Origin of the sequence: Paraburkholderia nodosa (assembly GCF_001718195.1) — a bacterium.
Lineage (GTDB): Bacteria > Pseudomonadota > Gammaproteobacteria > Burkholderiales > Burkholderiaceae > Paraburkholderia > Paraburkholderia nodosa_A.
The window spans coordinates 111,185-154,726 of the sequence record NZ_MCNV01000020.1 but is presented as its reverse complement, the minus strand read 5'-3'; the positions used below and the strand labels follow the sequence as shown (position 1 = coordinate 154,726).

General features: G+C 61.1%; 35 protein-coding genes, 2 tRNA genes and 5 pseudogenes (1 of these 42 running past the window's edge). 23 read left to right on the top strand and 19 right to left on the bottom strand.

Annotation, left to right across the window (positions count from 1 at the left end):
• On the top strand, positions 1-750 hold a 750-nt coding region (locus tag BFD71_RS28250), incomplete at its 5' end, for an MMPL family transporter (protein ID WP_176732970.1).
• A gap of 393 nt (positions 751-1,143) precedes the next feature.
• Here BFD71_RS28250 and BFD71_RS28245 read toward each other — a convergent pair.
• Positions 1,144-1,794 (bottom strand): TetR/AcrR family transcriptional regulator, encoded by a 651-nt coding sequence (locus BFD71_RS28245; RefSeq protein WP_176732969.1) that lies wholly within the window; start codon positions 1,792-1,794, stop codon positions 1,144-1,146.
• 370 nt (positions 1,795-2,164) lie between these two features.
• Here BFD71_RS28245 and BFD71_RS39445 point away from each other — a divergent pair, with 370 nt between their 5' ends.
• Positions 2,165-2,443 (top strand): helix-turn-helix domain-containing protein, encoded by a 279-nt coding sequence (locus tag BFD71_RS39445; protein WP_370684320.1) that lies wholly within the window; start codon positions 2,165-2,167, stop codon positions 2,441-2,443.
• Positions 2,444-2,966: 523 nt separating this feature from the next.
• Here BFD71_RS39445 and BFD71_RS28240 read toward each other — a convergent pair.
• Positions 2,967-3,562: pseudogene (locus BFD71_RS28240) on the bottom strand (MFS transporter); the annotation flags it as partial.
• Between the two features lie 711 nt (positions 3,563-4,273).
• On the opposite strand from BFD71_RS28240, the gene BFD71_RS28235 reads away from it, so the two are divergent.
• Together BFD71_RS28235 and BFD71_RS28230 are read left to right on the top strand one after the other, a co-directional pair.
• The gene (locus BFD71_RS28235; protein WP_069267603.1) at positions 4,274-5,845 is read left to right on the top strand and encodes a methyl-accepting chemotaxis protein; all 1,572 of its coding nucleotides are present in this window, start codon (positions 4,274-4,276) and stop codon (positions 5,843-5,845) included.
• Between the two features lie 409 nt (positions 5,846-6,254).
• A complete protein-coding gene (locus BFD71_RS28230; RefSeq protein ID WP_256094952.1) occupies positions 6,255-6,632 on the top strand; it encodes an alpha/beta fold hydrolase in 378 nt (125 codons plus the stop codon).
• A 281-nt stretch (positions 6,633-6,913) separates the two neighbouring features.
• Here BFD71_RS28230 and BFD71_RS28225 read toward each other — a convergent pair whose 3' ends face one another.
• A complete protein-coding gene (locus BFD71_RS28225) occupies positions 6,914-7,609 on the bottom strand; it encodes an ArsR/SmtB family transcription factor (protein WP_069267602.1) in 696 nt (231 codons plus the stop codon).
• Between the two features lie 156 nt (positions 7,610-7,765).
• On the opposite strand from BFD71_RS28225, the gene BFD71_RS28220 reads away from it, so the two are divergent.
• The gene (locus BFD71_RS28220) at positions 7,766-8,140 is read left to right on the top strand and encodes a nuclear transport factor 2 family protein (RefSeq protein ID WP_069267601.1); all 375 of its coding nucleotides are present in this window, start codon (positions 7,766-7,768) and stop codon (positions 8,138-8,140) included.
• A gap of 373 nt (positions 8,141-8,513) precedes the next feature.
• Here BFD71_RS28220 and BFD71_RS28215 read toward each other — a convergent pair whose 3' ends face one another.
• A complete protein-coding gene (locus BFD71_RS28215; protein ID WP_069267600.1) occupies positions 8,514-9,434 on the bottom strand; it encodes an alpha/beta fold hydrolase in 921 nt (306 codons plus the stop codon).
• Positions 9,435-9,534: 100 nt separating this feature from the next.
• Here BFD71_RS28215 and BFD71_RS28210 point away from each other — a divergent pair, with 100 nt between their 5' ends.
• The 4 genes and pseudogenes from BFD71_RS28210 to BFD71_RS28195 all read left to right on the top strand — a co-directional run bounded on the left by BFD71_RS28210 (position 9,535) and on the right by BFD71_RS28195 (position 12,416).
• Positions 9,535-9,903, top strand: coding sequence for a MerR family transcriptional regulator (locus tag BFD71_RS28210; RefSeq protein WP_069267599.1), 369 nt, complete (start codon positions 9,535-9,537; stop codon positions 9,901-9,903).
• 233 nt (positions 9,904-10,136) lie between these two features.
• Positions 10,137-10,331 (top strand): annotated as a pseudogene (locus BFD71_RS39440) (lipid II flippase family protein); the annotation flags it as partial.
• 255 nt (positions 10,332-10,586) lie between these two features.
• A pseudogene (locus BFD71_RS42330) lies at positions 10,587-10,826 on the top strand (cytochrome b); the annotation flags it as partial.
• 529 nt (positions 10,827-11,355) lie between these two features.
• Positions 11,356-12,416 (top strand): annotated as a pseudogene (locus BFD71_RS28195) (IS630 family transposase).
• Positions 12,417-12,683: 267 nt separating this feature from the next.
• Here the strand turns inward: BFD71_RS28195 and BFD71_RS28190 are convergent.
• Entirely contained in the window at positions 12,684-13,100 is a 417-nt protein-coding gene (locus BFD71_RS28190) for a plastocyanin/azurin family copper-binding protein (protein ID WP_069267596.1), read from the bottom strand.
• A 174-nt stretch (positions 13,101-13,274) separates the two neighbouring features.
• A complete protein-coding gene (locus tag BFD71_RS28185) occupies positions 13,275-13,637 on the bottom strand; it encodes a DUF2127 domain-containing protein (RefSeq protein ID WP_083245512.1) in 363 nt (120 codons plus the stop codon).
• 7 nt (positions 13,638-13,644) lie between these two features.
• On the opposite strand from BFD71_RS28185, the pseudogene BFD71_RS28180 reads away from it, so the two are divergent.
• Positions 13,645-14,529 (top strand): annotated as a pseudogene (locus BFD71_RS28180) (efflux RND transporter permease subunit); the annotation flags it as partial.
• Positions 14,529-14,891, top strand: a complete 363-nt coding sequence (locus BFD71_RS28175; RefSeq protein ID WP_069267594.1) for a copper-binding protein — start codon at positions 14,529-14,531, stop codon at positions 14,889-14,891. The pseudogene BFD71_RS28180 and the gene BFD71_RS28175, both read left to right, overlap by 1 nt.
• Before the next feature lie 66 nt (positions 14,892-14,957).
• Here the strand turns inward: BFD71_RS28175 and BFD71_RS28170 are convergent, their stop codons facing one another.
• The 3 genes from BFD71_RS28170 to BFD71_RS40810 form a co-directional block, all read right to left on the bottom strand.
• Positions 14,958-16,940, bottom strand: coding sequence for a M48 family metallopeptidase (locus BFD71_RS28170; RefSeq protein ID WP_069267593.1), 1,983 nt, complete (start codon positions 16,938-16,940; stop codon positions 14,958-14,960).
• Between the two features lie 52 nt (positions 16,941-16,992).
• Entirely contained in the window at positions 16,993-17,592 is a 600-nt protein-coding gene (locus tag BFD71_RS28165) for a LemA family protein (protein WP_069267592.1), read from the bottom strand.
• A 630-nt stretch (positions 17,593-18,222) separates the two neighbouring features.
• A complete protein-coding gene (locus BFD71_RS40810) occupies positions 18,223-18,429 on the bottom strand; it encodes a hypothetical protein (protein ID WP_141710823.1) in 207 nt (68 codons plus the stop codon).
• Between the two features lie 395 nt (positions 18,430-18,824).
• Here BFD71_RS40810 and BFD71_RS28160 point away from each other — a divergent pair, with 395 nt between their 5' ends.
• The 3 genes from BFD71_RS28160 to BFD71_RS28155 all read left to right on the top strand — a co-directional run bounded on the left by BFD71_RS28160 (position 18,825) and on the right by BFD71_RS28155 (position 20,168).
• A complete protein-coding gene (locus BFD71_RS28160) occupies positions 18,825-19,286 on the top strand; it encodes a methyltransferase family protein (protein WP_069267591.1) in 462 nt (153 codons plus the stop codon).
• Complete coding sequence (locus BFD71_RS40805) at positions 19,249-19,584, top strand: hypothetical protein (protein WP_141710822.1); 336 nt, start codon at positions 19,249-19,251, stop codon at positions 19,582-19,584. Before BFD71_RS28160 ends, BFD71_RS40805 begins: the two co-directional genes overlap by 38 nt.
• Positions 19,585-19,739: 155 nt before the next feature.
• Positions 19,740-20,168: a hypothetical protein gene (locus BFD71_RS28155; protein WP_069267590.1), complete on the top strand. Its 429-nt coding sequence runs from the start codon at positions 19,740-19,742 to the stop codon at positions 20,166-20,168.
• Positions 20,169-20,402: 234 nt separating this feature from the next.
• On the opposite strand, the gene BFD71_RS28150 is transcribed toward BFD71_RS28155, so the two are convergent.
• From BFD71_RS28150 to BFD71_RS28140, 3 genes are all read right to left on the bottom strand, one after another.
• Positions 20,403-21,719, bottom strand: a complete 1,317-nt coding sequence (locus tag BFD71_RS28150; RefSeq protein ID WP_069267589.1) for a hypothetical protein — start codon at positions 21,717-21,719, stop codon at positions 20,403-20,405.
• Positions 21,720-21,861: 142 nt separating this feature from the next.
• Positions 21,862-22,053: a hypothetical protein gene (locus BFD71_RS28145; protein ID WP_069267588.1), complete on the bottom strand. Its 192-nt coding sequence runs from the start codon at positions 22,051-22,053 to the stop codon at positions 21,862-21,864.
• Positions 22,054-22,072: 19 nt separating this feature from the next.
• Positions 22,073-23,437, bottom strand: a complete 1,365-nt coding sequence (locus BFD71_RS28140) for a hypothetical protein (protein WP_141710821.1) — start codon at positions 23,435-23,437, stop codon at positions 22,073-22,075.
• Between the two features lie 439 nt (positions 23,438-23,876).
• Here BFD71_RS28140 and BFD71_RS28135 point away from each other — a divergent pair, with 439 nt between their 5' ends.
• Complete coding sequence (locus BFD71_RS28135; protein ID WP_069267586.1) at positions 23,877-24,143, top strand: hypothetical protein; 267 nt, start codon at positions 23,877-23,879, stop codon at positions 24,141-24,143.
• Positions 24,144-24,257: 114 nt separating this feature from the next.
• Here BFD71_RS28135 and BFD71_RS28130 read toward each other — a convergent pair whose 3' ends face one another.
• The 4 genes from BFD71_RS28130 to BFD71_RS39430 all read right to left on the bottom strand — a co-directional run bounded on the left by BFD71_RS28130 (position 24,258) and on the right by BFD71_RS39430 (position 29,961).
• Positions 24,258-24,767, bottom strand: a complete 510-nt coding sequence (locus BFD71_RS28130) for an acetone carboxylase subunit gamma (RefSeq protein ID WP_069267585.1) — start codon at positions 24,765-24,767, stop codon at positions 24,258-24,260.
• A 23-nt stretch (positions 24,768-24,790) separates the two neighbouring features.
• On the bottom strand, positions 24,791-27,115 hold the full coding sequence (locus BFD71_RS28125; protein WP_069267584.1) for a hydantoinase B/oxoprolinase family protein: 2,325 nt from the start codon (positions 27,113-27,115) through the stop codon (positions 24,791-24,793).
• Between the two features lie 11 nt (positions 27,116-27,126).
• The gene (locus tag BFD71_RS28120; RefSeq protein WP_069267583.1) at positions 27,127-29,271 is read right to left on the bottom strand and encodes a hydantoinase/oxoprolinase family protein; all 2,145 of its coding nucleotides are present in this window, start codon (positions 29,269-29,271) and stop codon (positions 27,127-27,129) included.
• A 219-nt stretch (positions 29,272-29,490) separates the two neighbouring features.
• Positions 29,491-29,961, bottom strand: coding sequence for a lecithin retinol acyltransferase family protein (locus BFD71_RS39430; RefSeq protein WP_141710820.1), 471 nt, complete (start codon positions 29,959-29,961; stop codon positions 29,491-29,493).
• 420 nt (positions 29,962-30,381) lie between these two features.
• On the opposite strand from BFD71_RS39430, the gene BFD71_RS28110 reads away from it, so the two are divergent.
• Positions 30,382-32,388, top strand: coding sequence for a sigma-54-dependent Fis family transcriptional regulator (locus BFD71_RS28110; RefSeq protein ID WP_069267582.1), 2,007 nt, complete (start codon positions 30,382-30,384; stop codon positions 32,386-32,388).
• Between the two features lie 145 nt (positions 32,389-32,533).
• Here the strand turns inward: BFD71_RS28110 and BFD71_RS28105 are convergent.
• Together BFD71_RS28105 and BFD71_RS28100 are read right to left on the bottom strand one after the other, a co-directional pair.
• A tRNA-Leu gene (locus tag BFD71_RS28105) sits at positions 32,534-32,620 on the bottom strand.
• Between the two features lie 176 nt (positions 32,621-32,796).
• A tRNA-Leu gene (locus tag BFD71_RS28100) sits at positions 32,797-32,883 on the bottom strand.
• Positions 32,884-33,277: 394 nt separating this feature from the next.
• Between BFD71_RS28100 and rnr the strand changes: the two genes are divergently transcribed.
• From rnr to BFD71_RS28075, 5 genes are all read left to right on the top strand, one after another.
• Positions 33,278-35,740, top strand: a complete 2,463-nt coding sequence (gene rnr, locus BFD71_RS28095; RefSeq protein ID WP_069267581.1) for a ribonuclease R — start codon at positions 33,278-33,280, stop codon at positions 35,738-35,740.
• Between the two features lie 220 nt (positions 35,741-35,960).
• Positions 35,961-36,704, top strand: coding sequence for a 23S rRNA (guanosine(2251)-2'-O)-methyltransferase RlmB (rlmB, locus tag BFD71_RS28090; protein ID WP_069267580.1), 744 nt, complete (start codon positions 35,961-35,963; stop codon positions 36,702-36,704).
• A 112-nt stretch (positions 36,705-36,816) separates the two neighbouring features.
• The gene (gene rpiA / locus BFD71_RS28085) at positions 36,817-37,512 is read left to right on the top strand and encodes a ribose-5-phosphate isomerase RpiA (RefSeq protein WP_069267579.1); all 696 of its coding nucleotides are present in this window, start codon (positions 36,817-36,819) and stop codon (positions 37,510-37,512) included.
• A gap of 810 nt (positions 37,513-38,322) precedes the next feature.
• Positions 38,323-38,916 carry a hypothetical protein gene (locus tag BFD71_RS28080; protein ID WP_069267578.1) on the top strand — a complete coding sequence of 198 codons (594 nt, stop codon included), beginning with the start codon at positions 38,323-38,325 and terminating at the stop codon, positions 38,914-38,916.
• A gap of 72 nt (positions 38,917-38,988) precedes the next feature.
• Positions 38,989-39,600 (top strand): hypothetical protein, encoded by a 612-nt coding sequence (locus BFD71_RS28075; protein WP_069267577.1) that lies wholly within the window; start codon positions 38,989-38,991, stop codon positions 39,598-39,600.
• A 165-nt stretch (positions 39,601-39,765) separates the two neighbouring features.
• Here BFD71_RS28075 and BFD71_RS28070 read toward each other — a convergent pair whose 3' ends face one another.
• Complete coding sequence (locus BFD71_RS28070; protein ID WP_069267576.1) at positions 39,766-40,500, bottom strand: Crp/Fnr family transcriptional regulator; 735 nt, start codon at positions 40,498-40,500, stop codon at positions 39,766-39,768.
• A 763-nt stretch (positions 40,501-41,263) separates the two neighbouring features.
• On the opposite strand from BFD71_RS28070, the gene BFD71_RS28065 reads away from it, so the two are divergent.
• Both BFD71_RS28065 and BFD71_RS28060 read left to right on the top strand, forming a co-directional pair.
• On the top strand, positions 41,264-42,823 hold the full coding sequence (locus BFD71_RS28065) for a mannose-1-phosphate guanylyltransferase/mannose-6-phosphate isomerase (RefSeq protein ID WP_069267575.1): 1,560 nt from the start codon (positions 41,264-41,266) through the stop codon (positions 42,821-42,823).
• A gap of 372 nt (positions 42,824-43,195) precedes the next feature.
• Positions 43,196-43,542: the start of a FadR/GntR family transcriptional regulator gene (locus BFD71_RS28060; protein WP_069267574.1), read on the top strand. 370 nt of this gene lie beyond the right edge of the window; the window shows 347 of its 717 coding nt (coding positions 1-347); it begins with the start codon at positions 43,196-43,198; its stop codon lies beyond the right edge, outside the window.

Sequence of the window (43,542 nt, the reverse complement as noted above, 5' to 3'; positions counted from 1 at the left end):
CCGGACCTGATCAGCCAGACGTGCGGTACGGCGCCGGTCATTGCGTATCTGACCGACCACAAGGCGGCAACGCTCTCGCGTGTGATGGAGGTGGCCGAGGAGTTCGCGAAGGCGCACAGTGACGCGGACCACCAGTTCCTGATGGCGGCGGGCTCGGCGGGTATTGACGCGGTGACGAACGTGGTCGTTGCGAAGGCGAACCGCACGATGCTGTTCATGGTGTACGCGGCGGTGATCCTGCTGTGCTTCATCACGTTCCGCAGCTGGCGCGCGGGGGTGGTGGCGGTCGTTCCGCTCGGCATTACGTCGGTGCTGTGCGAGGCGCTCATGGTCAAGCTGGGTATTGGCGTGAAGGTGGCGACGCTGCCGGTGATTGCGCTGGGGGTGGGGATCGGCGTGGACTACGCGCTGTACCTGCTGAGCGTGCAGCTCGCGTACCAGCGCACAGGGCAGCCGCTGAAGGTGGCCTACCGCCACGCGGTGCAGTTCACGGGCAAGGTGGTGGCGCTGGTCGGTGTGACACTGGCCGCGGGGGTGGTGACGTGGGCGTTCTCGCCGATCAAGTTTCAGGCCGATATGGGCATCCTGCTTACGTTCATGTTCCTGTGGAACATGATCGGTGCGCTGATCCTGATCCCGGCGCTGTCGCATTTCCTGCTGCAGGGAATCTCCCGAAAGGCTGAGGCGAAAGCTGCAGCCGGCACAGCAGGCTTGGAACCATGCGATGTGGACACCGCTCTCCGCTCATAGTGGCGAGGATGTCGGTGCTAAAAGTGCATTGCGGCAAGCCGGTAGTCTATCTTGCTCGACTCTGTCGGACGGCCACCGGCATCACCTTGGGCGAGACAGGCTTCGCTGCCGGCGAAATGCATACAAAAATGTCGGACGCGCGGCATCGTGCCAGTCCGCTAACACGACACGACAACGTAACATCAGTCGTGCCGGCGGACGTTTGCTCGACAGTGGGATGCTTCGAAGCGTTCGTACCGCTGCGAAGGAAGGACCGCCGCCGACCATTTATGCTCTCGACCACTCCATCGGTCATTCGAACGGAACGATGGTTCCGGTTAGCGGGCACCAACAAAGTAAATCATCCGCCGTGTTGTGCCAAGGGTAGCCATCAGCGGAGCCAATAAACAAGCATCAATCGCTGGAAAGCGCTCGATGCATTACCAGCGCGAATTCGTCCAAGATGGCTTCATATTCACTGACTGTATCGGTGCTGTCTGCCAGATATGCTACTCGGTCGAGTGTGAGCAGCAGCACTGCCAAACGCAATTGGGCGCGCTCGCGTTCCGCACTCGGGAATCGGGCCATGAACGTCTCCAATTGCGCTGTCAGCGTCATGGTATCGGGAAGGATTGCGCGACGCAGTTCGCCATCGGTCAATGTCGCTTCCCAATAAGCGTCGCAAAGCAGGTGCATGCGCTTCCACATGGCGATGTAGCCATTGAGCCACTCGCGAATGTCCTGAAGCGTACTAACTTTCTCGAGCTTGGTCGTCTGAGATTTGACAGCAGCATACAGTTCGCGCTGAATAATTGCCGCCAATTCCGCCTTACTTTTGAAGTGACGATAGAAGGTCGTTGCGGTTGTGCCCGCAACTCGGACGATGTCGTTCACCGAGGTGGCACGGTATCCATTTTTTTTGAATAGGCTCTCCGCTGCCGCGGTTATTCGAGCATTTGTCATACGGCGGTGCTCGTCGCGAAGCGAACTCACACTCGTGTCCTTCAAGTGGACTTTTTTCTCGCTCGCGGTCTTTGTCGACCGTCGACGTTCCGTGGTTTTCAATGTGACGTTCCCTGATTCGGCAACTTTAGAAATCCTATAACTTACAGAGGTTTGCAGAACCTCCGATCCTCGACGGCTAGATTCGAGCTTCCCGGTGGATGGTAACAGCAAACGAAGGCGCTGGTAGTTCACCTCACGTGGGCGGACAGCGCGATCGTCTTCACTTGACTCAACGGTTGGTCGAGTATACATTACGTTAATGGCGTTAACACTTTGTTATTGATATTAACGCGCCTGCGCATGGGATAGCGAGTGATGGACACTACCGCGGCAAGAAAGGTAACGAAAAGGCGACCGGGCGCACCTGGCGCTGACTGAGCGTAGCGAATGCAGCGATCACAATGCCCCGATCTCGGGTGAGGAGACGGAAGTGCCCGCAGACCGAACTGTCAGGGGGCCACGTTCGTTGGCCCGGATTCTTGCGCTGTTCGCGCTCTTGGCACGCGCGCCGGATGGCATGTCTCTGGGCGAGCTTAGTTTCGCGCTCAAATCGCCAAAAAGCAGTCTGTGGTACTTGCTACGTCCGCTGGTCGCGGAAGGGTATTTAACGCACGCTTCAGACCGATATCATTTGGGACCGTCAATCTTTCGACTCTCGTCGAGAGTCATATCAGCGAACATTGATTCGCCGGTGCCTGACGCGCGATGATTCGGCGCACGCAAGCGTAAGCGCGCCGGCATCGTCGCGATGGAGCGTATTCAGGCGTTTTGCGCCACCGTTGATGCGGCAACAAAATGAAAATGTTCTGCGCGGGAACTTGAGGAAAGTCTTCGCAACGACTTTCGGTGCCGGAGGTGCTTACCGCCGAGTACAGATTCGGTATCCGCGTCGAACGAAGTGAGTTTGGACCGTCTGCGGTCTTCGCCTGGGACGTTACGGCGACATATAGTGACATCGGCAACGCACTGCCATAAACCGGGCTGTGCCGCCCTTCGAAACCTGGTCAAAGCGGGGATGGCCATGTAGCGCGCCACTCGCCTGCGCTTATCGTCTCAGTAACCGTTGCTAGCTCATTCTCGCGTCCGCACTGCGGCGTGCACTCATCGAATGTAGCCAAGCCGGACTGGTCCTTGCGGCCCTGCGCGAACCGGATGATCGAGGCGATCTTTCACGATGCCTCAATTCAGTATGTTCGCACCACAAGCCTTAGCCGAAGGATTCAGCCCTCTGATCATACGTTCGTTTTTGCAATGCTCTCCTGCAAGGGACTACTATCGAGCGCAAGCGGCTCGATCTTCCCGACAAGAAACAGATAGCTACACGCGCTGGCAGGCAGAACACTCCTGCCGCGCAGAGAGGAATGGTGAACGATCCGTTTGTCAACGCCAGCACGGCACCCGTGAATGTCGTTATGACGATTCTAGCGAGATTCGACGCGAAGTTCTGGATACCGCCGATCGAACCGACATGGTCGGGGGTCGGTGCAACGTCGCCGGGCAGAGACCAGATGCACGGTGCGGCAAAGCCGAGGCTCCCATAGGCGATCGAGAAGAAGGTCAGCACCAGGTACAGGTTGCTCGTGAACGCCGAAAGCGTGATGACCGAAGACAGTAGCATGCCGCCTACCATGCAAGTTTTTCGTGCTGCGGTAAGGCTCCAGCCGCGGCGATACAATGCGTCGGAGATGTAGTCACCGACCGAGTCGCCGGGAATCGAGACGGGCGCGGGAATCATGCCGAGCGTGCCGAGCGATTTGAGCGAGAAGCCATGAGCCTCTACGAGATAGCTCGGAAAACAGGTGATGAAGAAGTAAATGACGAAGTTCAGCTGACACCGGACGCTACCAGAAAGGCGATTGTTTAATTCCTGGCAATGTGACCCAGACGAGTTATGATGAACTTGTCAGAGGACCGACAAAGCCACGCCCTGTTTTGGCGGCTCGGTCTCGTGGCGTTTTATGCGGAGCAAGGGCGGCGAGCTGATCCGTAAATCAGCTCGTCGAGAGGGCCCGGCGCATCATGCACCCACAACAGGTCTCCAGGCCTTCCGCCGGGGAGGGTTGTGCGGACGGCGATGTCTTCATATACGAGCGTCTGGCACGTAGAGCTGTAATCACCCAACACTTGACGAGCGGTCGATGCGCGACGACGAACGTGCTTTCACACGTTGCCGAAATTGGGCATGCGAAAGTTCGCATGACGGCCAGTAATGGGCCATTAAACAAGCTTTCGTGTTTATGAATATCTCGTTACGAAACACGTACAAATCTGCGTAGCGTTAGATAAATCGTCAAATGTATTTGTCTGATAAATTCAGTTTTAACGATAAATAATAATGTCGATAGAATAAATCAACATTCAGACAACGTTTGCGGATTGAGCATGGGGGCTAATCTGGACTTCAGTTCTGTATGTCCGTCGCCGTAAGTGTATATGCGGAGCGCATTAGGGGGCGTGGGCGCATACCGTTATCTGACAAGGGCATCGCGAGTGCGATCGCCTGCATTTACGTGCCCCTCCGATGAAATGGAAGTGAAAGATGACTCTGAATACACTGTCCGTGAAGTCAAAGCTTACGGGGGCTTTCGGAATTCTGGCCGTCATCGTGCTGACCGTGTCAGGCCTGTCGCTGATGCAATTGAACGAGGCAAACGACCGATTTTCTGGGTATATCAGCGGTATCAAGGCACGCGCCGACATGGCAGAAGCGGTTCGCACCGCCGTGGACGATCGAGCCATCGCGGTGCGCAACCTGGTGCTGGTCACGGCACCTGCCGACGTCGATCTGGAAAAGGCCGCTGTCCTCGATGCGGAACACAGAGTTGAAGCTAACCTGGAAAAGTTCAATGCCATGGTCGCAGGCGCTTCCGACATGAGTGACAAGGCACGCAGTCTCGCGGCAGAACTTCCGCGTATCGAATCGCTTTACCGTCCCGTCGCTCTGGAGATTGACCGGCTGGCCGTGAACAACCAGCGCGACGCAGCGATTGCAGACATCGACACCAAATGCAGGCCGTTGCTGTCGGCCTTGATCAAGGCCTCCAACGACTATGCGGACTTTACGCGTCAGCGGGCCGCACAAATGGTCGAGCAATCGCAGGCTCAATTCACGAGCCAGCGAAACCTTCTGATTGTCATCAGCCTGGCTGCGGTCGCGATGGCCGTCGTGGCGGGTCTCGTCATCACGCGCGGGCTGCTGCGGGCCCTGGGCGCAGAGCCGGTGGAACTGGGTGAGGTCACACAGCGTGTCGCCAGCGGCGACCTGAGTCCGGTGCCAGGCGCGAAGGATGCGCCGGCCGGAAGCGTGCTCGCGTCGATGGGAGAAATGCAGGCCAGTCTCGTTCGCCTGATTGGTCAGGTTCGTACTTCCGCTGACAGCATCGCGACCGGCTCGAGCCAGATCGCGTCGGGCAATACGGATCTGTCTTCGCGCACGGAAGAACAGGCAGCGTCGCTGCAGGAAACCGCTGCGAGCATGGAAGAGCTGACGTCGACGGTGAAGCAGAATGCCGAGAACGCGCAGCAAGCAAGCTCGCTCTCGGCCAACGCATCCGAAGTGGCGGGGCGGGGTAATCAAGTTGTGGGCAAGGTAGTCGACACGATGAGCGAGATCAGCACGAGTTCTACTCGGATCGCGGATATCACCGGGATCATCGAAGGGATCGCGTTCCAAACCAACATCCTTGCGTTGAATGCCGCCGTTGAGGCAGCCCGCGCAGGCGAGCAGGGACGTGGATTCGCAGTGGTGGCGAGCGAAGTGCGCAGCCTCGCCCAGCGTTCGTCCAGTGCGGCCAAGGAGATCAAGGATCTCATCAACGCGTCCGTTCAGATGATCCATGACGGCTCATCGCTTGCCCACGAGGCCGGAAAGACGATGGCGGAGGTGACGCAGGCCGTGGCGCGGGTGACCGACATCATGGGGGAAATAGCAGCAGCGTCGACGGAGCAGAGCCGCGGGATCGAGCAGGTCAATCAGGCGATCACGCAGATGGACGAAGTGACGCAGCAGAATGCCGCGCTCGTCGAGGAAGCGGCGGCCGCGTCGAAGTCGCTTGAGGATCAGGGCCAGCAACTGAACCAGGCTGTTGCGTTCTTTCGGCTGGTTGCCTAGGCTAAAAGATGGCCGCTTGAAATCCATCCGGACGCCGGTTGGTTGGATGACGAACCGTCAACGCCTCCCATACTGTTTCCGCTGCCTGGTACTCAACGATGCCGACGTGTCCGCGCTGCGCTGGAAGAGGGAGTGGCTCGATCCAACAGCGGACTATTGCCAGGCACATCACATCTTGCTCGAGACGATACCAGCATCTTGCTTTACGCAATGCCGCCAACTTCGCTACCGCTCTTAAAACGGCGCTTACCTTGTCGCAGACGATCCTCGCGTCAAGGCGTTTGCGACGATCGCTGCATTCCTGCCAGACCCCGAGTTAAACGAACGTCTTGTCGGCACGGCGGAAATTGCGCGGCGTCGCGCGGCGGCAGCGGAGGCGAAGCTGAGATTCCAGCGGAGCGGAGAGCAGGTGACGGTGCCGACCTACAGCGTGGATGATCCGAGCGCCCTGAATTACAACCCGAAGGGAAACTACGACGACTACTTCAACAAGGCGCGCGGCGGCGTCCCAGAGTGGAAGAACGAGTTCGCCGTGATGTCGCACGGGCCCTGGTTGGACTTCGACCCGATGAGCAAGGCGCAGGCCATTAAAGTTCCGACGATCATGGTTCACTCCGACGGATGCGCCTTCCCTGAGCAGGCCAGGAAGTTCTACAGCTCGCTCCGGGGGGCAGTGAAGGAATTGGCGTGGGGGGATGGTACTCATTTCGACTATTACGATCAACCGGCGCAGATCGACTTTGCGGTAAAGGACGTTGCCGCCTTCCTCCACAAACATCTGTCTTAGGGGTGTGCTATGACAGGGGCGAGGCTACCGACGAGATCAAGGCTCCGAGCGACTGATCGCCAGCGTCAAAGTGCGACGGCTGGATGCTCACGCTCAATCGACCAAACGGTCGTTTGCCTACGTGTTCCTCGTGCAGAGTCCCCCTTCGGGAGGCGACGAGTTCAGGATCGCGGATGTCGCTGAAGGGTCGAACTGAGCCGTCCAAGGCCGGCGCCAGCCGGCCAGTTTCGATCATTGGACACGGAAGCCGGAATTGTCAACAATATGACAGTACACAAAGATCATGCGAGTTCCAGAAGCTTCCGAAACATCTCGTTTCCCTTTGGCGTGACGCTGACGAGACGAGATTTGGGTGAGCGCACGAGCCAGCTTTGATCAATGTAGAGGTTGAGCATGTGCGCCCCCAGTGCACCACCGAGATGGGGGCGCCGTTGCGTAAGATCGGCACAGGGGCGTGCAAACACGCGACGTTCATCTCGCGCCGAATCAAAGTCAACGCCAAGCGCGCGCAGCTGATGCTCACCGAGCCGGGTGGCGACCAGTTCGGCATCCTTGCGTCGTAACCAGCGCGCCTTCTGCATGGAGGCAAGTATGCTCACCGCGATCTCCCCGGCCAAGTGGTCGTAGCAGGTTCGGGCACGCATGAATGCCTCGGTCGACGAACGCGTTGACGGAAGGCACTGTGGCAGGCCTGGCTCCGTTCCCGAAGCGAGGGCGGCCATGCTCTCGATCATGCAGGCGACCTCGGCATTGGCGATCCGAAAGTAGCGATGACGCCCCTGTGCCTCGACGGCCAGCAGGCCGCCATGGACCAGCTTCATCAGATGCGCGCTGCACGATTGTGCCGAGATGCCCGCCTGATACGCCAATTCGCCCGCCGCGCGAACTGATCCATCGATCAATGTCCACACGATCCTGGTGCGCGCCACGTCAGCCAGGAGTTTGGCAACCCGCGGAATATCCGGTGTATCGTCCATAGTTCACCGTCTGATGAAACGTTGTCGAGTTCGATTCGTGGATACTAGCACTCTCGTCCAACGCGGACTCGCCCCGTAGTCTGATCGAGTCCGCGCGGGATTGGGCTCGTAGCGGCACACGAAACAACACTTCACTCATGCAGGAAGGCACGCGACATGGAAATTGCCAACATTCAACAAGCTTTGCAAATTTACTTCGACGTCATGTATGAATGCGATCTGGAGAAATTTGACTTGGTATTTCACCCAGCCAGTTCCCTCTTCACGATGAAAGACGGTGAGTTCAACCTGCGTCCATGTGCCCAGTATCGCGCGGAGATTGCTACCCGCAAGCCGCCGAAGAGCATGTTGCAACCGCGCGTGGATGACATTCTGCAGATCGGTGTCCTGTCTTCGGAGATTGCGTTCGCACAGGTTCGCGTTCGCATCTTCGAGAAGATCTTCGTCGATAATCTCAATCTGCTGAAGTTCGAAGGACGTTGGATGATTGTCGCAAAAATCTTTCACCACGCTGAGACGGTCATGGCCTAGCAGAGAAGGTCGCGGCTAGCCCGAATCTGGCGGCAAGCCAGCCGTGTCGGTCGACTGGTTGTGGCCGATCGGCGATACGTCCTCACTCCGTATTGTATTGGTCTTGAACTGAGGCTCGTTGCCTCCACCAGCATTACACCGGCTTCAACGGTACCACGGGCCTCTCCTTCACCCCAAGGCGCCCGGCCTGTCCCTCGCGGGCGTCCGGTTGGTCATCCCTGACCACGCCAGGAACGGACCTTTACATAGCACCACCGATTGGCCGTTCTCCATGGACGTTGCGACACTCAATCCGCAGCGAGATTGCCGAGAAAAATTGAAGCGCACGATCCCGGACGCAGGAAGCCGGTTTTGCGAACCGGCTGACCGCGAGCTAGTGGGCCTTCAAGAATGCGGCGATGAGCTCGGCGATCTCTCGCGGTGCATCCTCGAAGCAGTAATGGCCGACTCCCGCGAGCCGGTGAATCGGCGCCATGGGAAAGATCTCGCTGAACAGCGGCAGAAAATGTTCAGCTGCCAGCGTGCGATCGGCCTCGCCCCAAATTGCGAGCGCTGGTTTTGAACGAATCGTGTCGAGTGCCGTAGCATCTGGCATTTCGAAACGATGTGCCCCTGTCGCGAAACCCTTTGCCCAGCCTATCGCGCCAGCACTGTCAGTTGGCACGGTGAATCGCGAGCCGTACGCACGCAGCCACGTATCGTCGATACGCGCGTGGTTTTCGAAGCCGTTGAGCTTCAAGGTACTCAGGATATTGAAGCCGAGTTCGCCCAGCACGGATTCGAGACGGCCTTGCGAATCAGCGCGGATGATCCATTGGAACCAGGGTGAGACTGCAGCATTTGCGTTCAGCCGGTCGAATAACGTGCTTTGGCCGAACGGCGTCGGGCCGTTCGTGCTGACGATTCGGCGAATGCGGGCGGGATGCCGTGCGGCGAGTCCCATGCCGACGGGGCCGCCGAAGTCGTGCATGACGAGAGTGATATCGCTTAAGTCTAGGGCGAGCACGAACTTTTCAATGTTGGCGATATGATCCTGCAGCCAGTACGTCCGATGTTCCGGCGTTTCGCTCTTGCCGAATCCCATGTGATCGGGTGCGATCACACGGTAGTCGCCCGCGAGTGCGGCGATCAGATCACGAAACAGATAGCCCCATGTCGGTTCCCCGTGAATGCACAGGACAACATCGCCATCAGCGGGTCCCTCATCAACGTAATGCATGCGAAAGCCGCCAACGTTGCTGAAGCGCGGCGCGAACGGAAACGTTCCGTTAAACGTGTCATTCGATGGTGTCATTAGAGCTCCCTGACGAATGGAACGTCGCACAATCCGACGGTCGAAAGAGGTTAAACTTTGACACCGCTGTCAAGGTCAAGCGTATCTTTCGGGAGAGGTCATGCGTATCGGAGAGCTGGCTCGCCGCACCGGCGTCAGTGAGCGGATGCTGCGGTATTACGAACACGAAGGTCTGCTGAGGCCGAAGAGGACCGATTCGGGCTATCGCGATTACGGCTCCAACGAAGTAGACGCAGCACAGCGCATTCGCATGCTCAGCGCGGCAGGACTGAAGATCAGCAGCATCCGGCTGTTGCTGCCTTGCGTACTCGGCGAAAAACCTGTGTTTCATCCATGCGTTCAAGCGCGCGCGTTGCTGCGCGGCGAAGTGGAAAGGCTCGACACCCGGCTGCGCGAACTCAGTGAAACGCGAGAAGTCGTCGCGAGGCTGCTCAATGCGGTCGACACCAACGAGACATTGCCGCTCTAGCCGTTGCGTCGGCTTGAGCATTGACGCAGTGCCCCTTGGCGAGGCCCATCAAGTTGGCATTGGTGATACCGGATTCGGGAGCAAATGCTTTGGATTGCCCTTCAAGAAGTCTCGAATGTGATCTTCGGCAACCGGCCATTTCCGGTCAAACAATCAGTGAGCGAAAATTGCCGACAATCGGACCGGGGTGTACTCCGGTAGATTTTGGTTCTTGCCAACCTCGCGGCGACAACATGGACACGCAGCTTTTGGTCATATGCGGGCTTACATTCGTAATCCATGTGATTGCAACGCTTGCGTATGCGGTGCGGATTGCCGGTGTTCGCACGGGCCGCATCGCCGTGTCGTTTTCTCTATTCGGGATCGTTGCCTTGGTTTCCCGGACGGCAAATTCCTTTCAGGGGCCAAGTTCAGCGGAGCAATGCCAAGCGTGGTGGCGGCGAGCACGAGCGCATCATGACATCTATCATGATGTTTCTCCTCGAGAACCTGATGAGATCGCATCTGCATTTCGGCTCCGCTATAAGAACGTAAGTTGACTTCGAAATATTCCGCGACCGGATCGGGGCACTCGGTATGGCCAAGATCGCCGCGAACGATTTTCTACCCCACCGTTTTCGGCATTGCATGAATGCCTCAGCCGGCTTCTCGTTCGGCACGCCGATACCCGCGCATTGCATGTGCTGACCGTGTTCGCGCTCGCCGTGGTGCGCATGCTCTGGCGCGCGAGCCATGCGGCGCCTCCGCTACCTGCCGGCATCTGCGCCTGGCAGCGCATCGTGGCGCATGTTGTGCGTCTGCTGTACTACGTGCTGATGCTCGCGGTCCCGGTCAATGGCTAGCTCTACAGCCTGGCGGCCAACGTGCCGGCCGTCTATCTGGGCTTGATTCCGCTGCCGCGCATCATCGAGCCTGATCCCGTGAAGAGGGTGTCGCTGTGACGCCTGATACTGCGGCCCTTGCATCGAGCTTTGTGGTGCACGCTAGCCTGCTTACGCCGTCCGACACGGCGGCGCGTTGCCAATTGCCCTGGTCGCAATTCTGCACCTGCATCCACGTGGATGGGGCGATTACTGCTCGTCATCATCCCCATGGTGATGTTTGTACCACCCACGATGACGGCCGTTATCATGCCAGCGACGTCGCTCCCAGTTGTCGCCCGAATATCCGTATCCGTATGCGGGCGCATAGACGATCGGGGGCGATTCGTAGATTACCGGTGGCGGGACCAGGTACACAGCGACCGGAGCACCGAGATAGACGCTGACATAGGCGTGCGCTGATGCTGCAGCAGAAAAGCATGCAGCGCAGACGCCAAGTGCAGAAAAAGCCATTGTGTGATTCACGATGCTCGCCCCTTCAGTCAGGTTATGCCGCCTCGCAGGGACAGCGTGTCTCGTATTGATAGCCTAGTCCATTGCGTCATTGAAAAAGCCCCTTATTTGGTATTCAATGAAACGCATGGAAAAGATGAATTTGACCACGCTTGAGCGCAAACAATTGCTGTCAGCAACTCGTAGCCAAACGGTGCGCGCAGCGGACGCGCGGCGTGCACGGCTGATCTTGATGCTTGATGAAGGCGAAGCACGTGAGGCGATCATGCAGCGGCTGCGATGTGGCTCGCGCTTCATTCCCGTTGGTCGAGTCGGTTTTTGGCGGAGCGGTTGGCAGGCCTGTACGCGCGCCATCCGGGACGAGTTCCTGTGCATCCGCCTGAAAAGCTCGAGGCGCGGGTTCTGAATCTCACGCTTAAGCACCGGCCCTCGGACGGCTCGACGCATTGGAGCAGCTATAAGCTTGCGGCGGCTCTGGGCGATGTAGGCGCCTCGACGGTACAGCGCATCTGGCGCAAGCACGGCGTGCGCCCCCATCGACTCGATACGCACATGGTCTCAAACGGCGCTGACTTCGAGACCAAGGCTGCAGACGTCATCGGCCTGTATCTGAACCCGCCCGCACATGCGGTGGTGTTCTGCGTGGACGAGAAGACGGCAATTCAAGCTCTGGATCGTAAAGATCGGATGCTACCGCTGTCGCCTGGGCGCGCCGAGAGCCATGGCTTCGAATACAAACGTAACGGCACGCTTAGCCTGTTCGCTGCGCTCAATACGGCAATCGGAGAAGTCATCGGCAAGACCGCACCGCGCCATACCAGCGAACAGTTCGTGGCCTTCCTCACCGACGTTATCGCCAGCCAGCGGCCCAAACAAGAGATTCATGTGATCTGCGACAACGTCAGCAGCCACAAGACACCGCGCGTGCACAAATTCTTGCGACAACACCGCAACGTGCGGTTGCATTACACGCCAACCTATACCTCTTGGCTGAAGCAGGTGGCAAACTGGTTCTCTCGCATCCAGCGCGATGTAATTGCGCGAGGCATCTTCACCACGGTGAAGAATTTGGACCGCAAGCTGATGCGCTACATCCGCGAGCACAACAAGAATCCCAAGCCGATCAAATGGAAATACGATGATCCATCACGACGAATTCGACCAGTGCCATTTCAATGACGCAGTCGACTAGGTGTGAACCCAAGAGTCAGGTGATAGCGCGCAGTCTCCGCCATAACCATCTGTAAATCGCTTGCACTTGATTATTCCGCGCAAAGCCAAACGCGCGTCATAGATGGCCGAGGCATCGCCAAATGAGTACCTGCGCGGCACCACAGGAAACTCGAAGCGTCTTGGACGCTCGTGTTCGAGCAGCACTTTTGCTGCTCTTTCCGCCGAGTACAGTCGAACTGCGCGATTTGGACCGCTCTGGACGTTGGCATCAACCTACGGTGTCACGACAAGCTCCGTATGCATTCCCGCAGCGTAGTGTCCCGGCTTGTTGCAGATCAGCGCGTAGTGGCCCGGCGCAAGTCTGAATGAAACGCGCTTGCTCTTGCCCGGGGCAATACCTTCAACTTCGCCAATCTTGTTTAGCCTGCGCTCAAGCACTTCTCCCTTGCTGACGGGGAGTGCATCGTCCGCGAGATCCGTCTTGAGCACGACGAGTTCGTGTTCCATGCTGTTATCCGCAGCATTCCTGACTTCAAGCGTGATCCGACCCGCCTTCACGTTGTGCGTCCCGAGCTGGATCGAGTTCGACAGCAATGTCGCGTTGACGGTTTGTTCGGCCCAGCTTGCATGCGATGTCATCCCTAGTGTGATCACACCGGCGAGGATAATGAATCTACAAGTGGCACACATGATCGCCTCCTTTGTATCGACATATCGTGCGTGCCTCGCGTCGGGCGATTGCCGAGCGCGATATTTTGAGTGCGCAAATGTCCCTTCCTGTGCGAGGACATGAATGCTCTCTGCGGCGCGCGATATATGCAGTAAACGTGGACGGTGGCAGGCCTATTCCGGGCGTGGCCCCCGTCACGAATCCGGGATGGTGATCTTGCGGTTGTCTCGAAGATACCGGTACTCGTGCCATGTGAGGGCGATGACGACGACGTCCAATGCCGTTACCAGCAGCACCCAGACCGAATGGGTGTACGTGAAGCGGTAGGCCTGGTAGGCAATGAACAGCGCGAAGACGACAATCGAGACAGGAAAGTACCGGAGTCTCTCACGCAACAAGCCAGCCACGAGCCAGAGCTTCACCACACCGTGTGCAAGCAGGTAAATCCCGGCGAATCTCTGGGCATCGACGGACAGGTGTTGCACCGTGTGAAGCAGAATATTTGCCACCAGATCGTGCGGATCTTCGGCGAACTCATCCCGGGTGACCCACAGCACAAGCGCGAGGAAATACCGCTACTCGCTCGGGAAACTGCGCCAGTTGCCCGTGGTCACGGACCGGGGCGCACAAATCCAGCGCGGCGACGTAGCCGACATCAGGATTGCCGATGGGCCGCCCTCAATTCGCAGCGAGAACGCACGGCTTTCGGGCTATGTCTACGTCGATATACGGAACGTGGACCTGCAGTCCGCGGTGAAAGCAATGCAGCAGGCCGTGGCGGCAAAGGTCACGCTTCCGCCCGGGTACTCGATTACGTGGTCGGGCCAGTTCGAGTATCTCGAGCGCGCGGAGGCCAAGTTGCGAACCGTCATTCCCGTGACGCTCGTGGTCATCTTCGTACTGCTGTTCCTCACGTTCAACTCGGCCGCGGACGCGCTCCTCCTGATGTCGACGGTGCCATTCGCGCTGGTCGGCGGATTCGGGTTCATCTGGATACTGGGTCATGCAGTATCGGTCGCGACATCCGTGGGATTCATCGCGCTCACCGGTGTAGCAGCTGAGTTCGGCGTCGTCATGCTGCTCTATCTGAAGGGCGCGCTCAACCGGCGACTCGAACTCGGTGAGCCTCTTGACGAGGCCACGTTGCTCGAAGCAATTCGCGAAGGCGCGGTACTGCGCGTGCGGCCGAAAGCGATGACAGTTGCCGTCGTACTAGCCGGCCTTATCCCCATCATGGTCGGCCATGGCGCTGGCTCCGAAGTGATGCAGCGCATTGCCGCGCCCGTGGTTGGCGGGATGGTGACCGCGCCCATCCTCTCGATGTTTGTCATTCCCGCAGCCTGGCTCCTGTTGCAGCGCCGTCGCGTTGCGCGAAGCCGGGACGCGCGGTTTTCCCACGCAGTACCGTCCAGCGCGAAAGTGCCATCAACCGAAACTGGAGAAGTTTAATGAAGAAGATGATTGTTGCGTTTTCAGCTATCGCGGCCATTGTGGCTGCACCCGCGTTCGCAGGTGACGACATGGCCGGCATGAGTATGTCCGGGAAGCCTTCGGCGACGAAGACATCAGCCAGTACAGCCCTGACTGATGCAGAGGTCAAGAACGTCGATACCGCCACGGGTATGGTCACGCTGAGTCACGGCGCACTGGAGAACGTCGGCATGCCGCCGATGACCATGGCGTTCAAGGCGAAGGATGCAGCGATGGCCAGGCAGGTTCACGAAGGCGACAAGGTCAAGGTGCGCGTTGAAAACGTCAACGGCACGATGACTATCGTGATGTTGGAAAAGCGTTCCGGCACGCAGCGCTGACACGCTGGCACGGTTTGCATCTCCCCCGATTGCATGTCCAGCGTTTGATTCTCCTGGTAGCATCGGTCACAGACCCCTGGATGACATCTCGTTCATTGCCCCTTGCGCGTCCGCCGCGACGAGCGGCGGTAGCGGGCAGTCGAGCGTATCGCAAATGGCGCGGAGTAACTCCGATTCACGGACGGTGACCCGTTGGTCCGCCACAATGCAGGCTGCACAGGCGACGACGATCTGGCGCTTGATGGCCGGGATGGATTGATTGAGCACTTGCAGCGCCGCGTCGAACCCGGCGAGGGAGCATTCCTCGCGGAGCGGCAAGCGGGGGGGGTGGTCGCCGCCAATGAAACCGCGCATGCCCGTGTCGAACGCCCGGGCTGCCAGGTCGGGTTCAGGCTGGCCTTCCCAGGCCAATAGCGCCAACACCGTCGCAACCGAGTGTGTCAGTTTTTGCGCCGAGCTGTGTACTGGTCGCGTCTGACGCTGGGGCAGAAACTGGGCGTCGAGATGCCGATGCAGCACGCAGCGCAGCGTGTACTCGAACAGGCTCAGCCGCTTGTCGGCACTTATAAGTACCTCCACCTGAGCGCGGAACGCCTGGTGCTGCCGGGACGACATCTGCCGCAGCGCTGGCAGGGCCAGGTCCAGGAGGGGCAATCGATGTGTGTCCGCCAGATGCTGGGCAGGGGCGACGAGCCGCAAGGTTTCGGCGAAGTCCTGCGGCTCGGCGCCAGTCCTCAGACCGCTCAGCTGGCGTTCCCGCAGGTCCGCCCGCGGGTCCATGAGAAGGGCGTAGACCAGGGCGCGTGCACTGAAAGGTTCCCGGGCGGCGAGCCGGAGCACGTCTGGCATATCGTCGTGTAGCCCCTGGGCGAAGTTAATCAGTTCCGGATCGAGGTGGCCGACGCGGGACGCTGTCTCGTCGGCGAGCTCCAGGACGGACAGCGGCACCTGCGGAAGCCCCGGTAACGTCGGTGCCGCGGCGAACGGCGGGACGCGGCCGGGGCGGGGGCGGGGACCTTCGAGTTCTTCCCGATCGACACCGACCGGCTGCACCTCCGGGAACTGGCCGTCGAACTGGGGATCGAGTTGGCGGATGCGCTCGACCAGGGGGGGATGGGTGGCAAGCAGTCCGGCGAGCCCTTTGCCGGCGAAGGCGTTGGCGAAAAACAAGTGACCGGCTTCGGCGGCCTGGGGGTTCTCGATGCGTGACCCTTCGGTCAGCCCGCCGATCTTCTTGAGCGCCCCGCCAATGCCGTCGGGGTTGCGCGTGAACTGGACGGCACTGGCGTCAGCAAGGTACTCGCGCTGCCGGGACACTGCTGCCATGATCAGCCGGCCGAAGAACGCTCCCACCAGTCCTAGCACAAACACGCCCAGGCCCAGCAACATCATGCCGCCCTGGGAGTCGCGCCGTCCCGACGAGCGGCCGCGGGATGCGAACATGAGGCTGCGCCCGATGATGGACAACGCCATGATCCCGAAGATCAGGCCGATCAGCCGGATATTGAGCCGCATGTCGCCGTTGAGGATGTGGCTGAACTCGTGGGCAACCACGCCCTGCAGCTCGTCGCGGGTCAGGTAGTTGAGGCAGCCCTGGGAGACGGCGACCACGGCATCGCCGGGCGCATAGCCGGCCGCGAAGGCATTGATGCCGGGCTCGTCCAGAATATAAACGGGGGGCACCGGCACGCCCGCGGCGAGGGCCATTTCCTCGACGACGTTGAGCAGCCGCTTCTGTCGCGCGTCGGTGGTCGTGCCTGGCACCTCGACACCGCCCAGCATCAGGGCCACGGCCTGGCCGCCGGACGCGAGCTGCGTCACCTTGAACGCGCTGGCACCGCCCACCACGAGGCCCACCCCCAGCGCAGCAAGCAGAAGCAGCTCCGGTTGCCACCAGGGCACCGGCGCGTGGGCGTCATACATGCTGAACCCCACCAGCAGCCCGTACACCAGCGCAACCAGGATCAGGACCGCCAGTGCAAAATAGACTCCGAGCTGGAGGGTCTTGCGTCGTGCTGAATCCTGCTGCTCAAAGAAGTTGGTGGCCATGGTCGGCGCGCCTATGAGAGCATGAAGCGTACGGAGCCATGGCGGTTCCGGGCTAGCGGAACGACACCTTGGGCGCTGAGCGCTCGGTCTCTGCGGTTTCGAGCAGCGCCGCCTCCTTGAAGCCGAACATGCCAGCCACCATGACAGCCGGGAAAACCTCGCGCCGGATGTTGAACTCGGTGGCCGCGTCGTTGAACGCTTGCCGGGCGAAGCCGATCTTGTTCTCGGTCGAGGTCAGCTCCTCCTGCAGGGCGAGCATGTTCTGGTTGGCCTTGAGGTCCGGGTATGCCTCAGACAGGGCAAATAGACGGCCCAGCGTGCCGCCGAGCTGGGTCTCGGCCCGGTTAAGCTCTCTCATGGCCGCCGGGTCGCTGGGATTCGCGGCGACCTTCTGCTCGGCCGCGATCGCGCTGTTTCGCGCCTTGATGACGGCGTCGAGCGTCTCCCGCTCGTGGCCCATGTAGCCCTTGACGGCTTCGACCAGGTTCGGAATCAGCTCATAGCGACGTTTGAGCTGCACGTCGATCTGGGCAAAGGCGTTCGCGAAGCGGTTCCGGGCAACCACCAGTCCGTTGTAGATGCCCGTAAGCCAGATCGCGAGTAGCCCCAAGACGCCCAGGAGCACGAGCAGGGTGATGATGACGGGACTCATTGGCCGTGACCTCCGATGAGAGGACTGCGGATTTGGACCATCGCACGACTATGGAAACAGGATAAATGAAATATCGTTCAATTCAATGAATTCTGGACACCGATATAAATAAAACGGCGCAGATTCAAGCGTGCTGCATCAATTCCTTTCCTTTCCATGATTGCCCCTGTATCCGGTGCCACTCCTGTCTGGTTGAACCGAATTGGGCTTGGAACCTGTGAAAAGCACAGTAGACTCTAAACGGATCCAGATGCAGCGAAGCCAGAACACCATCGCCGGTTGAGTCGGCATATCGCCTCGGTCATCACGCCCCATCGATCGAGAGACGAATCATTGCCACCGATGTGGCTAACTGGTTATGCAATCGACCGGACGATCTATCCTGATCTGGTGAGCCGGCACGGAAATGCGACGAGGCGTACGGCCCATTCTTCCAGATGGCTCAATCGACACCACAGGATGCCGTCTGTGGCAGGCTGTTCGAGTGCATGCCGTCCATGGAGCATGCGGTGACAATCAAACTGAAATGGAAAGCATTTATCGCTACTCTTTCTGTCGCAGGCAATGTTCTGTAACGTTGCGCGTGCAGATGGTATTCCGATCGTCACAGGCCAGCAATGGATGGCGTCTTCAGAGGCAGAAAAGAATGCATACCTTATCGGCATCGCCAATCTGCTCGACGTCGAGCGCGCTTACGCCGGCACGACGGGAAACAAAAGCGACATCACATAGCGTTTCGGCAAGGGCATGCAGGGCAAGACGCTCGATAGCGTACGTCAAAGGCTGGATGACTCTTACGCAACCAATCCCTGCCAGGCGGTCGATGTGATTGTCCAACGGATTACCAAGTCGCGTGGCCTTCGGCGGGTTGCAGCCTCGTAGCACTGCTTAGGAGGCACGGTTAGGCGGCTACGACGGCGGCAAGGGAACAAGTGAACGCCGCGACAACTAACAAAGGGGATGACTAATCCATTGTGCAGTAATGCAAAACATCTGGCGTTGACGCCATTGATGCGTCCTGCGGCTCAGCGAAAGTTTTTCGCTTCGCGTGCCTGCACGAGCGTTGCCCGGGCTCCGTCATCAGACGGAATTCGTGCCTGTCGTTTCTGAGGCTGTAAGGGTTCTCGTTCTACACGGTATCCGGAATCGACACGTTGTCCATGCAGGCGCGCAACTGACGAGTCGATGAATCCTGTACTCGCTATCTATAACCGAATCGTGACATCGTGAATATGGCAGATACCGCGAACGTAATTATCCGGCCGCCGATCGCGTGGGCGCTCGCGGCGCTCGCCGGGATCGCGCTCGACCGGCTAATGCGTTTGCCGTTTGTTCCGGCCGAGGTCCCTGCAGGCAAGGTAGGGGCGATGGTATTTGCCGTAGCGCTGACGCTGGCCGTCTGCGCGATCGCGACCATGATCCGGTCTGGTTCGAACGTGCCCACCAACCGGCCGACCACGACCATCGTTGAGACCGGTCCCTACCGCTTCTCGCGCAATCCCATCTACCTCAGCATGATGCTCGGACACGTCGGTCTGGCCATTGCTTTCAACAGCCTGTGGCTTTTGCTGACGCTGGTTCCGTTTGCCTTCGTCATCAGGTTCGGCGTAATCGCCCGTGAAGAGGCGTATCTTGAGCGTAAATTCGGCGACGTCTATGGCCGGTACCGCTCGCGGGTTCGGCGATGGCTTTAGTCGTGCGCGACGGGCCAGCAAGGGAGCGAGCCTGATCGCGCTCGTGCTGCACACGGAAGAGTTACGCACCCGCGCTGGTCAAAATGCTCGCGCAACGCCGTCAAACGATGCTCGTAATTCATTTAACATAAAAGAAATGATCGAAGTTTGGTTGGTCTTTGATTTGTATTCCTATATATTTTGCATCGATGCAGTGCCAGTTCTGAAGCTTCCGGCATATCAGTCCCGTAGCGCGACCGCATGGAAGCCACCGTGCGGCATGACCTCATCGAACGCGCCGGTCATGGATGGCGTTTGACCTTGCTGGTCATGGCAGTTCCGGCTCGAGATCGCTGATCCGAGCGATGAGCTTTGAGTCGCGGTGCCGACGCGGTAAACGGGCCGCCATCCCCGGCCCCGAGCCGCTTTGCGAACCGGCGCCTCGAACGGTTATAACCCAGGCGGAGGAGAGCCATGGTCGCAGTCAGGCACGACGATCTTTCCATGGCGTTCGACTTTGTCAGCTGCGCGGCGCCGATGGAACATAGCGCATATCTCTCGCTCGATACGGGAGAAGTCTACTGGACTTCCGATTCCAGCAAGGCGTTCGATGAGGAGATACCTGACGATCTCGAAACCTCTGACCGCTACCTTGCGATACCGCACAAGAATGAGCTTGATCTCGGAAGCCGTCTCGCCTTGCGCTTTGTCGCACAGACGTTGCCCGCATGTTGCGACCAGGTCGAAGGATTTTTTCGGAGGCGAGGGGCTTATGCGCGTTTCAAGGAATTGCTGGAACGTGAAGGCGTTCCCGAGCGTTGGTATTCGTTTGAAACCGATGCTGTCGAAAGCGCGCTGAGGCAATGGTGTGCCGAAAACGGGCTTGAGCTTGTTGAGACGTGACGGGCGCTGTGGGTTTTCGCCTTCGTACGAATACATGGACTAGCTCCTGATAGTCCAAGAATTCCGCCGCAGCCCCAGACCAGACATCTCTATCTGGCCATGACATATTTGGTAGTGCGGAAAGAATGATCTTGAGAAGTCCGATTTGAGCGAGTCCGCGATTGGGCGCAGCAATGGAGCATGCACGGCTAATGCCAATCCATAGCAGCATGCTGAGCTATTAGCGACCTAACGTCAGCGGCCAAATTTTCTGAGCCAGGACACCGGGAGCCCGTTCTTCAAGGGGATCTTACCCGGTCCCCGAGCGGCTCGTGGCGGCCCGGTTCGAACGGGTCGGACATCCATGTGTTTCAGACGGCTGTTTGCCGCTTCAACCAACGTTGTTCTCACCTGCACCCGGGTTGCTTCGTCGGCAATAAAGCTCGCGATTTCGTCCATCGCCAACGCCATGAGCGCATCGCGCTTCTCGGGCTGCAGTTGGAGCCAGGGGCCCCACGGATCGATCGGGATGCGCCTTCCGCCAATGATGGTCCACCCGCCTGCGTCACTCGCCACTCCCCCGAGTAGGGTCCCGACAAGTATTGGCAACGGTAAGCGCTGCCACCACTGCCACCATTGCCAGCCTGAAGCGGGCGTGAGCATAAACGCCGTAGGAACGCCGTTGAGCTTCCCCATTCCGATGATTTGCCCGCTTGCGTTGATATCGAACGTATATGACAGTTGCCATCCTGGCTCGGAAATCAGCGTATCCAGCAGCGTGGTCGTCCCGTTTTGATAAACGAACGCTGATTGCGTCTCCGGCTGACCGCCAAACAGGCAGGTGCCGACCACGACGCCACTGTTGTTGATTGCCTGTGCCGTCCCCTGAATCGCTCCGTCGGGCAGCGGGATCACCTGGAAGACCGGCGTCGCCTGTCGTGAGTCGCATATTCCGGGAACTTCGTTGTATGTAGGGGCCGTACCAGACGAGCCGCAGACAATCCCCTCGTCGTTGATGCTGTAGGCCGCTGCCATTGCATTCAGCGGCTTCGTGGTGCCGTTCGTAACGCTATAGACCGCAACCTTTCCGCCAACATCTAATCCGAGCGCTTCGCCCGGGTTGTTGATTACTGAAAGGTTGACCCCCGGAACGGTCGCAAAGAGACGCTTCGCGGGCACGCTGTATAGGAAACCATTTCCGCTTCTGTCACCGCCGCACACGAGGCCGTCATCGTTCACGTCGGCCGCCCATGAGGCCGTGCCAACCAGGGGCGAGAGGTCCGTCACGTTGCCGGTATCGACAACGATGGCGGAGATGGTTGCATAGTTGTCCGGTGTCGTGCCTCCCACAGCGACAAGGCCGTCGTTGATTCCCCAGAGGGTACTGTTATTCGGAGGCGGAAGCGTGGTGGCGAGCAATCCGTCTAGCCACTGCGCGCCAACCCCTAACGGTATCTCGTCGACGTTCACTGATGCGACTCCGGCCGCCTGGCCATCATTACCCAATGAGAACGCTTCCGCGCTTGGCATCGCCGCCGGGTCGGGGCCCAGAATTGGCATTAACGAATACATGCGTTCCTCCTGCACCCGAGAACCGGGTATCAATTGCTTGTTTCATTCACGGCACGATCGTTGACCGTTCCCGCCAACTGGCACCAGCCTGGAGCTCCAGGCAAGCGTCGACAGCGCGCTCCCTGAAAGGGACGCGCGTCGTTCAGTTATAGGTTACGGCGTGATGGTTGTGCGGCGATCCGGCGCAGAACGTTTCCTGCGTCTTGAGAACGCCTTCGCGCAGGACGTGTGGGTCACCGTTCGCGAGACCGGCGCGCAGGAGCCACGCCTCGACGCCGAGGAGAATCCGCTCCTTGCGAACGCGCGCCGTCACCCAGTTGTGAAAGTGCTGCATTGATCGCCAGCGAGCGGCGTCACTGTTTGCCCGGCTGCGGCAGTAGCAGGAAGTCCATGTATCCTGGGCCCGTTGTCAAGCCCGTAATCGCACCCGCGTTATTCAGGCCGAACACATAAGATGGCAGCCCATCAGTGCTCGGGTCATAGTTGATTAGATGCGCGAGCGATAACCTTACGCCTTGCGACGGTACAAGGTAGCTGTTCAGGTCCGTCGTGCGCGTGATCACAATCACGTCCTCGTCGTTGATCAACAATTCATTGCTGACTGTCGGATACTGTGGCGTGCCTTCATGGAAGTACTCGACGAAACCACCACCGCTCGCCGGCCATATTCCGATTCGCTCGTCCGCGGTGGGCCCCCACGAGTACCCGACGATATCGCCTTGCCCGTTGATGCCCGTCGCCCAGGAGAACGGATTGCTTGGCAAAGGTGGCAAAGTCGTGGTGGTTCCCTTATCAAGGTCATAGCTAAACGCAAGCCAGGAATATGAAGTGGGGCCTTCCTGGATGGTCACGTACCCGACAAGAACGCCGGCATTGTTCATACCCATGATACTCGGGTACAAGCCTGGGATCGACACATTCACCGGCAGGGCTTTTCCGTTACGGTAGCCGTACACAGTCCCGTTAAAGTTGGCGTCGTAGGAGACGACGATTGCCGTTCCCGAATCGTTGATGGTGGTGACATTGCTGGTAATCTCGCCCGCCAGCCGGGGAACCAGTTCGACGCTGTTGCCCCGGAAAATCGCCGCCTGCGTGTAATAGTTGACCGGATCCGTAACGATCGATCCGCCGACGATCCCGTTATGCGATACCGTGCTGATAACGCCCGCAACCAGCGGGGTAATGCTGCCATTTGCATACACCGCGACCCATTCGTTGAAGTTGTTGTCGTAAAGGGCGCCGTAGACCCGGCCGTTAGACGCCAGCCCCGTGACCGAGAAAAATGGGAGGAAGGCGGGGGGCACCAAGGCGTCTAGATTCGTGAATGCATACGTCGCGTTGAACGGCGCAGCGGTGCTCGATGCGGCGCTCGGGACGACGGCTGGGCGCGATGCGGTAGCGCCCGGCAGTGGTGCAAAGTGCGCCGGGTACTTTTTAGCAAGTCCGGCATAGACGCGTGCCGGCACGTCGGCCACGCGCCCAGACAGGCACGGGTCACCAGCATTGCCACCCGAGGCCTGCGCCGCCTGCATATCCGCAATTGCCTGCGTGCGGGTTCGATTGGTAACGTCGATGAAATGCGCACCGGACGCATCGAGGTGTATGCAACCGACTCGCGTATCGCCAGGTCCGTTGGTTTGCGCGTAGGCGGGACCTCCGAGCATCAACGCGGCCATCAGCCAGACTTCAACGGAGCAAACGAATTGTCTATTGTTCACGGCTTATTCCTCGAAAACTAAAGACTGCTAACGTTCCAGCACGATGGCCACGGCAAGGAAGCCCTTGCACCAAGTATGGGATCAATGTAATGGATAGCGGCGCGAGGGCGGCCTTGCTATGAATGCGCTTAAATAGGCGTCGCGCAAGCGAGAAGAGGTTTGGGCACGTCGAAGAGCTGGCATGGAGTTCTGCGGTTTTCGCCGATGTTCTCTATCGAACCGGATGCGCTTCGCTTGCAACAGTCACGCGCTTTGAAGATAGACAGCGTGCCTGGACTTTGCAAGATGAGATTGCCTGCTTCGTGCCGGATTACACGGGGCCGAAGGCGGCACGTGTCGCACCACATAACTTGACCTTGATGCTGGCGCTTCTTGATGAGGCGTGGATTGAGATGGACTTTTCGCACAACAAACGAACGGGGCAGACCATGCGCGGACAATGGATGCGACGATCAGTGCCACAAACTGGCATGGCAACATGACAGTAAAAGCGGACGGTTTCGGCGTCTTTCCGGGGGGCGAGTTTGCGAAGCACGCACAAGCCACCATCGAGTGGGCCGCCGACGAGATGACAGTGACATGGTATTCGAACATCAGCACCGGTGGTCGCGGGACGTTGATGCGCAGTGATGCCGCACGCGTCGAACCTCCGGTGCAACGCCTGCTCGCTCGTCGCATGAAATGTTGCGGATGCGATCTGCTGTAAGGCATCGGATACGCGGGCGTGTGCGCGAGTTCAATCTGGTTTCCATGTCAGGTGCAGGGAAGCACATTTTGCGAAGGGGCAGGCGATGCCTGGCCCCTCCGCTTCAACCGCCCGTCAGTCCGCGGCGCGTTCCGGCACCGGCAGCTGCACCCATTCCTTATAGAACGCCTCGATGTCCGGTTCGAAGTCGTGGATCACGGGATACCACGGGGTGGGCGCCTCGACATCATGCATGGTGCCGCACGTCGGGCAGTAGTACTCGCGATAGACCTGCCACTGCGTGTCCGGGGCCATCAGCTTCGGATAGACCTCGGTCATCGCCTCTTCCGTGTCGCGCACGTAGATCGCGGCATGCAGTTTCCAGTTTTCGCGGTAGTCGCAGAACTCGTGGCCGCAGTCGCACTTGACCAGCCACTTCTTGCTGCTGGCCGATTGCACGATATGCAGATGCGGGCCGAGCGGGAGCACGATGCGGTCGGCGAAGCTGACCCTGGCCTGCAGGGCTGCCAGATACTGCTCGAACCGGCTCTCGTCCTTCGGCATCGAGAGCATGCGGAACGTGGTTTCCCAGTCAAGGGAGCCTTCGACGAGGTGCGCGACCTGTTCATTGGTGTAGGCAGACATTTCTCTACTCCTCTATGGGGTGTTTACTCTTCGACCTGGACGACGATGGTGACGTCGGGCAGCAGGGAGAGATCCATGCGGTGCTTCGAGCCGTAGGACGGCACGCCCAGTTCTTCCTCGAGCAACTGCCAGTCCGCTGGCAGGCTCCAGAACTGCTTGAACTCCCGCGAGAACTTCTCCGACAGGGCGAAGCTGGTGGCGAACATGTGCTGCACCTGGACGGACGCGTGCTTGTTGACGATGCGTTCGCGCTCTTCCTTCATCCATTCGCGCGTCGGCAGGGCCCGGGCGAGGCGCTCCTTGCGGACCTCGGCGCGGCGGGCCCCGGTCTTGGTGACATCCACCGTGAACACGCCCTTGCCGTCCTGGGTGAAGACGGCGCCATAGACCTTCTGCGCGTATTCCGGCAGCAGGAACTTCTGGTTCAGGTCCGCTTCGATGGCATTCGGATCCCGGTCGAGGGGGTCGCCGAAACCGGGGCCGCCACGCAGGTAGTTCAGGTAAAGGTCATGGTTCGCATAGCAGTCCTCAGTTGTGATGCACTGCTTGTCGCGCTTGACTTCGGCGGTGGCGTCGATGTGGCGCTCGAAGTCGGGGTTCGTTGGGTCGATGTCGCCGCCGAGAGGTAGCGAGTCACCGATCGCGATGCGCTGCTCGAGGCCGGTCTTGTGCGCCTCGAAGCGATAGCCGGTGGCGGAGGGATAGCCCCCCATCATGCCCCAGTCGCTGTTCATGAAGCCATTGCCCATGAAGAACATGGTCCAGTCCTGCGCGTTCCACACCATGCGCAGCGTCTCGAAGCCGCCGCCGCCGCGGTACTTGCCATAGCCGCCGGAGTTGGCCTTGACGTTGCGCCCGAGGTAGAGCAGCGGTTCGGCCATCTCCCAGATCTCGATGTCACCCATGTCGCCTTCGGGGTTCCAGATGGCTGCGGCGTGGTTGAGGCCGTCCTTGACGGCGCAGGCGCCGGTGCCGCAGGAGCTGGCCTCGAAGCTGTTGACCGCGTGGATCTCGCCGTCCTGGTTGATGCCGCCCCCTTGCAGCCAGTTGGAAGTATTGGCGTTGCCGGCGTTGACTTCCTCCAGATAGCCGCGGCTGAAGTAGGACTGGGACAGACCGCGCCATAGGGCCGCCCAGCCCGAGACCAGGAAGTGCCAGGCGTAGGCGTGACCGGTACGACGGTCATCCGGGTTGCACCACGTGCCCTTCGGCAAGCGGAACTCAGTGGCGAAGTAGGCGCCGTCATTGATGCGCTGGGTCGGCACCAGGGTCTGGCACATCATCACCCAAATACCGGAAGTAAATGCCACCTGATGGGCATTGAAGGTGTGCCAACCCCAGCGGCTTGCACCCTCGAAGTCGAGGCGCCACTTGCCGTCGGCCTTGATGGTCATCTCCACCGGCGAATGCATGATTGAGTCGAGCTTGGCGAAGGCGTTGGAGACCTGCACGTCCTCGTGCTTGTACGGCACGTCGACAAAGGACACCTTGCGGTACTTGCCGGGCAGCGTCATCGCCTTGATACGGCTCTGCAGCCCTCGACGGCCTTCTTCGATGACCTCATACGTGAACTTGTCGTAGGCTTCGATGCCATCGGCACGGATCACCTCCTCGACGAGCTCGCGGATCATGTGGCAGCCGGCGATGCGGGTACGCTCGTCGAGAATCCAGTACTTCGGCGTGCGAACTGAACGTTGGGACTCATGGAGCCAGTCGCGGAACGGCGTATCGTTGGCGCCGGTTTTGCGGCAGGTGATCATGTAGCCGTCGCCGAAGCGCTGGGTCTGTCCCGTGGACATGGAGCCCGGCGTCACCGAGCCGGTGTCGATGACGTGGGTGACGCCGCCGACCCAGCCGATCAGCTTGCCCTCCCAGAAGATCGGCACGATGGTGGCGATGTCGCAGGGATGGACGTTGCCGATTGAGCAGTCGTTATTGGTGAACATGTCCCCGGGGTTGATGCCGGGGTTGGCTTCCCAGTTGTTCTCGATCATGTACTTGATCGCCGCGCCCATGGTGCCGACGTGGATGATGATGCCGGTCGACGTCAGCACGCAGTCACCCACGGAGTTGTAGAGCGTGAAGCAGAGTTCGCCTTCCTGCTCGACGATCGGACTGGCGGCGATCTTCTTCGCGGTTTCGCGGGCATGCACGAGGCCGCCGCGCAGCTTGGAGAACAGCTTTTCATAGCCGATCGGGTCGCGGTCCCGGAACTCCAGCGTGGTGAGGCCGTTATAGTGGCCGGAAGCCTGCGTGCGCGCGATGATCGCGTCGCGGAACTCCTTAAGGGTCTCGCCGTTCTTCAACAGGTTACCCAGACCCACTTCCTTGTCGCTCATGATGTTCATGGCGTGTCTCCTCAGTTCACTTGCTTGAGATGGAAAAGGCGGTGCTTGTCGATCGTGGTCTCGAAGCCTTCGGGCACCACGAAGGTGGTGGCATCGGATTCGATGATGGCGGGGCCCACGATGTGGTTGCCGGCCTTGAGCGATTCCATCTTCCAGAGCGCGGCGTCTACCCAGTTCTTGTGGCGATAGAAGGGGCGTGTACCGAGATACGCCAGCTTGGGCGGCGTCGGTCCGGCATCCGGATCCTCAGGCAGCACCGGCTTCTGGGTCGTGACCATGCCGCGCAGGATCGCGCCCGTGATCGAGAAGCCCAGTTCGGGCGAGCGGGCGGAACTCGCATAGACGCGGCCATAGGTGGTCTCGAAGGCCTCGACGATCTGGTCCCAGTCGGCGGCTGTGCCGGCCGTGGCGACCGGCGAGACGATCTCGAGGTCGTTGAGCTGACCCATGTACTGCATCTTGTAACCCGGAATCAGAATGACATCCTTCGCCTTGAAGCCGTTGTTCTCGAATTCCTCGACGACCTTGACCGCCAGTTCCGACCAGGCTTCCTGCAAGGTCTTACAGGCCGCTGCCTTGTCAGCGTCCGGCGCGAATTGTGCAACGCCCAGATCCACCGATTTGTCGTAGCGATACTCGAAGTCGGCGCAGGCGCAGCCGAACGCCGAGAAGCCGGCTGCCCAGGCGGGCACGACCACGTCCTTGAAGCCAACACCCTCGGTGTAGCCGTAGGTGTGAACGGGGCCGGCTCCGCCATAAGAGAAGCAGGTGAATTCCGCCGGGTTGTAACCCTTGGCGCTGATGTTGGCGCGCAGGTACTCGGACAGTGTCAGGTCCAGCAGTTCGATGACGCCGGCGGCCGCATCTTCCACCGACAGCCCCAGCGGATCCGCAACCTGAACCTTGATGTGCTGGCGGGCGCGTTCCACATCGAGCTTGATGGCGCCACCGAGGAAGTTGTGCGGGTTCAGGTAGCCCAGCACGACGTGGCAGTCCGAGACGGTGACAGTGTCCAGGCCGCTCTCGGGCCAGCAGGTGCCGACACGGTAGCCGGCACTGTCGGGGCCAAGCTTGATGGACTTGCTGTAAGGGTCGAGGCGCACGAAGCTGCCGGCGCCCGCGCCGACGGAATCCATCGCCACGAGAGGCAGGGAGAGGACCAGACGGGCCATATCCGGGTCCGACTTGATGGCGAAGTTACCCTTGGTGATCAGCGCCACGTCGAAGCTGGTGCCGCCGATATCGGAGCATGCGATGTTCTCGTCGCCCAGGGCCTCACCGAGCAGCCTGGAGCCGATCACGCCCCCGATCGGGCCGGAAACGATCGTGCGCGCCAGCTCCCTGGCCTTCCAGCTGATGGTGCCGCCGTGCGTGGCCATCACGCGCAGGTCGAACTTCGCCCCGTGCTTGCTGAAGCGGTCGCTGACCTTTTTCAACGTCTGGCGCGACGGTTCCGCGCCATAGGCCTCCAGGATGGTGGTATTCATCCGGTGGCTTTCCTTGCGCGACGGGTAGTAGTCCACCGAGGCGAAGACGGGGATATCCACCTTCAGCTTCTTCAGCTCTTCGCGCACGACGTCGCGGGCGCGTTGCTCGCTCGATTCGTTCTTGTGGGATTGCAGCAGGCAAATGACGATGGCTTGCGAACCCGCCTCCACCAGTTCCCGGGTCGCCCGGCGGACCTCGTCTTCACGCAGGGGGATCACGACCTTGCCTTGCACGTCGGTACGCTCTGTGACGCCACGCGTGCGCGAGACCGGCACCAGGGGCTCGTCGTAGCGATGGGTGTTCAGGTGGATGCGATCTTCCAGGGCATAGCCCAGGTAGCTCTGCAGCGCGCGGCCCATCGAATGGATCTGCTCGAAGCCGCGGTTGCAGATCAGGCCAACCGCAAGGCCCTTGCGCATGAGGATCCGGTTGAGCATGGCCGTACCGGAATAGACGCAGGTCACCAGTTCCGGATAGACGTCGTCCACGGTCCGGTCCCAGTGGGCGAGGGCATCTTCGGAAGAGTTGTAGATGGCAAGCGATTCGTCACCGGGATTGCTTTGCGCCTTACCGACCACGAAGCGGCCATCCGAACGCACGAAGAAGGTGTCGGTCATCGTGCCGCCGGCATCGATGCCCATCACCTGGATGGTGGACTGAGGTTGCATAGTGCCTCCTATCATTGATGTAGTCGTAGTGGGAGATCCCACGCTCCATCCAGTTGCAGGGCGCGTGCCAGCGGTGGCCCGCACCTCGTGCCGCGCTTGATCGGCGAACGAAATCAATGAGTTGCGGGCGTTCCCTTGCCGCATCGCCGATCCAGAGGGGCTGCCCGCGCTGTCCGGATTCCTGACGCCTGTGCAGCAGGTGTCCGGGATCCGGACGCGTCACGGACAGATGGCCCGACTGGTGACCGCGAGCTGCCTGGCGATCCTGACTACGGCTGCCAGACGATTAGTTATACAGAGCATCAAGACATCGATCTGGTCGCTGCGGCTCTCGCCGTACAGGCACCACGTGCAGAAGTGCTCGCAGTTATTGCACATCAGCCGGTAGCGATCCTCGCCGAGACGCGAGTAGGCCCGGCGGATCGCTTCCATGCCAGCGAACCTGGCGACGGGGCTTTGCCTGATCCAGACCGGGTGCCCATGCGCAAACGCTGTGAGCGACACCTCCTGCACCGGGCCGCGACGCAGTGACCGCGAGAGCCCTGCGTAGTGCACGATCTTCCCCGCGCCCGCATAGAGACCGTGATGTGTATACGCAAATAGGCTGGTGATGAGGTGGGTGCCGATCGTCAGATCCGCGCCGGTCACGGTCTCGACAACCGGGCGCCTCGTTCTCGCTGAATCGTTCATGGTCTCCACCGCACTGTGCTGCCTCTCGCACAAGACCAGGGCATACGGTGTGCCATCGCCACCAGTGATCGGCTGGAGGGCTTTGCGCCCGTGCTGAGGCGCGCAAACAGGGGCGAAAGTTGCCTGCAAGGGGCGTTGTGCGTGCTTGCGCCGTTTGGACAGCGCTGATGTCGCGATGCACCGGACTTGGGACCTCTCTGGCCACCCGGCAACGCTGGAAGACGCTCGCATATTCAACGCGGTCTTTTCCTGAGCCCTGCTTTCGCTGTCCCGAATCCGGACGTTCAGGGATAGAGGTGTCCGGATTCCGGACACCTTCTTACGCTGCTGCAGAGCACAAATGATTGATTTAAAAGGCTTTGTTGACTTTGCGCGGGCGAGGGGCTACGGTTGCTGCACTCAATGGAGAGTGACCATCCCATGCCGTTTTCTCAATCCGGCGTCCTGGTTCCCCGCAGTGGCGACGATCCTGTCGTGGCCTCGGCCTGGGAGCGTTTTCTGCAGCACCAGCCTCTCGTGGGGGAGGGTGTGCGCAGCGTCGTCCTGGCTTCGTGGCAGCGCAGCCGTTCCGAGGCCGTTGATCCTGCCAGGCACTCGGCACCGTCGGCGGCCGCCGAGCGTGTTCGCCAGATGCAATTGCAGAACAGGGATCTCTGCGATGCCGCGCGTCCGGCACTGGATAGTCTGCGCGATATCCTGCGGGAATGCGGCACCCTCATCATGCTCTGCGACCCGGGCGGCACCATTCTTCAACTCAATGGCGAGACGAGGGCGCGCAGCGTCGGCGAGCAGGTCAACCTCTCCACCGGGGGCTGCTGGAATGAAGACGTCATTGGCACCAACGCCATTGGCACCGCAATCGCCACCGGCGCTCCGGTCCAGATTCATGCCAGCGAGCATTTTTGCCTGGACGTCAAACGCTGGACCTGTGCTGCTGCGCCTGTTCTCGATCCCCTTACTCGCAGCCTGCTGGGCGTGGTGGACGTCTCCGGCGTCAAGGAGACGTTTCATGGCCACACCCTGGGACTGGTGGTGACCGCTGCGCGGCAGATCGAGGGCGAGCTGGCACGCCTCGACGTTACGCTTCACGAGCGGCTGCTGGCTCGCGCCATCGATCATTTCATCCGCTACGCCAGCGACTTCGTCGTGCTAGTCGACAGTCGCGGGCGCGTTCTCCGCAGTTCCGGAAATGCGCAGGCGGTGAGAGAAACGCATGGCGTGCGGTTGCCGCTTCTGCAGACCGGCACCCAGGTGCCCGGACTCAACCTCGCACTCTCCGACGCTGAGCGTGGCTGCCAACGCGCGGAATGGCTGCGTCCCGAATGGCTGCACCTCGTCAAGGATCATGACGCTACCTTGGGTACGATGGTCGTCATTCCGCTCAGGGCGCAAGCGAACCGAACTACCCTGTCGCCGTCGACCACGGCCACGATGTCACTCGGGGGCAACGATCCTTTCGGCGAAATCATTGGCGCAAGCGAGATTCTGGCGGCGACCAAGGCACGCGCTCGCCGCATTGCGCCTCTCGACCTGCCGGTACTGCTCCTGGGTGAGACCGGCGCCGGGAAGGAGCTCTTTGCGCGGGCGCTGCATCGGGCCGGTAACCGCGTCGATGGCCCGTTCGTTGCCGTCAATTGCGGAGCGTTGACTCGTGAGCTCCTGGCCAGCGAACTCTTCGGCTATAACGAGGGCGCGTTCACCGGAGCGCGTCGTGGCGGCCTTCCGGGCAAGTTCGAGCAGGCCGATGGCGGCACACTGTTTCTCGATGAGATCGGCGAGATGCCGCTCGATATGCAGCCCCACCTGTTGCGCGTGCTGCAGGATGGCATCGTGGTCCGGCTTGGCGATACGCGCGAGCGACATGTTTCGCTGCGCGTCATCGCAGCCACTAACCGTGATCTGCAGAATGAGATCGCAGCCAGGCACTTCCGCGAGGACCTGTACCACCGCCTATGCGCCGTCAGCCTGCAACTGCCACCGTTGCGCGACCGGCCCGGTGACATCGAAGCGATCATCGAACATCTGAACGACAAGTTTGCACGCAAGTATGGCTGTGCACCTAAGCGGATTGAGCCCGCCGTGTATCAAGCGCTCGTGAGCTATCGTTGGCCAGGCAACATACGCGAACTGCAAAATGCTTTCGAAGTGATGTTCGCGCTCAGTGAAGGCAGCGTGATCGAGGTTTCTCTGTTGCCCTTGTCCGTCGCGCAGGTAGAGGGTTCAATTCCCACAGCCACCTCAACGGCAAGCCCCGCTCCATCCAGTCGTCTCGACGACATAGAGAGACAAGCAATAGTCAGTGCCATCGCGAGCGCTCACGGAAATATCTCCATGGCCGCTCGATCACTGGGGATCTCAAGGAGTACGCTTTATGTCAAGCTGGCCACGATTCAGACTCGGATTGGCAGTTCTGGCTCCCGCGCATAGGCATACGCTGGCCTCGTTTCCGCGTATACGCAAGAATCGTCGATGCCAGGGGAACATGGGGGCCGTCCGCGGAAACAAAAAACCCCGTAAGACGTTGATCTTACGGGGTTTCTCGACCTACTTCGGCTTTCGCCGGAACAACCGTTGGTGCCCAGGAGAGGACTCGAACCTCCACAGTGTTGCCACCGCCAGGACCTGAACCTGGTGCGTCTACCAATTCCGCCACCTGGGCACGTCTTCAAGCTAGAAAAAGATTGTGACGCGATTTCGCGTGCCTGTCAATAAATCTTTTCAAAAAATCTTCATCCCGGGAACGCGGCTGCTGCGTTTTACGCGATAGCAGGGCAGTTGTACTCGCTGCTGCCGCCGGAAATGAAAAAGGCCGGCATGAAGCCGGCCTTTTGAATCTGGTGCCCAAGAGAGGACTCGAACCTCCACAGTGTTGCCACCGCCAGGACCTGAACCTGGTGCGTCTACCAATTCCGCCACCTGGGCAAGGTGTCGTTTGCTGTTCAACGTGTTGTGCAGCAAAGACCAAAATTATAGCGGGATCGGAATGGCTGTCAAGCGTTTTGTGGAAGGCGATAAAGCGCGGCTGTCCAGGCGTTGCAGACCGCGTGGAGTGGCCGTCTCGTCGCGCCGCAAGGCCGCTCCCACGGCTCGTAGGGTGCGATGCGGGTGTTAGAATGCCTCGCAGAAGTTCCGCCGGCCAAAGTCCGTGATTCTGGTGCTGCGTGCAGCGTGGCGCACGCAGCGCGAGCGGTCAGGCAATCCACGTACGGGCCGGCAGATTGCAGCACTCGAAGACCGGGCGCCGCCCGCATGTATCTCACATTCGGGCCGCGCGAAATCCGACGTCCACGCAACGAGAACAACCATCGATAAGCCCTTGAGCAAATATCCGTATCCGATTCCCAGCCGCGAAGAGATTCTCGGCGTGCTGCGGACCAGCGACTCGCCGTGCACCGCGAACGATATCGCCGAGGCGCTCTCCATTAAGCGCCAGGAGCGTGAAGGGTTCTTCAGGCGGCTCGCCGCCATGGAGCGCGACGGGCAGATCCGGCTCGACTCGCGCGGCCACTACCAGCTCGCCCATCCTTCGAATTTCGTCGCCGGTCGCGTGCAGGGGCATCGCGACGGCTACGGCTTCCTCGTGCGCGACGACGGGCAGGACGATCTGTTCCTGCCGCAAGGCGAAATGCAGAAGGTCATGCACAACGACCGCGTGCTCGCGCGCATCGTCGGCTATGACCGGCGCGGGCGGCCGGAAGGGCATATCGTCGAAGTCACCGACCGTGCGAACCGCAGTGTCATCGGGCGCCTGCTCAACGAGAACGGCGCGCTGATCGTCGCGCCGGAAGACAAGCGCATCGGCCACGATATCCTCGTCACGCAGAATCCCAAGAAGGCCAAGGTCGGCCAGGTCGTTGTCGTCGAGCTCACCGATTTCCCCAGTCGCCACTCGCAGCCGCTCGGCCGCGTGATGGAAGTGCTTGGCGACATCGACGATCCGGGCATGGAGATCGAGATCGCCGTGCGCAAGTACGGCGTGCCGCACGAGTTCAGCAAGAGCGCGCTCGACGAAGCCGCGAAGCTGCCCGACGCCGTGCGTCCCACCGACATTCGTTATCGCGTGGACTTGCGCGACGTGCCGCTCGTCACCATCGACGGCGAAGATGCGCGCGACTTCGACGACGCCGTGTATTGCGAGCCGATGCAGGTGGGCAAGGGCGAGGGCTTCCGCCTGATCGTCGCCATCGCCGATGTCTCGCATTACGTGCTGCCGGGCGGCGGTCTCGATGTGGACGCGATCGAGCGCAGCACGTCGGTGTATTTCCCGCGCCGCGTGATTCCTATGCTGCCCGAGAAGCTCTCGAACGGGCTCTGTTCGCTCAATCCGCACGTCGACCGCTGTGTGCTCGTGTGCGACATGGTGATCACCGCGCGCGGCGAGATCAAGGCCTACCAGTTCTATCCGGGCGTCATGCACTCGGCGGCGCGGCTCACGTATACCGAAGTCGCGGCGGTGCTGACCAACACCAAAGGCCCCGAGGCCACGCGCCGCGCGGCGCTGCTGCCGCAACTGCAGAATCTCTATGGCGTGTACAAGTCGCTCTTCGCCGCGCGCCAGAAGCGCGGCGCGATCGATTTCGATACGACCGAGACGTACATCGTCTGCAATGCGCAAGGCAAGATCGAGCAGATCGTGCCGCGCCAGCGCAACGATGCGCACAAGCTGATCGAAGAGTGCATGCTCGCGGCCAACGTGTGCGCGGCGGACTTCATGAAGCGCCACAAGCACCCGGGCCTGTACCGCGTGCACGCGGGGCCGACCGCCGAAAAGCTCGAAAACCTGCGCACCTTCCTGCGTGGCATGGGCCTTTCGCTCGGCGGCGGCGACACGCCGCACGCGAGCGACTACGCCGCGCTGATGGCGCACATCCGCGACCGCCCCGACGCGCAGATGCTGCAGACCATGCTGCTGCGCTCGATGCAGCAGGCCGTGTACAGTCCGGACAATATCGGTCACTTCGGTCTTGCATACGAGGCTTACGCGCACTTCACGAGCCCGATTCGCCGCTATCCCGACCTGCTCACGCACCGCGCGATCTACGCGATCCTGCAGGGCAAGAAGTACCAGCCGCAGGCGCCCGAGGGCGTCGAGCTCAATACCGCGCTCTCGCCGCGCGCCCGCGCGCTGCAGGCCGAGGACGAGGAGAAGCGCGGCAAGCGCGCCCGCGGCGCCAACACGGCGATCTGGGAAGAACTGGGCCTGCACTGCTCGGCGAACGAGCGCCGCGCCGACGAAGCCTCGCGCGATGTCGAAGCCTGGCTCAAGTGCTACTTCATGCGCGACAAGCTCGGCGAAGAGTACGGCGGGATGGTGAGCGGCGTGACGTCGTTCGGCATTTTCGTGCAGCTCGACGCGCTCTTCATCGAAGGTCTGGTGCACGTGACGGAACTGGGCTCGGACTACTTCCAGTACGACGAGATCAAGAACGAACTGCGTGGCGAGCGCACGGGCATTCGCTATCGTCTGTCGGACCGCGTGCGCGTGCAGGTGAGCCGCGTGGATCTCGACGCACGCAAGATCGACTTCCGCCTCGTGCGCGATACGCCCGTGAAGCCGGGCGGCAACCGGCCGATGCCGGTCGACAAGAGCACCATGGAAGGTGGACCGCGCGTGCGCGCGCTGCCGGGCGGCGACATGGCGCGCCAGAAGAAGGCTGCGCCGGCGCCGAGCGTCGCGGTGAAGGAGGCGCGCGCGGCACGCGGCGCCGCCAAGACCGCGAAGAAGCGCTCGGCCGTGAAGCCGGCGCCCAAGAAGCAGGCGCCGCGCAAGAAGCGCTGAGCGCCATGCATGCGGAGCGTCAAACGCGCTCCGCAGCCAGTACCTATCCGGGCCGCGCCGCCGTGCGCGTGCCCGGTTTTTTCACTTGCTTGCCGCGCCGGGTTTTGCCGCATGGGCGCGCGGCTTGCATACGCCGGACCGCACGATGCGGCCGGCTGACTATCGTTGCTGGCGGCGCTGTGTCTGCGCCGCGAAACGTTCATCAGGGGTTGTATCAGTCATGTCACGTCTCAAGGTTCTTTACGGGTTTCATGCGGTGACCGCACGCTTGCGGCACGACGCGTCCACGGTCGAGGATGTCTACTACGATCCGACGCGCCGCGACCGCCGCATGCAGGACTTCCTGCACACCGCGAAGGAAGCCGGCGCGCGCGTGATCGCGGCCGACGAAACGCGCCTCTGGGGTCTCGCGCACACGGAGCGCCACCAGGGCGTGGTGGCCCGCGTGCACGATCTGGCGCTCGCGCAGAATCTCGCGGAGCTGCTCGACGGCATCCAGGGCTCGCCGCTCTTGCTCGTGCTCGACGGCGTGACCGATCCGCACAATCTCGGCGCGTGCCTGCGTGTAGCCGACGCGGCCGGCGCGCACGCGGTGATCGCCCCGCGCGACCGCGCCGTCGGTCTGAACGCCACGGCCGCGAAGGTGGCGAGCGGCGCGGCGGACACCGTGCCCTATATCACCGTGACGAACCTCGCGCGTGCGCTGCGCGAGCTCAAGGACGCGGGCGTGTGGGTGGTCGGCACCGCCGACGACGCGAGCGCGAGCCTCTACCAGACGAAGCTCGACGGTCCGGTCGCGCTCGTGCTGGGCGCCGAAGGCGAGGGCATGCGCCGCCTCACGCGCGAAACCTGCGACGAAGTCATGCAGATTCCGATGGCGGGCACGGTCGAGAGCCTGAATGTTTCCGTCGCTTCGGGCGTCTGCCTGTTCGAAGCGGTGCGCCAACGCTCGGCCGCGCGCTGACCGCCGGCAGGGTCAGCCGTTTCGCGATCCTGCGAGATGCGGGCAGCCCGTGCCCGCATCTCCGGTAAACTATGCGGATTCCGCGTTTTTCTCCTCCTCGGGCTGTACTCCCATGACTCAAGACGAACTCAAGCAACTGGTCGGCCAGGCCGCCGCCGACTATGTCAACGCGAACGTGCCGGAAGGCGTCGTAATCGGCGTCGGCACGGGCTCCACTGCGAACTGCTTCATCGACGCGCTGGCGGCGAGCAAGGGCCGCTACCGCGGCGCCGTGTCGAGCTCGGTCGCGACCACCGCGCGCCTCGAAGCACACGGCTTCAAGATTTTCGACCTCAACGAGATCGAATCGCTGCCCGTATACGTGGACGGCGCCGATGAAATCGACGGCGCCGGCGCCATGATCAAGGGCGGCGGCGGCGCGCTCACGCGCGAGAAGATCGTGGCTTCGGTGTCGGACGTGTTCGTCTGCATCGCCGATGCGAGCAAGCGCGTCGACGTGCTCGGCCAGTTCCCGCTGCCCATCGAAGTCGTGCCGATGGCGCGCACGGCCATTGGCCGCCGCGTGACGGCGCTCGGCGGCGTGCCGGTGCTGCGCGTGCAAAAGGACGGCTCGCCCTTTATCACCGACAACGGCAACGAGATTCTCGACGTGAAGGGCCTGCGCATCAGCGACCCGCGCACGCTCGAGGCGCATGTCAACGCATGGCCGGGCGTCGTGACGGTGGGTCTGTTCGCCGCACGCGGCGCGGACTTCTGCCTGCTCGGCGGCGAATCCGGCGTCGAGCGCATCGATTACCGCAAGGCCTGAGCGGCCTCGCGCGAGCGGCGCGTGCAACAGGCTTGCGCCTGATTGCCTGTGCGCTGCCGCTCTTTATTCCGGCAGGCCTGCGTGGCCTGCCGAACCGAACGTCGCGATTAATCATTAAAAGAACGCGATTTTCCGGATCTGGTTGTCCGCGCATCTATCTGAGACTTCAATTTGCCCTTCAATTATTTTTGAAAGGGAATCTCAGAATTCAAGGCGTTCGCAATTCGCTACGTTGAGAACCGCACACAAAAATGCGAATGACGTAGCAATAATCTGACTGTCTGAGATATAAATTCACCGTCCGGCGGCGTTATGCAAACAATTCGCTAAAAGAGACGTCGAAGCGACCGGACAGGGGAAGGGCGGCGCGCGAAAATGCGCGGCGGCCCATGGGTTTCGGTCAGGCGGTGCGCGAAAGTTGCTGGCGTACGCTGCGTGGCGCACGGGGAAATAATGACAACAGCGGGTGTTGAACGATTTGTGTCGGACTACTATTCAATGCGGGTCCGAAAAAAAGGCACAGGGTTTTACGGGGTATTCCTTTTTGCTCTCCGGATTTTCAATTCTGCATGATCGCCTGATTTGCGCGAATGCGTAAAGCTTGGTGGCGTTCTGCGCGCGAATCTAATCTGGTAACTCCATTAAACGGTCTTCCTATATCGGGCTGGTCCGCGGGGATATTCGCGCGTAGTAAATGCAGTGATTTTATCGGCATTGCAATTGAAGTCGTGTTAAATGCGCCCGCACTATCAGGGGGAGTGTGCGCGCATTCATCCAACGTTCCCCTGTTTTATCAGGAAGACCACAATCATGAAGAAGATTCAGGCCATTTCGCTCGCCGCCATGCTCTCTTTCGCTTCGGCTGCCGCATTCGCAGGCGGTGCCGGCGGTATGGGCGCGCCGTCGTCCTCCACCACGTCGGCGGTGGGCGCAGCGGGCGTCGGCTTTGGCGCTACGGCACTCACGTCGAACTCGACCTCGTCGGTCAACGGCAGTTTCACGTCGGCGCTGACGGTGCCGGGCCATATCGACGCTACGGTGTCGCAAGGCAACCAGTCGTTCTCGAACGCGAGCCTCACGTTCGGTTCGAGCTACACGACGCAAAACGGCAACTCGCAGACTTACGGCCAGACGGCTAACGGCAACGTCGGCCAGACCGGCACGACGACCACGAACCAGAATTCGTCGACGCTCGGCTTCACGAGCGCCACGCAGTCGGGTTCGCAGAACTTCAATTCGTCGGTGATCAACACGTCGTTCAACGGTTCGAGCGGCAGCTACGGCGGCTCGGGCTTCACGTCGAACGCGAGCGCGAACGGCACCGGCACGGCCAATGCCGATGGCGGCGTCGGCATCGTCGCAGCGGGCGGTTCGGGTTCGCTCACGGGCGGCATGCACTGGTAATCCGAACGGGTCAGCCGTTCACTAGCGCGTCGGAGAGGGGGCGCTGCCCCCTTTCCGTTCACGGAGAGAAGAATGAGCAAGCTGAAACAAAAAATAGCCGTTGCCGGGGTGTTGCTGTTTGCAGGCGCCGCGTGGGCGCAAACCACGCCGACGATGACGTCGGGGACCACGTCCACGTCGAGCCAGACGAGCACGGTTTCCAATACCGTCGTATTGCCGAGCGGCGGTACGTCGGACGTCACGTATCACGGCGGCTACGATGTGCGCACGACGCCGACGGTCTATGCGCCGGCCTTGACGGCCTCGGTGACCGAGACCTGCTGGGGCAGCATTTCCGCCGCGGTGTCGGTGGTGGGCGTGGGCGCGACGGCGGCGGGCACCATCAAGGACATGGACTGCAACAAGCGCTTGAATGCGGCTGTGGCATGGCGCATGGACCGCAAGGACATTGCGTTCAACATCATGTGTCAGGAAGACGACTTCCGCGAGGCTGCCGCGCTGACCGATCATCCTTGCGGCGACAATCGCAAGGTCGCGAAGAATGACGGCGCACCCGTGCAGTTGCGCAGTGCCGACACGAGCCCGGAATCGAAGCTTCAGGAGCCGACCGACCCGTTCGTGCGCGAACGCGAGCATTTGCCCGCCTTGCCGCTTGCACAGGCGGTCGTGCCTTCGGCTCATTGAATCGCGCAAGGCTGAAGAGAAGAGGGCGCGCTCCTGTTCTCTTCAGCTGGCACCGCAAGATGCGATCGATTCGGAATCCTGTGCAATGCTGTTCCCTTCGACTTTGCTTGACGAGACGCGAATGAACTCGCGGTGCGCAACGAAAACGCGCGCGCGATTACGCGCTCATTCGACTGTTTCCGCCTGGTGCAGGCGCGGCAGCAGCCGGTCGAATTCGCGGCGCACGAGCCCGTAGCACTCGCAGGCGCGGGCTTCGAGGCCCTCGCGATCGAGCACGCGGATATGGCCGCGGCTGTGATGGATCAGGCCTTCGTCGTGCAGCTTGCCGGCCGCTTCGGTAACGCCTTCGCGGCGCACGCCGAGCATGTCGGCGATGAGCTGCTGCGTGACGCTGAGATCGTTGGACGCCACGCGGTCCACTTCGATCAGCAGCCAGCGGCACAGCTGCTTGCTGAGCGAGTGGTGACGATTGCACGCAGCGGTCTGTGCGACCTGCGTGAGCAGCGCGTGCATATAGAGCAGCATGAGGCGGCGCAGGAAGTCCGAGCGCGCGAATTGCTGCTTGAGGGCTTGCGCGCTCATGCGATAGGCGAAGCCCGCGCATTGCACCTGCACGCGGTTCGGCATCGTTTCGCCGCCCGTGAGCACGGGCACGCCCGTCATGCCTTCGCGGCCGACTGCCGCGATTTCGACCGAACTGCCGTCCTCCATCGTCGAAAGCAGCGAGACGATCGCGGTAGTCGGAAAGTACACGTGATGAATGCGCTGGCCGGAATCGCAGATCAACTGTTCGGTGCGCAGATGAACGAGTTCGAGGTGCGGGGCGAGAGCCTGCCATTCGTGCGACGGGAGGGCGCCCAGCAAATGGTTGCCGTGAAGATCGGATTGAAGGGTTAACATGACTGGTCCTCGTGCGAAGCGGCGCGAGCCGCCTCCTGTTTTTTGATTCCGTGCGCCGAACTCGTTGTTGTCTGCCGTTTCCCGTGCGGCTCTTGTGTTCGTCGTGCCGGCCCCATAGTCCCGCTTGTTCGTGCCTCGTCCCACTCTCGCGTTTGTCTGCGCGGTTTCGTTCGTCCGCATCTGCGCTCGTGTGGCGATCTCTCTTTAGCAGGGTGTGTGCCAGTTGGTGCGAAAGCACGCATTGAAGCGGCTGAGCGCGAGTCGGCCATGCGGCAGCGCGGCGAAACACCGCATTTTTGTTTCAGTTTTGTACGGCGAATTTGCGGACCACCGCCCTGCGCATCGCCTTGGTGGAAGTCGCAAGCCGGTGATTTCATTGAATTATTTCTCCTGTCGAGCGGGGGATTCAGAAATGGCTCCTCGTTGAAACATGGCTCCGGGGCGATTCGGGCAGCGACCAGAAAACAAGCGGTTTTGATTCAGTTCTGTTGCAACGCAAACGAAGCCGCCGAAAAAAAGTTCGGCGCTGAAACGTCGCGTGCGAGTGGCTTTACGGCGCGCCCGCCGTTGCGCATGCGATCAGTGTGGGTATGCGTACAGATTGGCATGCCGAGGTTTGCTCCAATGAGGTCCGTAAAAAGCCTCGAGGCGTTGTGAGGCTTTAGAGGTCCGGGAGGCGCGTGACGCTTCGCACGAGCCCGCCGGCAGGCAGGCGCGGCGTTCGTCGACGTGACCCGACGTATTTCAACGGGGAGCTCACTGCATGAATCAGCTTGTGACGCCTGCCGGTTTGATCGCGGCAGCCAATGAACCCGAAGTCGCGCTCATCGTTCAGCCCGTGGTGCTGGCCGGGGGCTCGGGCACGCGGCTTTGGCCGCTCTCGCGCGAGCACTGCCCGAAACAGCTGATTGACCTGCTCGACGGCGAGTCGCTGCTCGAAGCCACGGTCCGGCGGCTCGACGGGGTGTATGCCGAGGCGGGCGCGGCGATCCGCAAGGCCGCGCCTGTCGTCGTGAGCAGCGAGGAGCTGCGGCTCATGACCGTCGACCGGCTCGGCCGCAGCGGCACGCCCGCTCGCGTCGTGCTCGAACCGGTCGCGCGCAACACGGCGCCGGCGCTCACTGTGGCGGCGCTGGCGGCGCGCTCCGGGCACGAGGCGACGCTCGGTCGCGATGGCGCGCTTGCCGGATGCGACAGCGACCCGGTGCTCATCGCCATGCCGGCGGACCACCTGATCGCGGATCGCGCCGCGTTTGCCGCCGCGCTCGAGGAAGCAGTGGGGTATGCGGCGCGCGGCGCGATCGTCACGCTGGGCGTGCCGCCGCAGCGCGCGGAGACCGGCTACGGGTACATCGGCGCGGGCGCGGCGCTCGGCGCGAGCGGCGCACGCGTGATCGAGCGCTTCGTGGAAAAGCCGGGCGCCGAACTCGCGGCGACTTACGTGGCCTCCGGCGATTACCTCTGGAATAGCGGCATTTTCGTGGTGCGCGCATCGGTGTGGCTTGCCGCGATCGCGCACTGCCGGCCGGCTATCGCGGCGCAATGCGCGGCGGCGTTCGAGGCGGCCGCCATCGACGCCGACGGCACCGTGCATCTCGACGCCGCAGCGCTCGCCGCGTGCCCGTCCGATTCCATCGACTACGCGGTGATGGAGTCGCTCGGCGCCGACGCACGGCTCGCGGGCGTGGTCGTGCCGCTCGTGGCCGGCTGGTCCGACGTGGGCGCGTGGGATGCGGTGTGGCAGGTGTCGAACAAGGACGAGAGCGGCAACGTGGCCCGCGGGCGCGTGATGTTCGAAGACGTGACCGACACGTTCGCACATTCGGACGGACGGCTCGTGGCCTGCGTGGGTGTCCACGGCGTGGTGGTGGTCGAAACGGCCGACGCGGTCCTCGTCGCGGCGAGAGATCGCGTGCAGGACGTCAAGGCGATCGTGGGCAAGCTCAGGCAGGAGCGCAGCGCGGTCGCGCAGCATCACCGGCGCGTGGAGCGGCCGTGGGGCTGCTACGACTCGCTCGATCAGGGCGAACGCTTCCAGGTCAAGCGCATCGTCGTGAAGCCGGGCGGGCGGCTGTCGCTGCAGATGCATCATCACCGCGCGGAGCACTGGACCGTGGTGCGTGGCACGGCGCGCGTCACGCGCGGCGAGGAGGTTTTCCTGCTTTCGGAAAACGAATCGACCTATATCCCGCTGGGAGTGAGGCACCGGCTGGAGAATCCGGGCAAGACGCCGCTCGAGATCATCGAGGTTCAGTCGGGCGGATATCTGGGCGAAGACGACATCGTTCGCTTCGACGATGAGTACGGCCGGATACAACGGTGAACAAGTACAACATTGAAAAGCACGATGTTGGGCCGCGCGCGAAAAAGCGTGCGCAGAAGAAACATGCACGCCGGCATCCCTGCATATGCACAGCCAGGGACTGCCGATCGATTTGAAGCCAGTTGAAAGCGTGCCGATTGAAGTAAGCGGGCGATCCATACGATCGCCTTACAAAAACAGCAGCGCAAGGGCCGACGTAACACGCGTAAATACGAACAAGATGCATGCCGCAAGCATCATGTCAGGAGATATCCTGGCTGGCGAATTATGCGAAGCGCATGCAACGTAATACCTAAGTTCGACGACGCACGAGGGCCCGCGCAGTATCCGGCAAACATGGGCGATAACGCCCACATCGGGGGGGGTAGGGTCATGGAACTGGGGAACAAGGAACGCTCGCTCGTCAGCAAGGTGATGGACGGGCTGATTTCAGGCATCGTCGAGGAGCGGTATGGCGCCGTGCTGCCACCGCAGGACATCCTCTCGAAGGAGTTCGACGTGAGCCGCACGGTGATGCGCGAGGCGCTCTCCATGCTGCTCGCGCGTCATATGCTCGACGTGCGGCCGAAAATAGGCACGCGCATCCGGCCCATGCGCGACTGGCGCATGATCGACGAGGACGTCGTGAACTGGCGTTTCCGCTCGAAACCGGACAAGACGTTTTTGCGCGACGTAATCGAATTTCGCGGCCTGATCGAACCGGCGGCGTGCGCGCTCGC

Coding starts and splice junctions, on each gene's coding strand:
- rlmB (WP_069267580.1), top strand. CDS start 35,961: ATGTCACGTCTCAAGGTTCTTTACGGGTTTCATGCGGTGACCGCACGC.
- BFD71_RS28225 (WP_069267602.1), bottom strand. CDS start 7,609: ATGGACGATACACCGGATATTCCGCGGGTTGCCAAACTCCTGGCTGAC.
- BFD71_RS28120 (WP_069267583.1), bottom strand. CDS start 29,271: ATGCAACCTCAGTCCACCATCCAGGTGATGGGCATCGATGCCGGCGGC.
- BFD71_RS28155 (WP_069267590.1), top strand. CDS start 19,740: ATGGTCGCAGTCAGGCACGACGATCTTTCCATGGCGTTCGACTTTGTC.
- BFD71_RS28070 (WP_069267576.1), bottom strand. CDS start 40,500: ATGTTAACCCTTCAATCCGATCTTCACGGCAACCATTTGCTGGGCGCC.
- BFD71_RS28190 (WP_069267596.1), bottom strand. CDS start 13,100: ATGTGTGCCACTTGTAGATTCATTATCCTCGCCGGTGTGATCACACTA.
- BFD71_RS28175 (WP_069267594.1), top strand. CDS start 14,529: ATGAAGAAGATGATTGTTGCGTTTTCAGCTATCGCGGCCATTGTGGCT.
- BFD71_RS28215 (WP_069267600.1), bottom strand. CDS start 9,434: ATGACACCATCGAATGACACGTTTAACGGAACGTTTCCGTTCGCGCCG.
- BFD71_RS28065 (WP_069267575.1), top strand. CDS start 41,264: ATGAATCAGCTTGTGACGCCTGCCGGTTTGATCGCGGCAGCCAATGAA.
- BFD71_RS28145 (WP_069267588.1), bottom strand. CDS start 22,053: ATGCAGCACTTTCACAACTGGGTGACGGCGCGCGTTCGCAAGGAGCGG.
- BFD71_RS28110 (WP_069267582.1), top strand. CDS start 30,382: ATGCCGTTTTCTCAATCCGGCGTCCTGGTTCCCCGCAGTGGCGACGAT.
- BFD71_RS28160 (WP_069267591.1), top strand. CDS start 18,825: ATGGCAGATACCGCGAACGTAATTATCCGGCCGCCGATCGCGTGGGCG.
- BFD71_RS28130 (WP_069267585.1), bottom strand. CDS start 24,767: ATGTCTGCCTACACCAATGAACAGGTCGCGCACCTCGTCGAAGGCTCC.
- BFD71_RS28125 (WP_069267584.1), bottom strand. CDS start 27,115: ATGAACATCATGAGCGACAAGGAAGTGGGTCTGGGTAACCTGTTGAAG.
- BFD71_RS40805 (WP_141710822.1), top strand. CDS start 19,249: ATGGCCGGTACCGCTCGCGGGTTCGGCGATGGCTTTAGTCGTGCGCGA.
- BFD71_RS28170 (WP_069267593.1), bottom strand. CDS start 16,940: ATGGCCACCAACTTCTTTGAGCAGCAGGATTCAGCACGACGCAAGACC.
- BFD71_RS28220 (WP_069267601.1), top strand. CDS start 7,766: ATGGAAATTGCCAACATTCAACAAGCTTTGCAAATTTACTTCGACGTC.
- BFD71_RS28165 (WP_069267592.1), bottom strand. CDS start 17,592: ATGAGTCCCGTCATCATCACCCTGCTCGTGCTCCTGGGCGTCTTGGGG.
- BFD71_RS28075 (WP_069267577.1), top strand. CDS start 38,989: ATGAGCAAGCTGAAACAAAAAATAGCCGTTGCCGGGGTGTTGCTGTTT.
- BFD71_RS39430 (WP_141710820.1), bottom strand. CDS start 29,961: ATGAACGATTCAGCGAGAACGAGGCGCCCGGTTGTCGAGACCGTGACC.
- BFD71_RS28135 (WP_069267586.1), top strand. CDS start 23,877: ATGGATGCGACGATCAGTGCCACAAACTGGCATGGCAACATGACAGTA.
- BFD71_RS28150 (WP_069267589.1), bottom strand. CDS start 21,719: ATGTATTCGTTAATGCCAATTCTGGGCCCCGACCCGGCGGCGATGCCA.
- BFD71_RS28080 (WP_069267578.1), top strand. CDS start 38,323: ATGAAGAAGATTCAGGCCATTTCGCTCGCCGCCATGCTCTCTTTCGCT.
- rpiA (WP_069267579.1), top strand. CDS start 36,817: ATGACTCAAGACGAACTCAAGCAACTGGTCGGCCAGGCCGCCGCCGAC.
- BFD71_RS28235 (WP_069267603.1), top strand. CDS start 4,274: ATGACTCTGAATACACTGTCCGTGAAGTCAAAGCTTACGGGGGCTTTC.
- BFD71_RS28210 (WP_069267599.1), top strand. CDS start 9,535: ATGCGTATCGGAGAGCTGGCTCGCCGCACCGGCGTCAGTGAGCGGATG.